43 protein-coding genes, 3 tRNA genes and 2 pseudogenes are annotated in these 52,137 nt (G+C 49.1%); 26 read left to right on the top strand and 22 right to left on the bottom strand.

All coding sequences use genetic code 11. From position 1 onward, the window contains the following. Nucleotides 1-157 precede the first annotated feature (157 nt). Both BZG82_RS09030 and BZG82_RS09025 read left to right on the top strand, forming a co-directional pair. The gene (locus tag BZG82_RS09030) at nucleotides 158-1,528 is read left to right on the top strand and encodes a YjiH family protein (protein ID WP_241837361.1); all 1,371 of its coding nucleotides are present in this window, start codon (nucleotides 158-160) and stop codon (nucleotides 1,526-1,528) included. A gap of 184 nt (nucleotides 1,529-1,712) precedes the next feature. Next, nucleotides 1,713-2,360 (top strand): esterase/lipase family protein, encoded by a 648-nt coding sequence (locus BZG82_RS09025; protein ID WP_077765671.1) that lies wholly within the window; start codon nucleotides 1,713-1,715, stop codon nucleotides 2,358-2,360. 2 nt (nucleotides 2,361-2,362) lie between these two features. On the opposite strand, the gene BZG82_RS09020 is transcribed toward BZG82_RS09025, so the two are convergent. Continuing rightward, on the bottom strand, nucleotides 2,363-3,634 hold the full coding sequence (locus BZG82_RS09020) for a DASH family cryptochrome (protein ID WP_077765670.1): 1,272 nt from the start codon (nucleotides 3,632-3,634) through the stop codon (nucleotides 2,363-2,365). A gap of 98 nt (nucleotides 3,635-3,732) precedes the next feature. Further along, complete coding sequence (locus tag BZG82_RS09015) at nucleotides 3,733-4,065, bottom strand: DUF3392 domain-containing protein (protein ID WP_077765669.1); 333 nt, start codon at nucleotides 4,063-4,065, stop codon at nucleotides 3,733-3,735. A 92-nt stretch (nucleotides 4,066-4,157) separates the two neighbouring features. On the opposite strand from BZG82_RS09015, the gene BZG82_RS09010 reads away from it, so the two are divergent. After that, nucleotides 4,158-5,099, top strand: coding sequence for a Gfo/Idh/MocA family protein (locus BZG82_RS09010; protein WP_077765668.1), 942 nt, complete (start codon nucleotides 4,158-4,160; stop codon nucleotides 5,097-5,099). 13 nt (nucleotides 5,100-5,112) lie between these two features. Here BZG82_RS09010 and BZG82_RS09005 read toward each other — a convergent pair whose 3' ends face one another. Together BZG82_RS09005 and BZG82_RS09000 are read right to left on the bottom strand one after the other, a co-directional pair. After that, nucleotides 5,113-6,438 (bottom strand): ABC1 kinase family protein, encoded by a 1,326-nt coding sequence (locus BZG82_RS09005; RefSeq protein WP_077765667.1) that lies wholly within the window; start codon nucleotides 6,436-6,438, stop codon nucleotides 5,113-5,115. A gap of 308 nt (nucleotides 6,439-6,746) precedes the next feature. Continuing rightward, entirely contained in the window at nucleotides 6,747-9,143 is a 2,397-nt protein-coding gene (locus BZG82_RS09000; RefSeq protein ID WP_241837360.1) for a DEAD/DEAH box helicase family protein, read from the bottom strand. A 137-nt stretch (nucleotides 9,144-9,280) separates the two neighbouring features. On the opposite strand from BZG82_RS09000, the gene BZG82_RS08995 reads away from it, so the two are divergent. From BZG82_RS08995 to BZG82_RS08970, 5 genes are all read left to right on the top strand, one after another. After that, a complete protein-coding gene (locus BZG82_RS08995) occupies nucleotides 9,281-9,796 on the top strand; it encodes a class I SAM-dependent methyltransferase (protein WP_338012750.1) in 516 nt (171 codons plus the stop codon). A gap of 698 nt (nucleotides 9,797-10,494) precedes the next feature. Beyond that, a complete protein-coding gene (locus BZG82_RS08985; RefSeq protein ID WP_198928542.1) occupies nucleotides 10,495-12,168 on the top strand; it encodes a methyl-accepting chemotaxis protein in 1,674 nt (557 codons plus the stop codon). 154 nt (nucleotides 12,169-12,322) lie between these two features. After that, nucleotides 12,323-14,071: a formate--tetrahydrofolate ligase gene (locus tag BZG82_RS08980; protein WP_077765662.1), complete on the top strand. Its 1,749-nt coding sequence runs from the start codon at nucleotides 12,323-12,325 to the stop codon at nucleotides 14,069-14,071. Between the two features lie 141 nt (nucleotides 14,072-14,212). Beyond that, nucleotides 14,213-14,686 carry an NYN domain-containing protein gene (locus BZG82_RS08975; RefSeq protein ID WP_077765661.1) on the top strand — a complete coding sequence of 158 codons (474 nt, stop codon included), beginning with the start codon at nucleotides 14,213-14,215 and terminating at the stop codon, nucleotides 14,684-14,686. Between the two features lie 67 nt (nucleotides 14,687-14,753). After that, nucleotides 14,754-15,578: a Cof-type HAD-IIB family hydrolase gene (locus BZG82_RS08970; protein WP_077765660.1), complete on the top strand. Its 825-nt coding sequence runs from the start codon at nucleotides 14,754-14,756 to the stop codon at nucleotides 15,576-15,578. A gap of 114 nt (nucleotides 15,579-15,692) precedes the next feature. On the opposite strand, the gene BZG82_RS08965 is transcribed toward BZG82_RS08970, so the two are convergent. From BZG82_RS08965 to BZG82_RS08945, 5 genes and pseudogenes are all read right to left on the bottom strand, one after another. Beyond that, nucleotides 15,693-15,769, bottom strand: a tRNA-Val gene (locus BZG82_RS08965). A gap of 13 nt (nucleotides 15,770-15,782) precedes the next feature. After that, nucleotides 15,783-15,859, bottom strand: a tRNA-Val gene (locus BZG82_RS08960). Nucleotides 15,860-15,882: 23 nt separating this feature from the next. Then, nucleotides 15,883-15,959, bottom strand: a tRNA-Val gene (locus tag BZG82_RS08955). A gap of 159 nt (nucleotides 15,960-16,118) precedes the next feature. Beyond that, entirely contained in the window at nucleotides 16,119-17,123 is a 1,005-nt protein-coding gene (locus BZG82_RS08950; protein ID WP_077765659.1) for a DUF3080 domain-containing protein, read from the bottom strand. 150 nt (nucleotides 17,124-17,273) lie between these two features. Then, nucleotides 17,274-17,675 (bottom strand): annotated as a pseudogene (locus BZG82_RS08945) (UTRA domain-containing protein); the annotation flags it as partial. On the opposite strand from BZG82_RS08945, the pseudogene BZG82_RS08940 reads away from it, so the two are divergent. The 3 genes and pseudogenes from BZG82_RS08940 (at nucleotide 17,625) to BZG82_RS08930 (ending at nucleotide 20,090) form a co-directional block, all read left to right on the top strand. Continuing rightward, nucleotides 17,625-18,409 (top strand): annotated as a pseudogene (locus BZG82_RS08940) (ABC transporter permease). The pseudogenes BZG82_RS08945 and BZG82_RS08940 sit on opposite strands and share 51 nt — an antisense overlap. Beyond that, entirely contained in the window at nucleotides 18,409-19,428 is a 1,020-nt protein-coding gene (locus BZG82_RS08935; protein WP_077765658.1) for an ABC transporter ATP-binding protein, read from the top strand. The pseudogene BZG82_RS08940 and the gene BZG82_RS08935 overlap by 1 nt, the downstream one beginning before the upstream one ends. Before the next feature lie 2 nt (nucleotides 19,429-19,430). Next, entirely contained in the window at nucleotides 19,431-20,090 is a 660-nt protein-coding gene (locus tag BZG82_RS08930; protein WP_077765657.1) for an HAD family hydrolase, read from the top strand. A 58-nt stretch (nucleotides 20,091-20,148) separates the two neighbouring features. Here BZG82_RS08930 and BZG82_RS08925 read toward each other — a convergent pair whose 3' ends face one another. The 10 genes from BZG82_RS08925 to hutC all read right to left on the bottom strand — a co-directional run bounded on the left by BZG82_RS08925 (nucleotide 20,149) and on the right by hutC (nucleotide 31,020). Then, nucleotides 20,149-21,519, bottom strand: a complete 1,371-nt coding sequence (locus tag BZG82_RS08925) for an MATE family efflux transporter (RefSeq protein ID WP_077765656.1) — start codon at nucleotides 21,517-21,519, stop codon at nucleotides 20,149-20,151. A 173-nt stretch (nucleotides 21,520-21,692) separates the two neighbouring features. Further along, nucleotides 21,693-21,896: a CPXCG motif-containing cysteine-rich protein gene (locus tag BZG82_RS08920; protein WP_069587628.1), complete on the bottom strand. Its 204-nt coding sequence runs from the start codon at nucleotides 21,894-21,896 to the stop codon at nucleotides 21,693-21,695. Nucleotides 21,897-22,083: 187 nt separating this feature from the next. After that, complete coding sequence (gene hxpB, locus BZG82_RS08915) at nucleotides 22,084-22,728, bottom strand: hexitol phosphatase HxpB (RefSeq protein WP_077765655.1); 645 nt, start codon at nucleotides 22,726-22,728, stop codon at nucleotides 22,084-22,086. Nucleotides 22,729-22,763: 35 nt separating this feature from the next. Then, nucleotides 22,764-23,633, bottom strand: coding sequence for a fructosamine kinase family protein (locus tag BZG82_RS08910; protein WP_077661907.1), 870 nt, complete (start codon nucleotides 23,631-23,633; stop codon nucleotides 22,764-22,766). A 199-nt stretch (nucleotides 23,634-23,832) separates the two neighbouring features. Then, nucleotides 23,833-25,371 carry a histidine ammonia-lyase gene (gene hutH, locus BZG82_RS08905; protein WP_077765654.1) on the bottom strand — a complete coding sequence of 513 codons (1,539 nt, stop codon included), beginning with the start codon at nucleotides 25,369-25,371 and terminating at the stop codon, nucleotides 23,833-23,835. 10 nt (nucleotides 25,372-25,381) lie between these two features. Further along, complete coding sequence (gene hutU / locus BZG82_RS08900) at nucleotides 25,382-27,070, bottom strand: urocanate hydratase (RefSeq protein WP_077765653.1); 1,689 nt, start codon at nucleotides 27,068-27,070, stop codon at nucleotides 25,382-25,384. Between the two features lie 2 nt (nucleotides 27,071-27,072). Then, nucleotides 27,073-28,089 carry a formimidoylglutamase gene (gene hutG, locus BZG82_RS08895; RefSeq protein ID WP_077765652.1) on the bottom strand — a complete coding sequence of 339 codons (1,017 nt, stop codon included), beginning with the start codon at nucleotides 28,087-28,089 and terminating at the stop codon, nucleotides 27,073-27,075. Beyond that, nucleotides 28,086-29,309: an imidazolonepropionase gene (gene hutI / locus BZG82_RS08890; RefSeq protein ID WP_077765651.1), complete on the bottom strand. Its 1,224-nt coding sequence runs from the start codon at nucleotides 29,307-29,309 to the stop codon at nucleotides 28,086-28,088. Before hutI ends, hutG begins: the two co-directional genes overlap by 4 nt. A gap of 161 nt (nucleotides 29,310-29,470) precedes the next feature. Beyond that, nucleotides 29,471-30,253 carry a substrate-binding periplasmic protein gene (locus BZG82_RS08885; RefSeq protein ID WP_077765650.1) on the bottom strand — a complete coding sequence of 261 codons (783 nt, stop codon included), beginning with the start codon at nucleotides 30,251-30,253 and terminating at the stop codon, nucleotides 29,471-29,473. A gap of 62 nt (nucleotides 30,254-30,315) precedes the next feature. Then, a complete protein-coding gene (gene hutC, locus BZG82_RS08880) occupies nucleotides 30,316-31,020 on the bottom strand; it encodes a histidine utilization repressor (RefSeq protein ID WP_077765649.1) in 705 nt (234 codons plus the stop codon). 252 nt (nucleotides 31,021-31,272) lie between these two features. Between hutC and thrS the strand changes: the two genes are divergently transcribed. From thrS to BZG82_RS08840, 8 genes are all read left to right on the top strand, one after another. Then, nucleotides 31,273-33,201 carry a threonine--tRNA ligase gene (gene thrS / locus BZG82_RS08875; protein ID WP_069587636.1) on the top strand — a complete coding sequence of 643 codons (1,929 nt, stop codon included), beginning with the start codon at nucleotides 31,273-31,275 and terminating at the stop codon, nucleotides 33,199-33,201. Nucleotides 33,202-33,204: 3 nt separating this feature from the next. Beyond that, nucleotides 33,205-33,750 (top strand): translation initiation factor IF-3, encoded by a 546-nt coding sequence (gene infC, locus BZG82_RS08870; protein ID WP_069587637.1) that lies wholly within the window; start codon nucleotides 33,205-33,207, stop codon nucleotides 33,748-33,750. Between the two features lie 95 nt (nucleotides 33,751-33,845). After that, entirely contained in the window at nucleotides 33,846-34,040 is a 195-nt protein-coding gene (gene rpmI, locus BZG82_RS08865) for a 50S ribosomal protein L35 (RefSeq protein WP_069587638.1), read from the top strand. Nucleotides 34,041-34,078: 38 nt separating this feature from the next. After that, complete coding sequence (gene rplT / locus BZG82_RS08860) at nucleotides 34,079-34,432, top strand: 50S ribosomal protein L20 (protein WP_069587639.1); 354 nt, start codon at nucleotides 34,079-34,081, stop codon at nucleotides 34,430-34,432. A 337-nt stretch (nucleotides 34,433-34,769) separates the two neighbouring features. Continuing rightward, nucleotides 34,770-34,982, top strand: a complete 213-nt coding sequence (locus tag BZG82_RS08855) for a hypothetical protein (protein WP_077765648.1) — start codon at nucleotides 34,770-34,772, stop codon at nucleotides 34,980-34,982. Between the two features lie 61 nt (nucleotides 34,983-35,043). Next, nucleotides 35,044-35,988 (top strand): phosphotransferase, encoded by a 945-nt coding sequence (locus tag BZG82_RS08850; protein ID WP_077765647.1) that lies wholly within the window; start codon nucleotides 35,044-35,046, stop codon nucleotides 35,986-35,988. After that, nucleotides 35,985-36,275 (top strand): hypothetical protein, encoded by a 291-nt coding sequence (locus tag BZG82_RS08845; RefSeq protein ID WP_077765646.1) that lies wholly within the window; start codon nucleotides 35,985-35,987, stop codon nucleotides 36,273-36,275. The genes BZG82_RS08850 and BZG82_RS08845 overlap by 4 nt, the downstream gene beginning before the upstream one ends. Beyond that, on the top strand, nucleotides 36,272-37,075 hold the full coding sequence (locus tag BZG82_RS08840) for a PhzF family phenazine biosynthesis protein (protein WP_077765645.1): 804 nt from the start codon (nucleotides 36,272-36,274) through the stop codon (nucleotides 37,073-37,075). The genes BZG82_RS08845 and BZG82_RS08840 overlap by 4 nt, the downstream gene beginning before the upstream one ends. Before the next feature lie 111 nt (nucleotides 37,076-37,186). Here the strand turns inward: BZG82_RS08840 and BZG82_RS08835 are convergent, their stop codons facing one another. Together BZG82_RS08835 and BZG82_RS08830 are read right to left on the bottom strand one after the other, a co-directional pair. Next, nucleotides 37,187-38,575, bottom strand: a complete 1,389-nt coding sequence (locus BZG82_RS08835) for a peptide MFS transporter (protein WP_069587649.1) — start codon at nucleotides 38,573-38,575, stop codon at nucleotides 37,187-37,189. A 354-nt stretch (nucleotides 38,576-38,929) separates the two neighbouring features. Next, complete coding sequence (locus BZG82_RS08830; protein WP_077479808.1) at nucleotides 38,930-39,958, bottom strand: lipoate--protein ligase; 1,029 nt, start codon at nucleotides 39,956-39,958, stop codon at nucleotides 38,930-38,932. A 373-nt stretch (nucleotides 39,959-40,331) separates the two neighbouring features. On the opposite strand from BZG82_RS08830, the gene pheS reads away from it, so the two are divergent. The 6 genes from pheS (at nucleotide 40,332) to btuD (ending at nucleotide 47,490) form a co-directional block, all read left to right on the top strand. Then, nucleotides 40,332-41,315 carry a phenylalanine--tRNA ligase subunit alpha gene (gene pheS / locus BZG82_RS08825; protein ID WP_077479809.1) on the top strand — a complete coding sequence of 328 codons (984 nt, stop codon included), beginning with the start codon at nucleotides 40,332-40,334 and terminating at the stop codon, nucleotides 41,313-41,315. A 19-nt stretch (nucleotides 41,316-41,334) separates the two neighbouring features. Continuing rightward, the gene (pheT, locus tag BZG82_RS08820) at nucleotides 41,335-43,737 is read left to right on the top strand and encodes a phenylalanine--tRNA ligase subunit beta (RefSeq protein WP_077765644.1); all 2,403 of its coding nucleotides are present in this window, start codon (nucleotides 41,335-41,337) and stop codon (nucleotides 43,735-43,737) included. Nucleotides 43,738-44,144: 407 nt separating this feature from the next. Continuing rightward, nucleotides 44,145-44,441 carry an integration host factor subunit alpha gene (gene ihfA / locus BZG82_RS08815; protein WP_069587653.1) on the top strand — a complete coding sequence of 99 codons (297 nt, stop codon included), beginning with the start codon at nucleotides 44,145-44,147 and terminating at the stop codon, nucleotides 44,439-44,441. Between the two features lie 174 nt (nucleotides 44,442-44,615). Next, a complete protein-coding gene (locus BZG82_RS08810; RefSeq protein WP_077479811.1) occupies nucleotides 44,616-45,656 on the top strand; it encodes a succinylglutamate desuccinylase in 1,041 nt (346 codons plus the stop codon). 62 nt (nucleotides 45,657-45,718) lie between these two features. Further along, entirely contained in the window at nucleotides 45,719-46,702 is a 984-nt protein-coding gene (btuC, locus tag BZG82_RS08805) for a vitamin B12 ABC transporter permease BtuC (protein WP_077765643.1), read from the top strand. Then, a complete protein-coding gene (gene btuD, locus BZG82_RS08800) occupies nucleotides 46,702-47,490 on the top strand; it encodes a vitamin B12 ABC transporter ATP-binding protein BtuD (RefSeq protein WP_077479813.1) in 789 nt (262 codons plus the stop codon). Before btuC ends, btuD begins: the two co-directional genes overlap by 1 nt. Here btuD and BZG82_RS08795 read toward each other — a convergent pair. After that, complete coding sequence (locus tag BZG82_RS08795) at nucleotides 47,474-47,926, bottom strand: tellurite resistance TerB family protein (protein WP_077765642.1); 453 nt, start codon at nucleotides 47,924-47,926, stop codon at nucleotides 47,474-47,476. The two genes, btuD and BZG82_RS08795, sit on opposite strands and share 17 nt — an antisense overlap. 225 nt (nucleotides 47,927-48,151) lie before the next feature. Between BZG82_RS08795 and hrpA the strand changes: the two genes are divergently transcribed. After that, entirely contained in the window at nucleotides 48,152-52,045 is a 3,894-nt protein-coding gene (gene hrpA, locus BZG82_RS08790; RefSeq protein WP_077765641.1) for an ATP-dependent RNA helicase HrpA, read from the top strand. Nucleotides 52,046-52,137 lie beyond the last annotated feature (92 nt).

The following is a 52,137-nucleotide window of genomic DNA, read 5'->3' as shown; positions in this document are numbered from 1 at the left end:
ATAGATGTATTTATTCAGTATTTATGACTAAATAAACATTTACATCGCATGCATGATTCGGTAATCTCGATTGCAGATAGTCACTGTGAGTGAATAATTAATCGACAATTCGTCGTTTTGTCACGGTGATACAAATAAAAATTCAGGATTCAGACGTATGCAAAAAACTGACTCTCTCTCGACGACGGTGCCTTCGATGAGAAATATTCTGATGTTCGCCATCCCATCGCTTCTTGGCTTACTTCTCTTTATGACGCCGGTAAACTTCGGCGATGGTGTCACTATTCCCATTGCGGTCATGGCCGGAAGCGTTCTTGATTTATTGGGCGGCTCGGCAACTGCTGTGGTCACCGCATTGGTGGTTTTCAGTGCGGTCACCTCATTGATTGTTACGCTAACAAAACCCCGCTTTATTACTCGCCACGGTTTTCTCAACGGCCTATTTAATGTTTCACCGATTTGGCTAGCCACCCGTGTGATCGGTGGCGTATTTGTTGCCATGACCTTCTTCGGTTACGGGTCTGAACTTATCATGGGTGAGCTCACTGGCGCGTTCGTGCTTAATGATTTGCTGCCTATCCTGCTTTCTGTGTTTATTTTTGCCGGATTGCTGTTGCCATTGCTGACCAGTTTTGGCCTGCTGGAAATGTTAGGCGCCGTTTTCACCAAAGTGATGCGTCCATTGTTTGGCTTGCCTGGCCGCTCGGCGGTTGACTGTGCGGCATCGTGGTTAGGAGACGGTAGTGTCGGTATCTTGATGACGAGCAAGCAATACGAGCAAGGTTTTTACACACAGCGTGAAGCCGCGGTTGTCGGCACCACCTTCTCAGCGGTATCGATCAGCTTTAGCTTGGTTGTGATCGCCCAAGTTGACTTGATGCACATGTTTACTTGGTTCTACTTGGCGGTGTGTCTGGCGGGGATTGCTGCAGCGATTATTGTTCCTCGTCTTCCGCCACTTTGCTGGAAAAAAGACGAGTTGATTGACGGCTCAACCCGCGAATCGAACGAAGAAGTGTTGCCTGAAGGTCATACTACGCTGAGCTACGGCTTACAGTGCGCGCTTAACCGTGCTGAAAAAATTCGCTCGGTGAACAGCGTACTCAAAGAAGGGGCTCAAAACGCAGTTGACATGGTACTGGGCGTACTCCCTGTTGTGATGGCGATTGGTACAGCGGCATTGATGGTGGCTGAGTACACCAGTATCTTTAACGTACTGGGTGCACCGTTTGTTCCTTTGCTTGAGCTGCTGCATATTCCCGAGGCGGTCAAAGCATCAGAAACTATGGTGATTGGTTTTGCGGATATGTTTATCCCTGCCATTCTTGCCGCGGAAATTGACAACGAGATGACTCGCTTTGTGATTGCAGCGATGTCTGTCACCCAGCTGATTTACATGTCAGAAGTTGGTGCTTTGCTGCTAGGCAGTAAAATTCCAGTCAAAATCTGGGAACTGTTTGTGATCTTTATCTTGCGTACCTTGGTGACCTTACCGGTGATCGCGGGTGTCGCACATTTGATTTTCTAAGCCGATAGGCCAAGAACAGTCTGTTAAGCGCCTCGCGTTTTCAACGTGAGGCGTTTTTTTTGGGTCACGAATTCATGCAGTAGCACGTTATGCTTGGTATGGTAAATGGGCGCGAACTATCTGGCATGTTACCCCTCGTCTATCACCAACATGATGAGCGGTAAGGGTTTAATAAGGAGATGGGATGAAAATAGTGACACTTCATGGGCTGTACATGCACGGTGTGTTTTTGATCCCGCTAAGTGAACGCCTAGAAAAGCAAGGACATGAGGTACTCAACCTTTCTTATAACACCCTAGATCCGGACTTTGAGCAAATTGCTCGTCGCATCAATGCGTTTATTGATCATCAGCCCACTATTTTAATCGGCCACTCGATGGGCGGGCTGATTATTCGCCGCTATTTGGAGCAGAGTGCGCAACTAGACGATAACCCTGCTGATGCGGTGCACGCGGTGATTACCCTCGGCACCCCCCATCAAGGCGCAACACTGGCCAAAGTGTTTGATGATTTAGGGTGGGGCGGCTGGCTGTTCCAACGGAGCCAATCTATTTTATTGCCCGATGAGGTGATGCCCTGGCAGGGATTACCGCCTTTGCACAGTATTGCCGGAAATTGCCCGTGGGGCCCAGCATCGCTGCTGATAAAGAACCAAGTTTGCGACGGCACTGTGCTGGTCGAAGAAACCAAAATCGAAGGCATGAGCAGCCATGATATTTTTCCGCTCACCCACATTGCATTGCTTTTTTCTCGTCGGGTGAGCGATAAAGTGATCGCCATTATCGACAGCTACCAGCCTGCTTCCGAACCTGCCGCACAAGTTGAACCCTAACGCTAATGTGACGGAACCTCATCGGCGAGCCAGCGAGCAATAAACGTTCCCTCAGGATCGTATTGTGCAGTTTGCTTATCGAGATTAAACCGACGACTGCCGCGAGGATCTGCACCGACACCAGCGAGGTATTGCCAATTACCATAGTTAGCGGCGACATCGAAATCAATCAGTTGTTGCTCAAAGTAAGCAGCGCCGTAACGCCAGTCCACACCTAGCTCATTCACCAAGCAGCTCGCGACTAATTGACGACTCCGGTTCGACATCCAGCCTGTGTGTTTTAGCTGGCGCATGGCAGCGTTGACGATCGGAAAATCGGTATTGCCTTCACGCCATGCCATAAAGGCTTCGGCATAAAACGTGGTGAGCGGACGTTTATCGGCAATGCCTTTAAAACGGAAAAAGCGGGCTCCGTAGTGATACAACATCCACTGGAAATATTCCCGCCATAGGAGCTCAAAATAGAGCCAATAGGTGGACTCATTTTTCTCCACATTGCGCTCATAACGGTCCAGCTCTGCAGCGACCCAACGCACAGACAAACAACCATTGGCTAGCCATGCGGATAAACGGGATGAAAAATCCCAACCATCCAAACCATTTCGCGTCTCTTTGTAGCGTTGAATACGATGGGTATCCCACAAGTAATGATTCAGTTGCGCGCGGCCAGCAATCTCTCCACCTTGATAAGGGGCAATACGGCGATCCGATAAAGGCGCGGGCTCGGTAACTATGCCATCGATAGGGCGCGGTAAGGACTCTGGCACCGCAAGCGGCAAACGTGGCGGAATGTCGCGCTTTTCGACCGCTTTTCTAAATTGCGTAAAGGTGGCAGGAATATCGGGTAAATCAAAGGGTAACTGATGCTGACTAAACAGCGTATGTGCATCAGACACCACCACACGCTGTGGAAACCGGCTAACAAGGGTATCTATTTGCTGGCGCTCAAAGGGGCCTGGGTGATCGGTGACGCCAATAACATCAATCTGGTGTTGGGTACACAGGTCGGCAAGCACTTCCAAAGGTGCCCCTGTTCTAATGATAAGCTTTTGTCCCATGACATCGAGCGCACGATGAAGCTCGATAAGGCTTTGCCACAAAAACGCTTCGCGCTGAGGGCCGAGGTGTTTACTTTGGAAGTGATCCGCGCGTGACCAGCGTGGATCAATGACAAACACACAGGTAAGTTCGTCACAGCTCGAAGCAAGATTGGCGAGAGCAGGGTTGTCATGAATTCGAAGGTCGTGGCGAAACCACATCAGTCCGCGTTGCATGTTGATCTCCTTTTTCTCGCCAATACGCCGAGAATCGACATCCAGATTGATCAGTAAGTATGGATGCCGATGTTTTAAACAGCGAATTGGGTCTAGGATTAGATCTGTCGTTGACGTTGCGCCCAATAGCCAACAAACACAAAGATACCTACCACGGCGCACATTAGCCATTGATCAGGCCAGGCGCGCATTTTCGCGGCGAGCCAAGGAGACACTGCCACAATAAATGCGCCGTAGCCAAATGCATTGATGCCGATAAACACCAAGGTGCGGACAAAAAAGTTGTGGCCGGTCAGTAAACGACGCAGGGTACGGTTAATGTCGTTACCAAACACCACCAATAAAGATGCGGTGACCGCAATGGCGATTTCGTTTAACCAAGGGGTTAGCCAAGCACCGCCTTGGGCAAGCCAAGAGATAATAATATTCATAATTCGTCACACTCTGTAGAATGCTGCTAGGTTACTGATTTCTACTAGCGACTTCCAGCCTCAACGCAAGTCGCGCGCGGTAAGGAGAAAACATGAGAATTGCCTCAATAGGGTTGGGTGACATCGCCCAAAAGGCATACCTGCCACTACTTGCAAGCTGGCCCGATCTCGACTGGGTCTTGTGTAGCCGCCAAGCCGATACACTCGCGAAATTGGCGCAGCAGTATCGGGTAGCGCACACAGCAGCCAATGTTGAAGAAGTGTTGGCGCTGAACCTGGATGGGGTGATGATTCATGCTGCCACTCATGCTCATCCGGCGTTGGTGCGTCCGTTCTTAGCCGCAGGTATTCCCGTGTTTGTCGACAAACCGGTGGCCCAATCGGGGGCGGATGTTGAAGCCCTCTTTAACCTTGCAGAAAAGCATAATACGCCTTTGTTTGCAGGATTTAATCGCCGTTATTTGCCGTTGTTAAACGCCCATTTAAACGGCCAGCGCCCAGAAGATGAACTCGGCTCGCCATTGTTATCGTTACGGTGGGAAAAGCATCGTCATGCGCTGCCAGATGCGCCTCGTCGGTTTATTTTCGATGACTTTATTCACCCGCTTGACAGTATTAACCTGCACGGTGACATGAACATTGATGAGTTGGATGTGTTTGCCCAGTTTGATGAAGGACTGCTCGCGCGTTTAGATGTTCGTTGGCATCGCGAGAATAGCTTATTTGAAGCCAGTATGAATCGCCAATACGGCGCCACCAAGGAAACCATTGCCGCAGCCTATCGTAACGAGTGCTACTTCTTTGATGGATTTACGCGCGGTGAGCGTATGCAAGACAATCAAGTCGCGCAATTGTCTCTCCCTGACTGGACAGGCATGCAGGCCAGTAAAGGGTTTGAAGCCATGTTGACCCACTGGTTTGAGGTGGTCCAAACGGGCCGGATCGATGCCGCTATTACCGCACGCAGTGTGGCCTCTCATTGGGTGGCCGAAGACTTAGTCGCCTACTGTGAAGCGCTGCGAGACAATGGTTAATTCGCTTGCATGATTAGGCTGTTTTTACGCGCTCTGCCGTGAGGTAAGGCATTAGCAGGGCTCGCACATTTAAAGTGACATCCAATTTGGCAGCCAGCAAATATAGTCCCGCAATTTTACGATGCAAAAATAGCGCATCCGCCGGCGGTGTGTGCCAATAGCCTTGCTCCATACTCAGCGCCATCCCACGGTTACGTAAACGGGTGGCTAGATCGGCTTGACCAAAATTAAAGGGTGCATCCGTCGCTATTGGTTCACAGGCGGTGTTCACAAGCTCAAGTACACTGGCTTTTTGCTCCGGTAAGATCGCCTCGGCAAAAAAGCCAATCTGAGTCAGCGCTGCGTCAATGCCGGGGTTATCTTTTTCAATGGCAGCTAAGAACAGCTTACGGTAGCCCTCAGTAAATCGTGAGGTGTACTGACGAGTGGCACCAAAATCGAGCAAGACGATACGGCCGCTTTCTGGTTGGTATAAATAATTGGCGAAGTTAGGATCCGTTTGCACTTCCCCAAACACAAACACCTCTTCAAAGAGTAGGATGAAGAGTTGGCTCACCGCACGATGACGCACTGCAGGCTCGGCTTTTGTTAGGGTTTCAATCGGCTCGCCCGCCATATAATCCATGATCAACACGCGATCTGTGGTTAAGGTTGAATGGACAGTGGGCACTACCAAATCCGTATGAGTATTCAGCCGCTCGTGAAAGCGCAGCATTGCATTCGCTTCTTTACGATAATCGGCTTCATCGTGCAGTTGTTGCTTCGCTTCATCGAGCAAGGCTTGGTAATTCGCTTCTTTGGGGATCAGGCCACTTAAGCGCAGTAGGGTGATCACATTATCCACATCGCTATCAATGCTGTCTTTGATGCGCGGGTACTGGACCTTCACCGCTACCTTGTCACCAGCATCGGTATAGGCTTCGTGCACTTGGCCTATCGACGCTGACGCGATGGGTGAAAAACGAAAGTGGGTAAAAGCTTGCTTCCATTCGGGCCCCCACTGCTCGGTGAGTACTTGGTTAAGCTGGGTAGATGGCATAGGCGTGGCATGATTGCGTAATCGAGCCAGTAAATCACTGAGCTCGGGTGGGATTAAATCGCCCGCATCCATCGACAATAACTGACCGACCTTCATCGCTGCACCGCGCAAATCCGCCAGTTTGTCCGCTACATGGGCGATATTAGCCGGCGACATCACCAAATCTTTACGGCTCGGCCGATTGCCTTGTGCAAACTGCTTCGCACCTTCCCACGCCACATTCGACGCCACACGCCCCGCTAGGGAAGCCAACGCTCCTAACCGAGAATACCGCCCATGAGGAACCTTGCTACTTTTCATCACCGTCTCCTTGTCAACCACTAAAGATACGGAAAAAGCAGGGGAATGGTTTGGTGGAGATTTACACTGATCACACTATCCTTGTTTATTGCGCTCGTTCCCACGCTCCTGCGTGGGAATGCATATTGAGGTAAGATAGTCACCAAATCACCGAGCGCATGTAATTAGGCTACATGTAGGAACCGTTGAAATGCTGTAACCTAGTTTTGTGCAATAGCTTGCTGTGCACTTAAGTCCAGTGACTATGTTGAGTTCATGGTTAGCGGCTTTGAGTCAATTGACTCTATTTAGAGCAAGTTTTTGCACACTTAACTAGAAGTTTCTTTATTTCCACGCTGACCATAAGTTGTCAGTAGGTAGTCAACAAGCTCTACTATGGCGCTACTAAGCACTTCCGTATCGTCCTGCCTAACTGGACAGTTGAGAACAAATCGGTTATTTTCGACGCGAAACCATGCTGGTGCCGTTTTCGTCTCCTTGGTGAAAGCAGCTATCGGATTATTTTTCCAATAGGCTAACCAAGCGGTAGAATTTGCGGGTTCTCCCTTCATTTTATTAAGGATATCGCGCTCAGCAAGGAGAGGGTAATGCTGCAAAAGATACCAGCTTTTTTCTGCCAAGTCGTTTAGGCTAGGGGGCGTAAGTAGGCCATCGAGTGCTATAAAAGCCCGCAATGTTATCGCTTTAAAATATTTGGTCATGCTTGTTTTTTGTACGCCCTTTCGCAGAAATTCAAAATATGGGATTAGTTTCTGCACTTCCTTGTCATCTTTTTCGTAGGCAGCCACTAGTTCAAACCAGCTACCATGATTTTTATCGGCTTTCTTCAGGCTTTTGTACTCATGATAAAATTCGGTTGCTGTTGGCCTATGTCCCAGTTTTTGCTCCAAGTACATCAAATCTTCTAAAGCTGTTGTGCGCTGTTGCTCCGCTAATTTCTGCCAGAAGTCTGTTATTTCTAGATCAAAGTTGGTAAAGCAGCCTTTTGGAAGCTCCGGAGATTTCACCTTCTTCACGGCTTGCCGGATGCTTGAAGCTCCGAGTATGGCCATAGGCTTCAATAGGAAGCTGTGATGGTTACCGATAAAGTCCATAACAACTAAGTGAGTTTTATTCTCTGCCAATCGTAAGCCTCGGCCCAATTGCTGTAGAAATACAATCTTAGATTCACTGGGGCGTAACATCATAACAGTATCAATGCTCGGTAAATCTACCCCTTCATTAAACAGGWCAACAGTGAATAAGACTTTCAGTTGTCCGTCTTTTAGGAGTGATAGAGCTTGATTTCGACGCAAAGGTGACTTGCTATGAACTGCGGCAGATGTGACGCCATGGCGATTAAAATAATCTGCCATATAATCGGCGTGTTTGGTGGATACACAGAATGCTAAAGTGCGATGCTGTTTGTATTTATTCCAAGTCTCAAGAGCATGCTTAGCTCGAAGTTGGCTGGCAAACTGATGCTCCAAAGCTTCGGGATCAAATTTACCATTCCGCCAAGGTATAGAGGTGTAATCGACATGACCATCCCAGATCCCGTAGTAATGGAAAGGCACTAAAGCGCCATTGTCTATGCCATGAACTAGGTTGCGTTCAAAGACTAGATTATTATCACACAGACTCAGAATATCAGCTTGGTCACTTCGTTCCGGCGTTGCGGTAAGGCCCAGCATAAATTGAGGTTTGAAGTAATCAAGCAAGATACGGTAGATTGGCGCGCTTGCATGATGAAATTCATCGACTACAACGTAATCAAAATGGCTCGGATCAAACTGGGCTAGATGCTCTTTTTTCCCGATGGTCTGAATAGATGCGAATAAGCAGTCAGCATCTTTTTGACGTACCTTGCTAGCGTAAAGTCCCGTGCTGTAGTCCGGCAGTAGCTGAGAAAACGTACTCTGAGCCTGTCGTAAAATTTCCTCCCGATGAGCAACAAACAAGACTCGTTCAGCTTTTATCTGCTGTGCATCAAAAGCACTTAACCAAGTTTTCCCCATTCCCGTTGCTAGGACAACTAAACCCCGAAGATACCCCTGTTCTCTAGTGTCAGCCAAAGCTTTTAAAGCTAGCTCTTGGTCCGGTTTTGGGTAGATAGCCTCTTTTATTTCTGAAGGAAACAAGTGAGTCACTTGAGGTGGATTACGCCGTACAATATATTGCTGGACCCATTCAAATGTCAGCTCGGTGGTCTGGTGGTGATGAAAGATATAATCAAATGCCTGACGTATTCGGGAAAACTGGTTTTGACTATAGCTGTTATCCTTGATGAGATCATAGCGTAAGGCCCACTCATGGGCGTTAGTCAACGCTTGTCGACTGAGGTTATTTGAGCCGATGAAGGCACAGCCTTCTCTTTGTTCATTGCAGATAAAAATGTACGCTTTCATATGAAAGCCATCGTTCGGTTGACATTGATAGACCCGCAACTCCGCCCCAGGCAGACTGAGCAGTTGTTCTAGCGCTTTTGGATCAGTGATATGTAAATAGTCAGATGTCAATATCTTGAGGCTTGCTCCACGTTCAAGCGCTTCATGGAGGGCATCTAAAATAAGGGTAAGACCGCTAAGGCGGATAAAAGATACCGTTATTTCTATTTCATTGGCATGATTGATAGCATGGAGTAGTTGAGGCAATAAGGGCTGCTGCGATCCGGTCGTGAGAACATCCGGATGTTGAGTTAAAGTTGAAACTTCTTGTCCTGACACTGAGCTATATCCTGTTAATGACGAGCTTATCAAAATGGATTGACCGAATAATGACATACTGTAATACAGTTAAATCCTCCGTTCACTACTATAACGAGCATGCCGCTACTTTTATATTTACAACTCAAAAGGTTGATATGAGTAATCTCTACCAGCAACTGACTCCGTTACTACCAGTTGGAGCTGCTATTCTTGATGCTGGTTGTGGTTCTGGACGTGATGCGTTGAATTTTAAAAAAATGGGGTTTGACGTTGAAGCGTTCGATGCAAGTAAAGCTATGTCGGAGGCTGCATCGCAACTTGTTGGGCACAAAGTACACTGCTGTACGTTCATGGAGTTCTCATCTCAAAAGAGCTTTGATGCGATCTGGGCCTGCGCAAGTTTGCTTCATGTCCCTCATAAACATTTGCCAGAAACTTTTGAACATTTGGCTCAATTCCTTTCAAACGAGGGGAAATTTATCGTCAGTTTTAAATATGGAGACTCTGAGCGTCAAGAGGGAGAACGTCACTTCACGGATATGAATGAAGAGCGTTTTGAACAGGTCATTCGGGATGTCGGTGGTCTAACTATAAGAAAAACCTGGCTTACATCAGATAATAGGCCACAAAATGAGACAATGTGGTTTAATGCCATTTTACATAAACTTTAAAGAAGTCGCTATTTGCCTCTATCGCATAAGGTTGGTTAGCGTATGGTAATTGGATGACGTACTGAAAAAGCAGGGGAATGGTTTGGTGCTAATTACAAGCTCTTGATTTTAAAGCGCAACTCACCGGATAATTGCCAACTTGTACGTGCTTAGCTTCCTACTCCTGCGTGGAAGTGACGTAATCGTTATAAGCATGGATGAGAGTCTTTTATAGAAGCTTGATAAAAATAAAAATGAAGTCACTATTACTAAAAACACTTATAAGCTTAATACTCTTTGTTGCTCTTCCTTTTCTAGTCAGTTTCGGGACCATAAAGCTGTTTTCAAACTACGAATACTGGGGTTTCAGCGAGTACAAAGCAGGTATTCACACTGGTGTGATAACGTTTATCTCCATCATGACGTCTAAGGTCTGTGCATATCTAGACCGTAAAAATAGAGTCATTAACACAGAGCGAAGTCATAGTGCGCTCGATAATTGATCCTATGTTCCTCTCTCCACAGATAATCATGGGATGAAAAATCACACCCGCGCCACGATATGACACGGTTCCTACCAGTTACATGACACTTCAACCAGTATCACAGCTTCGCTAATTGAGTGTCGCTTAGTTCATAGAAAACAGCTGGTTATATTTTATCCTGTCTAGCTAAGTAGTAGCATTTGCTTACAAAATTAGTCTGTAGGGTAAATGCTCATGAAGCTGATGTTTAAAACAAAAATACTGCTGCTTGCCATTGTGCCGCTTATTGCTTCGATATTGATTTTGAGTGCGATCACGGCACATAACGAGCGGACATTAATAGAAGAGAACATTGCCACGTTTCGGGAAAAATTAGTCAACGAGCGTAAAAAACAACTCGAAGAAGTGACTCAGGTGGCGGAGAACATTGTCAAACGCATCAACCCCGGTGCCAGTGAGGCACGTCTGGCGGCGCTTAAAACGGCGCTTACTGATGTGCAGTTTGGCGAAGCGGGTTACTTTTTTATCTACAACAAACAGGGGATTAATGTGTTTCACCCTGTTAAACCAGCCCTTGAAGGGAAAAACCTGATTAATTTTACCGATCCTAAAGGCAACAAGGTTATTCAGGGCCTGCTTGAGGCCGCACAGCGAGGCGATGGCTTTTTCAATTTTATGTTTGACAAGCCCGGCGCTGACCAGCTGATTGAGAAAATTGGCTATGCGGTGATGATCAATAACGGACGATGGTTGCTGGGTACCGGTGCCTATATCGATGATATCGAGCGAGAGGTAGCCGCTTATCGTAGTGAAGCAGAGCAAGCACTGGATGCTCAAATATGGCGTTTAACCTTGCTTGGGTTGGGCACGGTGATTATCACGGTGTTGCTAGTGAGCTGGTTTGCGCAGCGTATTGGTGAACCGGTGAAAAACATGCTCGATAAGCTTAATGATATTGCCAGTGGTGAGGGTGATCTTACTCAGCGCTTGCATGTGCATGGCCATGATGAAATTGCCCAACTTGGTCATGCGTTTAATCGCTTTGTGGACAAACTGCAGCAAACTATTCAACGGGTCGCTCAGGTCACCGCACAAGTGAACAGCACTGCCAGTGATATGGCGCGGCAGACCGCGACGGTAGCCCAGCACTTACAAACTCACGATAACGAAACCGAGCAAGTGGTCACCGCGGTGACAGAGATGAGCTCTGCTGCGCAAGAAGTGGCACAAAACACCACGCAGGTTGCCGATGCGGCTACGTCTGCCACCCAAGATGCGCAAAACGCGCAAACCCAAGTGCATGAATCTATCGCGTCGGTTGAGCGGCTGGTGGCGAAAATGAGCGAGTCGAGTCAGCAAGTGGATCAGCTTAAAGCTCAGTCGGATAAAATTACCTCAGTACTGTCTGTGATTGGTGAAATTGCGGAGCAAACCAATCTGCTGGCGCTAAATGCGGCGATTGAAGCCGCCCGTGCGGGCGAGCAGGGCAGAGGCTTTGCGGTGGTGGCCGATGAAGTGCGGACTTTAGCCAGTCGCACTCAAACCAGTACCCATGAGATCCGTGACATGCTTGATGGTCTACACGTGCATGTGGATAGTGCCGTGAAAACCATTGCCGACAGCGATCAAGAGTGCCAAAGCATGGCAACGATTTCAGCGCAAATTGGCGAGCGAATCACCTCGGTGAGCGCGGCGTTCTCGCAAGTAAACGATATGACCTCGCAAATTGCTAGCGCGGCGTCAGAGCAAACTACGGTCACGGAAGATATTCATCGTAATCTGGTATCGATTCGCGACATTGTCGCTAGCCTGTTGACCTCAAGTGAGGCATCGTCACACGCGGCGGAAGAGCTGAGCTCGCTTGGTCAAGATCTTGATACCTTGGTGGGGCAATTTAAAGTCGTCTAAGCAATAGCATGATCATTATTCTCGGCACACGGGATAAAAAGTCATAAAGGACGCTTACCGCAAGCGTCCTTTCGCTTTACAATAGCTATTTTAGCGGTATTATGCTGACGCAAACGTTTGCTTATAACATATTGTGCGCTATTGAGAGGGTTTCATGCTGCCTGATGTCGAGATCTGTCGTAACACCACACTCGCCCCCATATCTACCATTGCCAAGCAAGCTGGCCTTCTTGACTCAGAGTTTAAAACGCAAGGTAGCTATAAAGCCAAAATCTCTCTCGATTGCTTAAAGCGTCTTGCCCTCAAGCGAACGGGAAAGTTAGTCCTGATCACCGCTATAACTCCCACGCCCTTGGGTGAAGGCAAAACCGTCACCACCATTGGTCTGGCGCAAGGCTTGGCTAAGCTGAATCATTCTGTAACGGCCTGTATTCGTCAGCCTTCGATGGGGCCCGTATTTGGTGTGAAAGGTGGCGCAGCTGGCGGTGGTTATTCGCAAGTGGCTCCGATGGAGGAGCTCAACCTCCACCTGACGGGAGATATTCATGCGGTGACCGCGGCGCACAACTTGGCTGCTGCGGCCATTGATGCGCGAATTTATCACGAGCAACGTCGAGGCTATGACGATTTTGAGGCGCGCAGTGGCTTAAAAGCGTTAAAAATTGACCCAAGTCGCGTGGTGTGGAAGCGGGTGATGGATCATAACGATCGCGCCTTGCGTATGGTGACTGTGGGTAAAAACGAGCCGGGTAAAACCATCAATGGCTACGAGCGTGAGGGCGGGTTTGATATCTCGGCTGCCTCTGAGCTAATGGCGATTCTGGCGTTGGCGAGCGATCTTCGCGATCTGCGTCAGCGCATCGGCCGTATCGTGTTGGCTTATAGCCATACCGGTGAGCCGATCACCACCGAAGATTTGCAAGTGGCCGGCGCGATGGCGGTCAGTATGAAAGAAGCGATTGAACCCACCTTGATGCAAACCCTAGAAGGCGTGCCTACACTGATTCACGCTGGTCCGTTTGCCAATATTGCCCATGGCAATTCGTCGATTATCGCCGATAACATTGCCCTTAAACTGGGTGATTATACTGTCACCGAGGGCGGTTTTGGCTCGGACATGGGGTTTGAAAAAGCCTGCAATATCAAAGCACAAACATCCGGTAAAGCGCCAGACTGTGCGGTGATTGTGGCGACATTGCGGGGCTTAAAAGCTAACTCGGGTCACTACAACTTACAGCCTGGTCAGCCTATGCCCGACGCGCTCTTTGCGGATGATAATGAGGCATTAGTAGCAGGGTTCGAAAACCTCAAGTGGCATATCAATAACGTGACCCAATATGGTGTGCCGGCGGTAGTGGCGATTAACCGCTTTCCACAAGACAGTGATGCTGAGCTAGCGACACTCAAGGCGATGATTGAAGCGCTGCCCAACAAAGTAAGAGTAGCGATCAGTGAAGGCTTTGCCCAAGGTGGCGAGGGTACGCGTGAACTGGCGGAACAAGTGGTCGCGCAATGTGAAACCAACGCATCATTCTCGCCCTTGTATCATGCCCAGCAAAGTTTGGAAGAAAAACTAATGGCGGTTGCGGAAGTTGGTTATGGCGCGGGAAGCGTGACGTTAAGTGAGACCGCGAAACAGCAACTGCAACAATTTAAAGCGCAAGGGTATGACGGTTTGGCAGTCTGTTTGGCGAAAACGCCGCTGTCTATTTCAACCGATGGTGAGATAAAAGGTGCTCCCAAAGGCTTTGATGTACCGATCCGCGAGTTGAAATTATGCGCGGGTGCCGGATTTGTCTATGCCTTATGCGGCAACGTGATGACTATGCCCGGCCTACCGGAAAAACCGGCGTTTATGAATCTCGACCTCGATGATGAAGGTAATATTATTGGGTTGAGTTAATGATACTAACCCTCGTGAGAGCCGCTGTTGTCAGCGGCTTTTTTGTTTTTGCTAGATGAGGCCGCGCTTGTGATTATCTTCACGGTCGTGTGATGTGGTATCCTCTCTGGCTTCAATTCTCCCACCGACTGTGAGCCTGACTTGAAAAAAATCGCGGTTTTTGTCGACGTTCAAAATATCTACTACACCACACGCCAAGCCTACGGACGTCAGTTTAACTATCGCCAGTTATGGCAAACCCTCAATGATATGGGTGAGGTGGTAACTGCGTATGCCTATGCCATTCGCCGCGATGACGATCAGCAAATCAAATTTCAAGATGCCCTGCGCCACATTGGCTTTACCGTTAAGCTAAAGCCTTATATTCAACGCGCCGATGGCAGCACCAAAGGGGATTGGGATGTGGGGATTGTCATTGATGTGATGGAAACAGCCCCCGAGGTTGATACCGTGGTGCTGTTATCAGGAGACGGAGATTTTGACTTGCTGATGAACAAAATCCGCGCGCGCTATCACACTGAAGCGATCGTGCTTGGTGTGCCTTCCCTAACGGCTAATTCCTTGGTGAACAGTGTCGATCGCTTTATTGCGATTGAAGACGATATGTTGTTGTAGGCACGGCGTTTAGTTTGCAGTTCTGGGACAGTTTCTGATTTTATTTTGATGTTGAAGTGAGTAAACGATGTACAAATTAATCGCCCTAGATATGGACGGCACCTTGTTAAACAGCGAGAAAGCAATATCTGCTGAGAATAAACAAGCCATTGCCCGCGCGCGTGAGAAAGGCGTGACTGTGGTATTGGCGTCTGGTCGGCCGCTTGAGGGCATGCAGCCTAAGCTAGACGAACTGGGAATCGGGTCGGATAAAGACTTTGTGCTGTATTACAACGGCTCGATGGTGAAAAACGTAGGGACCGATGAGGTGATCTTGCAAAAAGGGCTAGACGGCAAAGCCGCGAAAGCGCTGGCTCGACATGCTGAAGCATTGGGTGCCTACGTGCACGCGTTTAGTACTGAGCACGGTTTGATTACACCAGCACAGAATCCATATACCGAGATTGAGGGCAAGATCAACGGGCTGGATATTACCGTGATGGATTTCGAGACCCTAAGCGATGATCATCCGATTATCAAAGTGTTGATGGTGGCAGAGCCAAGCAAGTTAAACGAAGTGATCAGTGCGTTACCATCCGCGCTACGCGAGGAATTTACGGTCGTGCAAAGTGCGCCTTTCTTCCTCGAGTTTTTAAACCCTGCGAGTAATAAAGGGGCGGGGGTAGCTGCCATTGCAGCGCATCTAGGCATTCAACCCGATGAAGTGATTTGCATGGGCGATGCTGAAAACGATCACGCAATGTTGGAATACGCAGGCCTTGGCATTGCGATGGCGAATGCCATGGAAGCAACCAAGCAAATCGCAGATTACATTACCGAGAGCAATGATGAGCACGGTGTGCCCAAAGCGATTGAAAAGTTTGTGTTAGCAGCGGATAGCGCCGTAGCGTAAAACGAACAAGCATGAACAAATGGGGTGGGTGTTTGTGCCTGCCTCGCTTTAAGGAACGAGTAGCGGTCTTTGCGTAAAACAAAAAAGCCTGCTTAAAAGCAGGCTCTCTGGAAATGGTGCGTCCGGGCAGACTCGAACTGCCGACCCCCGCCATGTCAAGGCGGTACTCTAACCAACTGAGCTACGGACGCGAATTTCAAAATGTGGTGCGTCTGAGTGGACTCGAACCACCGACTTCCACCATGTCAAGGTGACACTCTAACCAACTGAGTTACAGACGCATAATTTAGTGTTTCAAGCAAAGTGGTGCGTCCGAGTGGACTCGAACCACCGACCCCCGCCATGTCAAGGCGATACTCTAACCAGCTGAGCTACGGACGCACAGTGCTTGAAAGCGGGATGAATAGTAGCGAGTTCACCTTTGTCACGCAAGCGCTTGAGCGCACTTTTTTGCACATTAACGTCTGTTTGGCGATTTGGTGGTCAAATTGATGGTTTTTCACCATTTTTCTTTATGATCGCGACATGACAGGTGGACACTTACCCGCCTAAGGTCACGTTACAGCGTTGGAACAGCTGTTGCCACACATCGGCATGATGACGAATGGCCTGTTTATACGCCGTGTATGCCTCGCCTTGCCAGTAGGCGGATTTATACGCAGAAAAAGGTGGAGGTGTTTCTAGGGAGGCAAGTTGGTTTAATGTTGGTGACACATCACGATACAAACCGTCGACGCGCGCCAAATAAGGTTGCACTTCACCAACATAATATTTGTAAAACACGGTTTTCAGTCGCTCGAGGCGGGTAGTATCAAAATTTTCACCACACAGTACTTTGGATTGATTGTCGGCAATCAACTGGCTGGTTTGATTAAGCCAATCCGTATGCGCTGTCAGACTGACGAATAATGCGCCTAAAATCGGTTGTTTTTCAATACTTTCTTGCCACTCAAGAATGCTTTCATGACTCGACGACGGCTGTTGAACCAAGCGGCCGAATTGCGTCATCGCGCTGACCGCATTGCTATGCGCGGGAAGTTCAACCGGCAAGGTGTGAATCGGCAATGACCACTGTGCTTGCCAGGCGCTGCTATCAATCAGCGTATTCCAGATAACGGCGGGAAGTTGCTGGGTTTTGCTTACGATGGCGTCATTGAGCGCGGTTTGGATGCTGTCATCTTTCACCTGTGGCAGGCATTGCTTAGCGACACGGATAAAACTGAGTTCGTAATCAAGCTGGCGAAAGCGATCGGCGACTTTTCCCAGTGAGGAATTACGCTCGGCAATTAAATTAAACAGCCCGCATTGGCGCAGTTCATAGGCATCGAGTAACCCTAAACGGAGATCGGCGATGGGCTGTATCAGCTCCCGTTTACGAGGTAAAGAAGGTAGTGCCGGTAGGCTAAGGGGAGAGGGTTCAGCATCCAACACATTTCCGAGGCGTTGTTGGTAGTCGGCCATCATGGCTTTAGCTGGATCGGCTGGCTCACAAGCGGTCAGTAAGCTCATCGATAGAACAATCAGAAGGGGAGCGAGTAAGCGCATAACACGGTGATTCCTTTAGCGTCGATGCCAGTCGATACGAAGGCGACCCGCAACCCGATCGCCTTGCCTCATAGTTTACGCAACTTACTGAGTTTATGTCAGTCCGAAGGCTTTATTCCCGTCACATTGAGATCGAACCGACAAGGCCGACTATAGAACAGTGTGGTCGACACTGTCGATACGGATCACCACCGCGTCGGGTCGCCAATATTCAAATTCGCAATCCATTAGCTCACCACCTTGTTTGTAGTTGATTCGGCAGATTTTGAGGATGGGTTGCCCATTGGCAAGGTTCAATGCTTTAGCAACGTGAGCGGGGGCTGAGGTGGGGATGACTTCAAACCGCGAGCGTTTCGTTTCGTAGTGATATTTTTCTCGGTAAATCCCTGTCAGTGACTGGGTTAAATCCTCAGTTAAGATACCTTCAAACAAAGCGGCTTTAAGCACATTCTCGACAAACAGTACCGCGCGACCATCGATATAACGTAACCGCTCAATGATATGAATGGGCAACATAGAGCCTGTGTCCAGTGCATGAGCATAATTGTTGGCGTGATGCTAGTTCCGATCTTGGCGACCTTAATCTATTCATTCTCATCGCGTTGGGGCGCCACAGTGTTACCCGATGGTTTTACGTTTGATTGGTACTTAAAGCTGGTGACCGATCCGCGTTTTTTAGAGGCATTTGGTCGCTCGCTGTTTATTTGTGTTGCCGCATTGACGCTCAGTGTGGTGTTGATCTTGCCGGCAATCTTTGTGGTGTTTTACTACTTTCCAGCCCTCGACAAGCTAATGAATGTGCTGATCTTGCTGCCCTTTGCCGTGCCACCTGTGGTGTCTTCAGTGGGATTACTTCAGCTTTATGCCGACAGCGAGATTGCACTGATTGGCACCCCTTGGATTTTGATTGGCACCTACTTCACCATTGCGTTGCCTTTTATGTACCGTGCGATAGCCAATAGCTTCGAGGCAATTCAGCTGCATGATCTGATGGATGCTGCTCATTTACTCGGCGCGAGTACCCGCCAAGCGTTTTTACTGATCGTACTACCGAATGTAAAAAAAAAGGCCTCATGGCGTCGCTGTTCTTGTCGTTTTCGTTTCTGCTCGGCGAGTTTGTTTTCGCCAATATCTTGGTGGGAACGCGTTACGAGACACTGCAAATCTATCTCTACAACATGCGTCAAACCAGTGGCCACTTTACCTCCGCCTTGGTCATGACCTACTTCCTGTTTATTTTCTTACTGACTTGGCTCGCAAGTCGTTTTAGCCGAGGGGTGAAATAATGAGTTACGTTCGTGCTAATAACCTGACGAAATGCTTTGGTGATAACACTGTCTTTGAAGACATTGAGTTCACGATTGAGCAAGGTGAATTTATTACCTTGTTGGGACCGAGTGGTTGCGGTAAATCAACCTTACTACGCAGCCTGGCTGGCTTGAACCCCGTTGATGATGGTGAGATATGGGTAAATGGTGAAAATATTACTCACCAAACACCTCAGCAACGAGGGATTGGCATGGTGTTTCAGTCATACGCCTTGTTCCCCAATATGACGGTTGAAGCCAATATTGCTTTTGGATTGAAAATGAAGCGGTGGGGGACGGCTGACATCCAACGTGAAGTGGCTAAGGTTATTACGCTGGTTGATCTGACGGGGAAGGAAAAACACTATCCACACCAATTATCTGGCGGACAGCGTCAACGTGTCGCCCTTGCTCGCGCTTTGGTGGTGAAACCGCGAATTCTATTGCTGGATGAGCCACTCTCGGCACTGGATGCCAAAATTCGCAAACACCTTCGCCAGCAAATCCGTGACATTCAAAAAGAGATGGATTTGACCACGATCTTTGTTACCCATGACCAAGAAGAAGCGATGATCATGTCAGATCGTATTTTCTTGATGGACAAAGGTGAAATCGTACAAGCGGGCACGCCAGAAGCAATCTATACCCAGCCGGCCAATGAGTTTGTCGCTGGGTTTATGGGCCATTACAACTTGGTAGAGGCCAAGAAAGCGAAACAGCTGTTTAATCTGGATACCGAGTGGAAAGTGGCGATTCGCCCTGAGTCTATTTATATCAAAGAGCCGGGACGCCAATACGGCTCGCATATTTCTGCGCCACGGGTAGGCCGGATCCATAACCATCAACTGCTTGGCAATGTGATTCGCTATCAAGTGGCGGTCGATGACTGCCAGCTCACAGTGGATCTACTCAATCGCTCGTCTGAGCGTTTGTTGGCAAATGGTAGTCAGCTCGAGCTGCTTTTTAACCTAAATGAACTCCAACCTGTAAGGCCCTAACCATGTCATCACCTTTATACGTCTTTGATATGGACGATACCTTGATTAATGGTGACTGTGCCATGTTGTTTAACGCGTTTTTGGTAGAAAAAGGCGTGGTGACGCAAGCCGATTTTTTAAAGGAAGATCAGCGTTTAATGCAGCTTTATACGCAAGGAAAGCTCGACATGGCGAGCTACCTTCAATTTGCGATGGCGCCCCTGACCGACTTATCCGTCGAACAGGTCCATGCGTTGGTAGAAGAGTGTTTGCACACCAAAATTTTACCTAAGCAGTTTGCCGAGTCGAAAACATTGCTGGCGCAGTTAGACCGTGATGACATCGATAGGGTGATTATTTCAGCCAGCGTCACGTTTCTTGTTGAGGCAGTGGGGTGCCACCTTGGGATCCCGGACGCCTTGGGGATTGATTTAGTGACAGAACACAATCGCTATACTGCTACCATTGCCGGCGTACCAAGCTATCGAGAAGGGAAGGTGGCACGTCTAAAGGCATGGCTAAATGCTCAGTCAACCGACTATTCAGCGATTCACTTTTTCACTGACTCGATCAACGACTTACCTTTATGCCAGTACGCTGATTATGTCTACTTGGTCAACCCTTGTTCGCAGTTACGCGCCCAAGCCGACCAGCCCAATTGGACGATTTTAAGTTGGGGATAAGTTAAAGGTAGGAGAGGAGGTTGCCCTGCTGAAAGAAAACCTCAGCAGGGCGAGAGGGTTAGCGCTCTGACATCGCAAGTTGAAACTCAGGCGGTTGTTTTCGCATCCAAAATAATCGCAGACCGAGCAAGAGCGCGGCGGTGGAAATACCAATAATGATCCCAACCCAAAAACCGTGAGCGCCCATTGCCGGTACCAGCCAATCTGTCATGCCTAATACATAGCCGAGTGGCAAACCAAACACCCAGTAAGACACCAATGTTCGTTGGAAGATGGCGCGCATATCTTTATAACCACGCAGTGCACCGGCGGCAACCACTTGAATAGAGTCGGTAATTTGATATACCGCTGCCAATAACATCAAGGATGAGGCCAGTGTCGCCACTTCCACATTGTCCGAGTAGAGTGCGATGATGGGGTCGCGGAGCCAAACGGTAAGGATAGCCGTAATACACGCGGTGCTTACGCCAAGCCAAATACCAATTTTGGCCGAATTGCCCGCACCTACCGTGGTGCGTTTGCCCAGCAAATGACCCACGCGAATACTGACCGCTGCACTGAGGCTCATCGGTAGCATAAAAATCATGGTCGAAAAGTTAATCGCAACTTGGTGAGCGGCCACGGTAATCGGCCCCAGCGGAGCAATCAAAATCGCAATGGCTGCAAACAAGGTCACTTCAAAAAAGAGTGCCGCGGCAACAGGGAAACCGAGACGGAACAAGCGGACTTGCTCTTTAAGCGCGGGCGCATATAGCGAAACAAACAGCTGCAAAGTGCTCAGTTTTTTACTGAATACCACATAAAGCCACATCAATACGGCCATCAACCAATACACAATAGCGGTTGCGACCCCACAGCCGACACCGCCAAGCTCAGGCGCACCGAGTTTGCCATACACAAACATCCAGTTTAACGGAATGTTGGCGGCAAGGCCGATAAAACCAATGACCATCGCGGGAATGGTCATCGACATGCCTTCGCAAAGGTTACGAATCGCTTGGAACACCAAAAAGGCCGGAACCGCCCAAATCACTGCGTGTAAGTAACCGATTGTTTTATCGGTTAATGCAGCTTCAACATCCATCAAGTTGATGATGACGCCAGCTTTATACAAAACCAACCCGATAGGAATACTCAGAAACAGCGCCATATAGAGGCCTTGCTGAAATTGATAGGGGATCTGGTCGTCTTTGCTTGCGCCATTAAGCTGAGCAATCACCGGGACCATGGCCATCAACAGGCCAATACCAAACAAAATAGCTGGCATCCACACACTGGATGCAACGGCGACCGCGGCCATGTCGGTCGCGCTATAGCCACCGGCCATGACTGTGTCGACAAAGCCCATCGACGTTTGCGCGATTTGCGCGATAAACACTGGAATACTGAGCCTAATTATGGCGCTCGCTTCATCACGATACTGCTGCACGACTGCCTCAACACGGTTGTCTAAAAGGGAAGGAGGGAACAGATAATACGAGGGAGATTATACGTGCTAGAGCGGTGAAAGAGAAAGCAAAACTCGGCACGGCGCCTGTATTTCTGACAGACGGGACAACGCTGAGTGTGTCGCGTTAGATAGGCCCGAGAGCGTCTTATCAGTTAAAAGATTTGCTCGTCGTCTGCATCGACAAATAAATTGACCGTTTTATGCAATTCATCAATCTGCATATTGTAGTGAATGGCATTGCAGCAATTTGGGCAATCTTCATAGAACTCTTGGTTTCCGCCGCTTAAATCAAGCGTAATATCAAAACGGTGCCCACAATGCGGGCAGCTCACGATCCGGTCAGTGATGTCTTTCATTATTCCTCCTCATGATGGGACGTCACTTTCTCTCCAATAAGGGTTTCTTGATAAGTATAGAAGATATGATGAGGCGTAGCCCTCCTCGGGCAAAGTGTATCGAGGTGCTGAGGGAGGTGGCAAAGTGATGGAAATAAAAGAGGCGGCCAATGCCGCCTTATGGAAACGCCAATGAACGATATCGGTGCTACAGCATCTCTGGGGTAAAGTTGCTAAGACTCTCAAGTTTTTGATCCGCAATGACAAAGCGTGGATCGTTCCATTCATGGGCGGCCGGTACGACAATGGTTTTCATCGAGGCCGCTTTGGCGGCGAGTAGGCCAGTGAACGAGTCCTCGAAGGCGATACATTGCTCAGGCTCAACGTCTAGTGCTTGCGCTGCATTCAGGTAGACTTCTGGGTGGGGCTTTCCGTGCTTTAAATCACCGGCGGATTCAATAATAGAAAACTGATCACTTAACCCTAATGCATCTAGCGTTGGGTGAATGAGCGACAGGGGTGACGAAGACGCAAGCCCGATTTTAAGGCCGGCTTGGCGACAAATGGCCAATGCCTCTTTCACGCCCGGCATCATGGGTTTTTCTTGCTGAACCAATTCGACCATACGCGCGACGATACGCTCTCTAACCTCGGTATTAGAAGGGCCTTGCCAAGGTTGTGTGCGTGCATAGTGTTTAACAATTTCATCGATTCGAACACCAGTGGTGTCACGGGTGTCTTGCAAACTAATGGAAACCCCTAGCTCGCTCAGTACATCGATTTGAGCGCGTTGCCAGAAGGGTTCTGAGTCGACCAAAAGGCCGTCCATATCGAAAATTGCGGCAGATAACATTGCCAACCTCTATCTGTATGCATGGATAGCGCATGCTACACCGTCAGTCCTAGTTTTGTCAGCAACTGCTCTGTTTTCGTTAAATAAGGGCCGCCGAATAGGTTTACGTGGTTGAGTACATGATAAAGGTTATAAATGTCTTTACGCTGTTGGTAGCCTTCATCTAACGGCCATTCGGCGTGATAGCCATTGTAGAAACTTTCAGGGAAACCGCCGAACAGCTCCGTCAGTGCGATATCGGTTTCACGGTCGCCCCAGTAACTGGCAGGGTCGAACACGACTGGGCCGTTCACCGATAATCCGGCATTACCATGCCATAAATCACCATGTAGCAGAGATGGCTTGGGAGAGTGGCCCGCCAAAGCGAGTTTTACGCCTTGAATGATGGCTTCGATGTCGCCGAAATGGAGGCCTTTTTCGGCAGCAAGTTGCAACTGCCAGCCAATCCGTTGCTCAGCAAAAAACTGACACCATTTGCGGTGCCAGCAGTTACGCTGCTCCGTCATGCCAATGTAGTTATCATCATCAAAACCATATTCAACCTGTTCACCCCAACGGTGATGGCGAGCAAGGTGTTGGCCCAGTAGATAGGCTTGGGTGTCATCGAGAGGTTTAATCGGGAGATAACTTAATACTAATGCCGCTTGATCTTTCACCGGGCCAACATAATGGACCTGTGGCACTTGTATTTGTTCACTGATAGCCAGTTGTCGCAGTGCTTCTGCTTCGGCCTCAAAAACGGGTAGGCATTCGCGTTCATTAATTTTCACGAAAAACCGCTGTGCTTTATCGTCACTGACACAATAAGCGTCGTGAATATCACCGCCAGAAACCGGCGTTTTTTCTGTGATTTCAAAATCAATATTGAGTTGATCTGAAAGGTGAACCGACAGTGCATGCCACATAAGCGACTCCGTTACATCGAGGTCAGGGGGAAGTAACAGCGATTGGTTATATATTAGCCTATGATTTCGCCCAATATCTGTGGAGATGGCGACACTTTATATAAAAAACGACCCAAATCCTTAGTTATGCGTGTGTTAACACGATTCGTTAGGACAGGGCCGTTTCACTCATGGTTAGATTATGTAGATAACGCGCAACTTATTGATGCAAACTTGGCAACGCGCCAGCAGGCATCAGACGATTGTAGGTGCCTGTTTGGAGGAGTGCATTTGCTTTTTCAATATCAGGGGCAAAGTAACGGTCCTTGTCATAAAAAGGCACGACGCCACGTAGCTCCGCCTTCGCCTGCTCCAATTTCTCTGAGCTTTTCAGCGGTGCTCGGAAGTCGATACCTTGGCAAGCAGAAAGCAACTCAACGGCGAGGATCCCACGTGTATTACTGCTCATGTCTTTGAGGCGACGGGCGGCAAAGGTAGCCATAGATACATGATCTTCTTGGTTGGCCGATGTGGGCAAGCTGTCAATCGAGGCTGGGTGTGCTAAGGTTTTGTTTTCGCTTGCGAGCGCGGCGGCGGTGACTTGCGCGATCATAAAGCCCGAGTTAACGCCACCATTGTTAACCAAAAATGCAGGCAGCTTGCTGAGGTTGCTATCGATAAGCAGGGCCATACGACGTTCAGATAAGCTGCCAATCTCGGCAATGGCTAACGCGAGGTTATCCGCTGCCATCGCCACCGGCTCAGCATGGAAATTGCCCCCAGAGAGGATGTCACCATCTTCTGGGAAAACCAAAGGATTATCAGATACTGCATTGGCTTCGGTGGTCAATACGTCGGCAGCGTGGCGAATTTGCTGTAAACACGCGCCCATCACTTGCGGCTGACAGCGCAGCGAGTATGGGTCTTGTACTTTTTCACAGTTTTGGTGGCTATCGCCAATTTCACTGGTTTCACCCAGTAGATGACGATAGGCAGCGGCGGCATCCATTTGCGTCTGATGTCCACGCACAGCATGAATGCGAGGATCAAACGGCCGGCGACTTCCCAATGCCGCTTCGACAGATAGGGCACCACACACAGTGGCGGCAGCATACAAATCTTCGGCTTCAAACAAGCCTTCTAGTGCAAATGCCGTGGATGCTTGCGTACCGTTAAGTAGTGCAAGGCCCTCTTTAGGCCCAAGCGTGATCGGGGACAGCCCGGCAATTTTGAGCGCGGCTTCACCTGAGATCACTTCGCCTTTGTAGCGTGCTTGGCCTTCACCCAATAAAACAGTACTCATATGCGCCAAAGGTGCGAGGTCGCCTGAAGCGCCAACAGAGCCTTTCTTGGGAATACAGGGATATACTTCATGATTAATCAGTGCTGCCAACGCTTCGACGACGCTAAAACGAATACCCGAATAGCCGCGCGCAAGGCTGGCAATTTTTAGCACGATCATCAATCGTACTGTAGCATCATCCATAAACTCGCCAATGCCAGCTGCGTGAGATAATACGATGGAGCGCTGCAGTGTTTCCAAGTCATCAAGTTCGATACGGGTGTTGGCAAGTAAGCCAAACCCTGTGTTGATGCCATAAACCACACGTCCTTGGTCAAGGACCTCAGCAACTGTGTCTGTGCTTGCTTTCATGGTGGCTTCAATGCCATCTGCAAATGCGATCTTTACCGGTTTACGGCTCACTTGGCGTAGCTGGGCAAGCGTGAGCTCGCCCGGTTGTAACGTCAATGTGGTCATTTTGCTCTCCTTAGCGCAGCGGCTGGTTAGGAATATCCAGCAGCGGTAAATCTAGGTTCTGTTCTTTGGCACAATTAATCGCGATGTCATACCCCGCGTCAGCGTGGCGCATCACTCCAGTTGCAGGGTCGTTATGGAGCACTCGACCAATACGTGCATGGGCGTCATCGGTACCATCACACACGATCACGACCCCTGAATGTTGCGAGAAGCCCATACCGACACCGCCACCATGGTGAAGTGACACCCAGGTCGCGCCTGATGCGGTATTAAGTAGCGCGTTGAGTAAAGGCCAATCAGAGACAGCATCAGAGCCATCCATCATGCCCTCGGTTTCACGGTTAGGGCTGGCAACCGAGCCAGAATCCAGATGGTCGCGACCAATCACGATAGGCGCTTTGAGTTCGCCATTTTTTACCATCTCATTGAAAGCCAACGCCAAGCGTGCCCGATCTTTAAGGCCGACCCAGCAAATGCGCGCAGGTAACCCTTGGAATTGAATACGCTCTTTTGCCATATCTAGCCAGTTGTGTAGGTGCGGATCATCGGGGATCAGCTCTTTTACTTTTTGGTCAGTTTTATAGATATCTTCGGGATCGCCGGATAATGCTGCCCAGCGGAATGGCCCAATACCTTCACAGAACAGAGGACGAATATACGCAGGGACAAAGCCCGGAAAATCAAACGCATTTTCAACGCCCACTTCTAATGCCATTTGGCGAATATTGTTGCCGTAATCTAGCGTCGCCGCGCCGCGAGATTGGAGTTCAAGCATGGCTTTAACTTGTACTGCCATCGATGCTTTTGCCGCTTTGACGACCTCAGATTCGTTTTCTTTTCGTTGTGCGACGGCTTGCTCCATCGTCCAGCCTTGCGGCAAGTAGCCGTTTAGAGGGTCGTGCGCTGACGTTTGATCGGTAACCACATCAGGCGTGATGTTTCGTGCCACTAGTTCTGGGAAGATATCGGCAGCATTGGCTAATAGACCGACAGAGACGGGCTTACCGGACTGTTTGGCGTCTTCAATCATTCCAAGCGCTTCATCGAGTGACGTTGCTTTGCGATCGACGTAGCCAGTGCGCAGGCGATAATCAATACGGCTTTCGTCACACTCAACCGCAATCATCGAAAAACCCGCCATGGTTGCAGCAAGTGGCTGAGCGCCACCCATGCCACCCAGACCCCCCGTTAAGATCCAACGTCCCTTGGCTTCACCGCCAAAGTGCTTTTTAGCAACCGCAACAAAGGTTTCGTAAGTGCCTTGCACAATGCCCTGCGAGCCAATGTAGATCCAGCTTCCTGCAGTCATTTGGCCGTACATCATCAGGCCTTGCTTATCGAGCTCGTTAAAGTGTTCCCAATTTGCCCAATGAGGCACCAAGTTTGAGTTGGCAATCAGAACACGAGGTGCATCTTTATGAGTGGTAAAGACCCCAACGGGTTTACCGGATTGCACGAGTAAGGTTTGGTTATCTTCAAGGCGTTTTAGCACCTCGACAATCTTGTCATAGCATTGCCAGTTGCGTGCGGCTCGACCAATACCTCCGTAAACCACCAGTCCATGCGGATGCTCGGCGACATCTGGATGTAAGTTATTCATCAACATGCGTAAAGGCGCTTCGGTCAGCCAACTTTTAGCGTTTAGTTTCGTTCCTGTTGGTGCTTGGATGGTCCGTGAGTCAAAACGTGGATCCGTCATGGTTACTCTCCTTGATTGTCGATACGGGTCGGCGATGCATGCAACATTGACCATGCCATGCGTGCGGCCAGGCGGCTGGTTTGTTGATCGCGGTCATAGTTTGGGTTCACTTCGGTGATGTCACACACAGGAATACGAATGGCCTGCTGGTGGGCATCGGTAAAGATGTGTTGGAGCAAAGGCTCGATGACATGAACGGGCACACCATAAGCGGCAGGCGCACTAACGCCGGGTGCACTTGCGGCTGGGAAAACATCCATGTCGAGAGTGAGATAGAGATAATCACACCCTTGGATAAATTGGGTGAGCTTGGTTTTAAGTGCCGGCAGTGCGTCAGTGTGCATCTGGGTGTCTTCTTCGACCCAGCAATTAAGCTGCTCTGCTTTATCAAATAAGGCTTGGGTATTGCTGGTGCGGCTGACGCCTAAGCAAGCATAATGAAATGGCCAGTCTCGTTGTTGGCAAAACTGCGCAATTTGTGCAAAGGGCGTCCCTGAGCTACCTTCCTGACTCAGCCCTTGGGGCGTACGCAAGTCAAAGTGTGCATCAAAATTGATAATGCCAATTTTAGGAGCGCGCTGGCCGTTTTCAGACGATTGGCGCGACAAATAACTGGATAAGCCTTGAAAGCTTGCCCACGCCGTTTCATGCCCGCCACCCAGCGTTAGTACATTGTGATGAGGAAGTGCATTCGCAATCTGTGCGCTTAGGCTTTGCTGTGCTAAGACAAGATCACCGTCGTCACAGGCGATAGTGCCACCATCAAATAATGGCGGACATTGATGCCAAGCGAGGTTTGCGAGTGATTGACGGATAGCATCCGGTGCCAGCGCCGCGCCTTGACGGCCTTTGTTGCGCGCGACACCTTCATCACACGCAAAGCCAAATAAGACAGTCCCCGCACGCGAACTCTCGTCACTCAGTGCTTGAATACGTTGATGCAAACGTAGCCCGCGCTCGCCATCTTCAGGATCGGTCCGTCCTTGCCATAGCGACATATCGGCTGGTATATGTTTCATCCTCGGACTCCTTGCTCATCATACCAATCACCATTGACGATACGACCGAGTAGTGGGGCGGTAGCGACCATGTAGCTGAGCTCGGCTGGCGTTTCACAGTCCCATACGGCTAAGTCGGCATCGAACCCGACGGCAATTTGTCCTTTGTGTGCTAAACCCAATGCTTGCGCGGCATGGCGTGTGACACCGTATAAGTTTTCCTTGGGGGTTAAGCCGAATAAAGTTGATGCCATATTCATCATCAACGTGAGTGATGCAAACGGTGAGGTGCCGGGGTTAAAGTCGGTGGCAAGCGCCATAGGGACGCGGCTTTCACGAAGAGCGGCAATAGGAGGCTGCTGTGTTTCACGTAAGAAGTAAAACGCACCGGGTAGCAGCGTGGCGACGGTGTCGTATTCAGCGAGGACTTGTACATCGGCCTCTGACAGATACTCAATATGATCCACGGATAAAGCGCCGGCTTTGGCTGCAGCGACACTGCCGCCAAGATCGCTAAGTTGCTCGGTGTGGGCTTTTATTTTTAAGCCATGAGCGTTAGCGGCGGCAAAAACACGCTCTGCTTGATCGACACTGAAAGCGATACTCTCGCAGAACACATCAACAGCATCTGCCAGTTGTTGTTCTGCCGCAGCCGGAATCATCGTCTCGCAGACAAAATCAATGTAGCTATCTGCATCATTACGGTATTCAGGTGGCAGTGCATGTGCAGCCAATAGCGTTGTTGATACATTGACCGGCAAGTGTTGGTCTATCAATTTCGCGACACGTAGCATTTTTAGCTCATCTTCCAGCGTGAGCCCATAACCGGATTTGATTTCCATTGTTGTGACGCCGTCACGTATCAACGCATTGGCGCGCGGTAGAGCCAGTTCCAATAAGGTTGTTTCACTGGCTGCTCGTGTCGCTTTTACTGTCGAAAGAATGCCACCACCTTGAGCAGCAATGGTTTGATATGGCACACCGTTCAACCGCTGTTCAAACTCGCCGGCACGGTTACCTGCAAAAACTAAATGGGTATGGCTATCGATGAATCCCGGCGTCACTAACTTGCCATTTAGTGATTGGGTGGGCCAATCCAACGCTTCAGCGTCGTGTCCTAAGGCGACAATTTTACCGTCTTCAACTGCGATAGCTTGGTTCTCTTGGCAGCTGTAACCGTCAGATGCATAAACATCGGTGGCGATAGTCACTAATTTGGCGTTCGTATATACCTTTCTCATCGGTGATGCCTTACTACCTCTTTAAATGTCTATACAAATGTATAGACAAATAAGAGGTTGGGCACAAGAGGGGATGTAAAGGTTTTGTGATCAGTTCGATCGTTTCTGTGGGAATTTAGAGATGAGTTAGTGAGGAATCGTGAGTAGATTAATCGCAGCTGCTATTCATACCCACCGGCTTCGAATTCATCGAGCAATGCTTGGTAACGGCCGGATTCGCGTAAGGCCCCCAGACCGCGATTAATAGCCAAGATAACTTCTTCAGTGTGCTCAATATTGTTGCTCACAATGACATGTAATGGACTTTCAGTAAAAGGGCGAGGGTGCTGTACGATAATGTCACGCTCTTGAAGCGAAAAATGTTCGTTGAGCAAGCGTTTAGCGACGAGATCGTTACAAACGACAACATCAACTCGACCTCCGAGCAATGCACGTAAGTTTTGTAATTCTGTCGTTGTTGTTAGGTAATTAATGTTTAAACCGCGTTCTTGCATATTTTGAAGAACGTTTTGGCTCAAATATCCTCGATTTACGCCAATTTTGATGCCTTGAAGATCGCTATCTTCTTGCCAATCAAATACAAAGCCCTCACGATAGAAAAAGTACTCACGGGCGGGAAAGATTGCGTCTGAATAAACAAAATCTTCAGCTCTCTCGTCGGTATAACCCCATCCAACCGATCCGTCCCACCGTCCATTCTTTGCCATGATATAGGCGCGCTTCCAAGGGAAAAATCCATACTCAACTTGATAGCCACTGCTTGCTAACGCTTCGGAAACAATATGGCTTACCAGCCCACCATGTTTGGCTCGCGCCGACATCAGTGGAGAAAATTCCCCGTTAGTTAGACGAATGGTAGGCTCGGACGCTGTAGCAGGAAAAGTACTGACAATTAGCGCGCATGCGATTGTCAAAACCCACCGGCGAATCAAACGAATGCTCATCTAATTTCATCCCAACAGTGACTTCTCAGTAACTATAGCCTAGGACACACATGTATCCGCTTTTATCGATCGGTGCGTGAAGTCAGCTTGTAACGGGTGCCGGGATGGTAGAGTAGTGCCGCACTGACCAACGTTTGTTGGCTCCATGTTCTTCGGTGCAGGAGCAAGCACGGTTCGTCGGCTTTCATCGCTAGCGCTTGGCGGACCGAATCCGAGGCGATAATCGCCTCTACCGTGTGTTCAATGGTATTCACAGGACATACCTGCGACAGGTACTCGTTGGGCGTGTGTTGACTAAAGTCTTGATGCAGATAATCGGGGGCCAATGCAGGATTAACCCAGCGTTGCTCTAGCTGCAGAGGGACATTATCGGCGTAGTGCACTATCTCGCTAAAAAAGACGTCCGTGCCAAGCATGACACCTAGGCGCATCGCGACATCTGCAGAGGCCGATATCCGTTTTAGGGTGCGAATATCACTACGATAGGTTTGGCCTCGCGCCGTTACTTCATCAGCAATGTTGCGGATATCCATTAGCGGCGATTCTGCTTTGGGTTGCGTAACAAATGTGCCTAGTCGCGGTGTACGCTCAAGCCGGCCTTCGTTTACCAAATCGCGTACCGCTTTATTCACTGTCATGCGACTTACATTAAACTGCGCGCAGAGCTCATGCTCAGTAGGAATACGCGCGCCCACAGGCCACACTTGCTGCTCAATCTTGTTTAAGATGTAGTCTTTGATTTGCTGAAAGCGGGGCGCTTTGGCCATGCGTGATCCTTTCATTGTTTATTGTGTATACAAATGAGCATTGATGAAGTTTATAACAAAATCAAGTGACTGGCAGGCGCAAATGGGGTGATAAAGACGAAAAGAAAAGGGAATTAATTTAGGGGATGACTTGCATCACAAAAGCGGTATCTTCATAATCGACGCTTACTTATTCTGCGCGGTTATTCTCAAACCGTGAAATACATTCATGTGCCACTTGGTGTGTGGCACCACTGAGAAGGATTGTTATCAATGCCTGTAATTACCCTCCCTGACGGCAGTCAGCGTGCTTTTGACCACCCCGTTTCTACTTTTGATGTTGCCAGTGATATTGGCCCAGGCCTTGCCAAAGCGTGTATTGCCGGTCGTGTTGATGGCGTGCGTGTTGACGCTTGCGACCTTATTGAAACTGACGCACAGCTAGAAATCATTACCGCGAAAGATGAAGACGGTTTAGAAATTATCCGTCACTCATGTGCTCACTTGTTAGGTCACGCAATTAAGCAGCTTTTCCCAGAAACCAAAATGGCGATTGGTCCAACCATCGACAATGGTTTTTATTACGATATCGATCTTGAGCGGTCGTTAACTCAAGACGATCTCGATGCGATTGAAAAACGCATGAAAGAGCTGGCGAAAACCAAATATCAAGTCGTTAAGAAAAACGTCAGCTGGCAAGAAGCTCGCGATACGTTTGAAGCGCGCGGTGAGTCATACAAGATGGAAATCTTGGATGAGAATGTATCACGCGACGACCGTCCGGGCTTGTACCACCACGAAGAATACATTGATATGTGTCGTGGCCCACACGTGCCGAATATGAGCTTCTGTCAGAACTTCAAAATTTTGAACGTAGCGGGCGCGTACTGGCGTGGTAACAGCGACAACAAAATGCTGCAGCGTATTTACGGCACAGCATTTGCGGATAAAAAGCAACTTAAAGCACACCTAGTGCGTCTCGAAGAAGCCGCGAAGCGCGATCACCGTAAACTGGGTAAGCAACTTGACCTGTACCATATGCAGCAAGAAGCGCCCGGGATGGTATTCTGGCATCATAATGGCTGGACGATCTTCCGTGAGCTTGAGCAATTTATTCGCGACAAACTGACTGAGTATGATTATCAGGAAGTTAAAGGTCCATTAATTATGGACCGTATCTTGTGGGAGCGTTCTGGTCACTGGGACAAGTATGCTGACTACATGTTTACCACTAACTCTGAAAACCGTGAATATGCACTTAAGCCAATGAACTGCCCAGGTCACGTGCAGATCTTTAACCAAGGCCTGAAGTCATATCGCGATCTGCCATTGCGTATGGCGGAATTTGGTAGCTGCCACCGAAATGAGCCATCAGGTGCACTGCACGGTCTCATGCGTGTGCGTGGCTTTACCCAAGACGATGCCCACATCTTCTGTACGCCTGAGCAGGTTCAGCAAGAGGTAAGTGCGTGTATCGAAATGGTTTACGATACCTACAAAACATTTGGCTTTGAGAACATTGAAGTCAAACTGTCTACACGTCCTGAAATGCGTGTTGGCTCAGAAGAAATGTGGGATCGTGCCGAAGAGGCGTTAAACCAAGCGCTGACTTCAATGGATATTCCATTTGAAGTTCAAGAAGGTGAGGGCGCGTTCTATGGTCCGAAAATTGAGTTTACTTTGCATGACTGCCTCGATCGCGCTTGGCAATGTGGTACGGTGCAACTCGATTTTGCCTTACCAGAGCGTTTGAGTGCCACCTATGTTGGCGAAGATAACGAACGCCATACGCCAGTAATGATCCACCGCGCTATCTTGGGCTCATTGGAACGTTTCATCGGTATTCTTATCGAAGAATACGCAGGACACTTCCCTGCATGGCTCGCACCACAGCAAGCGGTTGTGATGAATATCACGGATAACCAAGCTGATTATGTGCAAGAGATTGCGAAAAAACTGCAAAAAGCTGGATTTAGAGCATCTGCGGACTTGAGAAACGAGAAGATTGGCTTTAAAATCCGCGAACACACTCTGAAGCGTGTTCCGTATATGCTGGTTTGTGGTGACCAAGAAATGGAAGCTGGTGAAATCGCAGTACGGACCCGTAAAGGTAAAGATTTGGGTAAATTCAAGATTGACGATTTCTTAGCTCAATTGAAGCAAGAAGTGCAAGATCGAACACTCAATATTGTGGAGGAATAAGGTATTAAAGGCGCAAGAAAAGCCCCGGCAAAGAAGAACGCTCATCGTCTAAACAACGAAATTCGTGGTGTCAAAGAAGTTCGATTGTCTGATGACAGCGGCGAACAACTCGGTATCGTACCCTTTGATGAAGCGCTTGCGAAAGCGGAAGCTGAAAGCTTAGATTTGGTCGAGATCAGTCCGAACGCTGAGCCGCCGGTTTGTCGTATTATGGATTACGGCAAATTCCTTTACGAGAAGAGTAAAGCTGCGAAAGAGCAGAAGAAAAAACAAAAGACTATTCAGGTTAAGGAAGTTAAATTCCGTCCTGGTACAGATGTAGGCGACTATCAGGTAAAACTACGCAACCTGGTTCGCTTCATTGAAGAGGGTAACAAGGTCAAGGTTACTATCCGATTCCGTGGTCGCGAAATGGCGCACCAAAGCATCGGTGTTGACGTGCTGAACCGCTTGAAAGAAGACACTGCTGAAATCGCTTCAGTAGAAAGCTTCCCTTCACGCATCGAAGGCCGTCAAATGATCATGGTTCTTGCCCCTAAGAAGAAGTAATTTTGGCTTCCAAGTAACGATCGGCTGCGCCGAAAGGTGCGGCCGTTTTGTTCGCCAAATTGCTATGTTATTAACACAATGCGGAGTTATTCATCATGTCTAAGATGAAATCCAACAAAGGTGCTGCTAAGCGTTTCAAGAAAACTGCTGGTGGCTTCAAGTACAAGCGCGCAACCAAACGTCACATCCTGACTAAGCGTACTACTAAGAACAAGCGTCAGCTGCGTCCAAACGCGATCCTACCAGCGTGCGAAACCGCGCAAGTAGCTCGCATGCTGCCATACGCATAAGTTTTTAGTTTTAGTTTATTTAGTTTAGGAGAGACACAATGGCTCGCGTAAAACGTGGTGTACAAGCTCGTGCACGTCACAAGAGTGTAATGAAGCAAGCGAAAGGCTACTATGGTGCGCGTTCACGCGTATACCGCGTAGCTTTTCAGGCGGTAACGAAAGCTGGTCAATATGCTTACCGTGACCGTCGCCAGAAGAAACGCCAATTCCGTCAACTGTGGATCGCACGTATCAACGCTGCGGCTCGCCAAAACGGTATGTCATACAGCCGTCTGATTAACGGTCTTAAAAAGGCATCTATCGAAATCGATCGTAAGATCCTTGCCGATATCGCGGTATATGACAAAGCAGCATTCTCTGTGCTGGTAGAAAAAGCGAAAGCTTCACTGTAATTTTTACAGTAAAGAATTGCTGAGAAAGGAGAGCTTCGGCTCTCCTTTTTTGTTAGTTCTTCGTGTCTAGATAATTACACTTCGTGCATATTAAAATGAGTGATGGGTACGCCATCTCACTAAAATACCGTGGTATATTGCTTTGATAATAAGATGCATAATGCCTTCGCACTTTAAGTAGGCACAGTTTCACTGATGCTTTGTTGGTCAGGTCGTTATAGATACAGCAAAATCGAGACTTGCTGAGTTAGAGAACCTCGGGGTAGTACTTGAGCTAGCAGCATTACTTGAAGCAAAGCGAGTATTAAAACCGGGTGGTCGCCTGATTGTGATGAGTATGACCCAATACAGCATGAGTTTATTCCAGCAGATTGGGCTTATGTATCGTTATATCAAAATGCACGGTAACAAGCCTGCAGGTGCGATAAAACTCACGCCGAAAAGAACACTGCAATATCTTGATGCGGCGATGTTTGAGGGTATTCAAATCGAAGTTCTAGGGCATGGAGTAAAAGCGTTGTATGCAGAAGCAGTGAAAGCGCGCCGTTAATGACAGATTTTTGGAGCTCGGAGTACTACTCATCAATGCTAAAGATTTAAATAGACTGTTAATGCATTGGCCTTGCATCGGTCACTGCTCGTCCATTGAAAAAGTCGAATGTGGGGCAGTGAATGTTACGTACAAGATTCATGCTAGGCATACCTACTTTCTGCGCTGTTATCAAACCTTAACTGACGAGCAAATCTTACAGTCTCATCAGATTCAGCGCTCGTTAGCGGCCCAGCTGCCGTTTGTGATTGCTCCTTGCTTCACGGACAAAGCGTTAACGTTAATCAAATTTAATGGTGCATCTTACGCGCTGTACCCTGCTGCTCATGGGAACTCTGTGAGTAAACTCTCGTCAGTTCAGGCTAAATCGGCAGGTTTTGCGCTCGCACTCGTGCATAGTGCGCTTGTTCAGCATGATGGTAGCGCCTTTCCGTCTATTACCCTTAGTTGGGAAAAAGAGGCGTGGCTACTCAAACTGGAAACGATCATCAAACGAATTCGTCAGGCACCTACCAGTGTTGACAACTACTGGGCAATGCGCCGTGCTGAAAAACAGCAAGAGTACTTAGCGAATAACAACGGTGTGCACCAATACAAAATAGCCACTCAGCGTCAACTAATTCACGGCGACTACCATCAGGCTAATCTCTTTTTTGATAGGCATAGTGCAGTGTCAGGGCTGATTGATTGGGATTTATTGCAGAATATGCCTCCTGCCTATGATGTGATACGGGCATGTGCATATATGTTTCAAATGGATCCTCTGCTATCAAGTGCCTTTATTGGCGGCTATACGTCGCATTTACCATTGGCTGGCGAGGAACTGATAGATGGAGCCAGAGCTTGGGGGATATATGCGGATCACCATATTTGGCCGCTAGAGCAGGTGTACTTACATAATAATGTTGCTGCAAAGCGCTTTATTCCTCATCAAGATTTTCTGCCTTTTTCTCGGCAGTGGTGTCGTGTCGCTCACTACCTCAAAAACGATAAGGATATACGATGAACCAATACGTCTTTTTTTGTCAGCCTAACAACTGTGACCAGTTTACTTACTTGATCAAGGAGTCCCCCAGCTATCTTGCTGAAAAAGAAGCATTGTTAGAGCAGGGATTGATCATCGAAGGAGATGTGATTGTTGCTGATTGTGCGGAGACTGCGATTGAAAAATTCCGCCAGATTAATCTCAATGCAATCGAGGATTACATTCAACACGATCCTATCGTTGGCTTTACGACCTTTATCATGGAAATGTATCATTCGCTGCGTCGCCGGCTTGGAATGAAATCATGATTGTTGATATCTATCAGGTTGATGCCTTTAGCGCGTCATTGTTTCAGGGAAACCCGGCAGGGGTGTGCATCTCGGCGTCCATGTTGGATGAAGCTACCATGTTGGCTATTGCCGAGGAAATGGCGGTATCTGAAACCGCATTTCTTGCCTTAGATACCATGTCCTTACGCTGGTTTACACCGACAGTAGAAGTCGCACTCTGCGGTCATGGCACACTCGCCACAGCACATGTTCTGGCCGAGCGTGGTGACGTCAAAATTAGTGACAATGTCACTTTTTATACGCAGTCTGGACCTCTTGAGGTGACGGTACAACGTGAGGGGATAGCGATGGCATTTCCTGTTCCTGAGCTGATAGAAGTAACGCCAACCCCATCGCGGCTAGAAGCTTTAGGTCTACATGGCTCTGGTATCCGCACGAGTTATTGCTTTGGCGAAAAAGAGCTATTGGTGGTTGATTCTGAAGACGATGTAAAAGCGCTGTCTCCGGATTTTGCGGCGCTAAATACGCAGCCTGGACGTGGCTTGGTGGTGACTGCGGCAAGCTCTGATAATACGGTCGATATTGTCTCTCGCTACTTCGCCCCTTGGGTGGGGGTGAACGAAGACCCTGTGACGGGTTCGGCGCATTGCGCGTTGGCAGTGTATTGGTCACAAGCGTTGAGTAAAAAGCAACTTATCGGTTATCAAGCATCCGCACGCGGTGGGTATATCAAGATGACTCTTAGCGAAGACCATGTGTTGCTACAAGGCCAAGCAGTAACCGTATTTAGCGGAAAGCTGGATTTAAGCAAGAAGTAGTCATTTATTTTCCTCGCGGTATATTTTCAAGGTGCAGAATAAATTCCTCCGCGGTTAGTAGCCATAAAAAAGAGGCCAAATGGCCTCTTTTTCAGTAGTGAAGTGGGTGTATTACGCCACTTGGACTTGCTGTTGTTCGATTTCTTCACTTGGTGTGGCACCAGATTCAGCACCGTGCATCCAACGAATTAGCGTGCCGGATAGCGCCAATAAGATCACGCCGGAAATCGCGGCTGTTGCTGCAATGCCACCGAAGATGGCCATGGCACCATAATCGCCCACATGTGAGCCAATAATACCAGCCACATAGTTAGCGACGGCGTTAAAGCCAAACCATGCCCCCATCATTAGCGAGGCCAAACGTAGTGGTGCAAGCTTGGTGACTAGCGATAAGCCGATTGGAGAGAGACAAAGCTCGCCCATGGTATGGAAGAAGAACGCGCCCACCAACCAGAACATAGAGGTTTTAACCGCCGTGTCGCCACCTTGTTCTAAAACGGCGCCAATCATGAACACAAATCCTAACGCGAGCATAAATAGCGCCATTGCGAACTTCACGGGTGAACTTGGCTCTTTACTGCCTAAGCGAACCCATAGTGATGCGACAATTGGGGCAAACACGATGATGAAGAATGGATTAAGCGATTGAAACCAAGCCGCAGGGATCTCAAAACTCCCCACCATACGATCTGTGTATTGTTGGGTATAGATATTCATCAGTCCGCCTGCTTGCTCGAAGCCAGCCCAGAAAATGATCACGAACAAGCCCATCAATAAAATCACTTTTAGGCGATCGATTTCTTTTTTCGTCAGTGGGGCATTGGTGGTCGACTTATTGGCGTCTCGCGCTTGTTGTGCGGCGGGTACTTTACCGATTTCGCCCAGCCATGAGTTCGCCATGGTAAGCTGGATTGCCAAACTGATTAGCATGCCAACGCCTGCCGCGAAGAAACCGTATTGCCAACCGTAAGCACTTGTTACTGTACCAGAGACAAAACCGGCGAGCAGTGAACCAATATTGATCCCCATATAGAAGATGGTAAAGGCACCATCTCTACGGTGATCGCCTTCGTTATACAGGTCGCCAACCATGGTTGAAATATTGGGCTTTAACAGGCCACAACCAGTGATCAGTAAGGCGAGGCCAGCATATAAGGTATGCACGATATCCAAGCCATATTGGTGAGCGGGAAATGCAAGGGTGAATTGACCGATGGCCATTAAGGCACCACCGAACACCACCGCACGTCGCTGACCAATATAGTTGTCGGCAAACCATCCACCAATTAATGGCGTGATGTAGACCAAGCCTGTGTAGTAGCCATAAAGCTCAAGTGCATCTTTGGTTGACCAGCCTAAGCCACCGTTAATGGTCTGATCGGTCAAATAAAGGACGAGGATAGCGCGCATCGCGTAGTACGAAAAGCGCTCCCAAAGCTCAGTGCCAAAAAGCAAAAATAGCCCACGAGGGTGGCCGAGTATATTCTTTTGGTTTTCCATAACTATCTAATTATTCACTTAAAGTTTTTGTTGGGTCTGCATTTCGTCATTTGGCGTGCAGTACGTCGCCAAGAGGGAGGGTTGTGGTTAGGTGAGCTCCTTAAATGTAATTTGTAACAAAATATTTAAATCTAGAGTAATGGTTTTTTACCAAAATTAAAATCTATTAATCAATCTCTTTATGAGTCATTTGATTAACTTTCGAGCAGGTAGTTGAAATATTGTGTTCTGATGATTTCAAAAAAGGCTGCCACCATCATAGTTGGTGTAGCAGCCTCTTAAATCTTTGAGTGGGATCAAAAGAAGGGTGTTTATGTGACATGTGTCACTATGACGAGTGCGTTTGGGGAGAAATTAGACAATCGCGCTACGTAGCCACAGTGCAATATCTTCGTACATAGTTTGGTGGCTCTGATCGGCATCAGCCCAGCTCATCACAAAGTGATAAAGCTTTTCGTGGTGATACGCTTGCCCCACCATTTGATTGGCCAGTAACTCTAACGGACCGGGCGTCAGGCTATCGGTAAACAGTTTACAGTCCACAATCTCACCGTGTTTGACGTCCAAGTGTAACTCAACGCCACCCCAATCAAATCGCTCGTCAAAAGTGTGCATAAATTGCGGACTTTGGCCAAAGTTCCATTCCCAACTGCATTGCTTCTCGTAGATAGCATCAAACCCTTCGACGTCGGGTTTTGCTTGGGGAGAAATGTATTCAATCTCAGTGTGCTGACCAAAGTGCGCGAAGAATGCTTGCTTGATGGCGTCACAGACCTTTTCGTGATCCACCGATGGCACAAACTCCGCAATGTTAGCGACGCGAGCGCGGACTGACGTAATGCCTTTGGCTTGCAGTTTTTTGGGGTCGGGGTTGAGGTAATCACCCAATCGAGATAGATCGGCGTTAATCAACAATGTGCCATGATGAAAACCACGATCTTTGGCTTCTTTATACGCAGAGCCAGAAATTTTACGTTGTCCTTCAGGGGTGTCCATAACCAAATCGTTGCGTCCACTGGCGGAGGCATTCACGCCAAGCGACTTGAGCGCATCAAGGACAATTTGCGTAGAAATGGATTTATCATAGCCGGGTTTGCCTGCCATGAAGGTGAAATTGGTATTGCCGAGATCATGAAACACTGCGCCACCGCCACTTTGACGACGCGCTAAGACCACCTTGTCTTCTTCCATCTTTCGCGTATTACATTCGCGCCAAGGATTCTGACCACGTCCAATGACCACAGTATTGTCATTGCGCCACAAGAACAGCACATTTTGCTGTGCCGACATGGTGCGAAATATGGTGTCTTCCACGGCAAGATTGAACCAAGGGTGAGTGGACGTGGATACAAAAACGCGCAGCGGCAGAGAGTTAGGGTTCATGCAAGGCTCCAATCAGTCAAAAAGCTGGGCAGTAGAATAACAAACTCACTGAGGCGAGCGGGAACAAATAGCAATAAAAATCATCACCGAGCGTCGCTAAGACTGACAACTCTGCTTAAAGAGCAGACAAATTTACTTTTTCTCCGCAAATCAGTGTGGAAAAATCCAACAAAAGCGGTTTAGGGTTTGGCATTAGCCGTGGCATTAATTAGTATGTAAGGTCATTTTTATTACCCGTTCTCTCAGTTAATTGGCATGGTAGTGCAAATCGGCGCTCTGTCAGTTTGCTCAGACAATTGGTAAACCACGATTTCCAACTGGTATGCCACTTCTTTAATCTGGTTGGACAGCCCCACGGGTCGACGAGGAAACAATGCAACAATTAGAAGAAATTCTTGCTAGCGCAACAGCGGCGATCGCCAGTGCCGCATCCGTTGCTGCACTGGATGAGGTCCGGGTGAAATTCCTGGGTAAGAAAGGTGAATTAACCGCGCAATTACAAGCTTTAGGTAAATTGCCTCCGGAAGAGCGTCGTGAAGCAGGTCAAACGATCAACCAAGCGAAGCAAACCGTACAACAAGCGATTGCTGAGCGTAAGAATGCACTTGAGCGCGCCGAGTTGGAAGCGAAGCTTGCGGCTGAAACCATTGATGTTAGCTTGCCGGGCCGTCGTATTGAAAACGGTGGTATTCACCCTGTAACGCGTACTATTGAGCGTATCGAACAGTTTTTTGGTGAGTTAGGCTTTTCTGTTGCCGCTGGCCCAGAAGTCGAAGACGGCTTCCATAACTTTGATGCGTTGAACATTGCTGCGGACCATCCGGCACGCACAGACCATGATACTTTCTTCTTCAACCCTGATCTGATGTTGCGAACCCATACCTCGGGTGTACAAATTCGTACTATGGAAGCGGGTAAGCCACCGTTCCGCATTATCGCGCCGGGCCGTGTTTATCGAAATGATTACGACCAAACCCATACCCCCATGTTCCACCAAGTGGAAGGTTTATTGGTTGATAAAGACATTAACTTCGCTGACCTGAAAGGCGTGTTAAATGACTTTTTGCGTAACTTCTTTGAAGAAGATTTAGAAGTGCGTTTCCGTCCGTCTTACTTCCCGTTTACTGAGCCGTCAGCAGAAGTGGATGTGCGCCGTAAAGGTGGCAAGTGGCTTGAGATTTTAGGCTGTGGCATGGTTCACCCGAATGTCCTACGCGCGGTAAACATCGACCCAGAAACGTACCAAGGTTTTGCCTTCGGTATCGGGGTAGAGCGCTTAACCATGTTGCGTTATGGCGTGAATGACCTTCGTGCGTTCTTCGAGAACGATCTGCGCTTTTTGAAACAATTTAAGTAATCAGTGGGGCAAGGTAATAATGAAATTCAGTGAATCTTGGCTGAGAGAGTGGGTGAGCCCAGCAAACGACACCGAGGCGCTTGCCCACCAAATCACGATGGCTGGCTTGGAAGTAGACGAAATCGCGCCAGTGGCCGGTGACTTTTCCGGCGTAGTGGTTGGCGAAGTGGTTGAGTGTGGTCAGCATCCGGATGCGGATAAACTGCGTGTCACCAAAATCAATGTTGGCGGTGATGAGCTACTTGATATTGTATGTGGTGCGCCAAACTGTCGCCAAGGCTTGAAAGTTGCAGTAGCGACCGTTGGTGCGGTCCTTCCCGGAAACTTTAAGATTAAAAAAGCGAAGCTGCGTGGTCAGCCATCTTTCGGGATGCTGTGCTCTTTTACCGAGCTGGGTATCGATGTGGAATCTGATGGCATTATTGAGCTGCCGACCGATGCGCCAATTGGCACCGATATTCGCGAGTACTTGTCACTCAATGACGCTGCGATTGATGTTGATTTAACACCTAACCGCGCTGATTGCTTGAGCCTGCGTGGCCTCGCTCGCGAAGTGGGGGTTCTCAACCGCGCCGATGTGGTCGAGCCGACCATTACTCCAGTGGCACCTAGCATTGATGATAAAGTCGCGGTACGTATTGATGCGCCTCAGGCATGCCCACGTTACCTTGGCCGCGTCGTTCGCAATGTCAATGTTGGCGCACAAACGCCGCTTTGGATGCAAGAAAAACTGCGTCGCAGCGGCATTCGTGCCATTGATCCTATAGTCGATGTCACCAACTATGTGATGCTCGAACAAGGTCAGCCGATGCACGCGTTTGACCTCAGCAAAATTGAAGGCGGCATCGTCGTGCGTCTTGCTGAAGAGGGCGAAGCACTGACCTTACTCGATGGCAATGAAGCGAAGCTAAATGCGCAAACACTGGTAATTGCCGATGACCAAAAAGCCTTGGCGATGGCGGGAATTTTTGGTGGTCAAGACTCAGGTGTGACGTCGGAAACTCAAGACATCTTATTGGAGTCCGCATTCTTTGCACCTGAAGCCATTCGTGGCCGTGCACGTAACTATGGTTTGCATACTGACTCGTCACACCGCTTTGAGCGTGGCGTTGATCCAGCACTACAAACTGCTGCGATGGAGCGTGCGACTGAACTATTGATCGCGATTTGTGGCGGAGAAGCCGGTGAAATTGTGGTGGGTGAGTCATCTGAGCATCTGCCTAAGCGTGACACTGTGACTTTGCGCCGCGAGAAACTCGATCGCCTGCTGGGTCATCATATCGACGATGCAACCGTTACCGACATTCTGACCCGTCTTGGCTGTGGCGTCTCGCAGACGCAAGAAGGTTGGCAGGCGACAGCACCAAGCTGGCGTTTTGATATTGCCATTGAGCAAGACTTGATTGAGGAAGTGGGCCGTATCTATGGATACGACAACATTCCGACGCGCGCACCGAAAGCCGCACTGACTATGCGCGAGCATCAAGAAGCCGCGATGCCGCTAAAACGTGTACGCGATTTGTTGGTTGACCGTGGCTTCCACGAGGCAATTACCTACAGCTTTGTCGAGCCAAAACAGCAAGCGTTGATTGTGCCAGAGGTTGAGCCGCTGATCCTACCAAGCCCAATTTCTGCAGACATGTCAGCCATGCGTTTGAGCCTGCTTCCAGGGCTTTTGAATACAGTGGCGTACAACCAAAAACGTCAACAACCGCGCGTGCGTTTGTTTGAGTTTGGTTTACGTTTCACACCAGAAGGCGATATGACGGGTGCTGTTCGTCAAGAAAATATTCGTCAAGAGCGTATGCTCGCGGGTGTGATTGCTGGTCCTCGTAGTGAAGAGCACTGGGATATGGCAACGGCGACGGCGGATTTCTTTGATTTGAAAGGCGATCTTGAAGCCGTTCTTGAATTGAGCGGTAAGTTGTCTGACTTCCGTTTTGTCGCCGCCAAGCATCCAGCGATGCACCCGGGTCAAACCGCTGCGATTGAATTGGATGGCAAGGTCGTTGGCTATATGGGTACCTTACACCCGGAGCTTGAGCGTGAGTTTGGCTTAAATGGTCGTACCGTGGTGTTTGAGATTGAGTGGCAAGCCATTGACAGTCGCTTTATTCCGGAAGCCGCTGGCCTTTCTAAATTCCCAGCAAACCGCCGTGATATTGCGGTGATTGCCGACCAAGCACTCGCGTCTGGTGACGTAGTGGCTGCTTGCTTGGAAAGCGGTAATGCGTTGGTGAAAGGGGCGAAACTGTTTGACCTCTACACTGGCAAAGGGGTGGAAGAAGGCAAGAAAAGCTTGGCGATTGCCCTTACGCTTCAGTCTGATGAGCGCACGTTGGAAGAAGCCGATATTAGCGATGCCGTGTCTGGTGTTGTGGCCCATTTATCAGAAAAACTGGGCGTAACTTTGCGTGATTAATCCCACTCTGATTAGAAAAAAGCAGCGGAAACGCTGCTTTTTTTATGCCTAATTGATCTAACATCTATCCGTTTGAAAAGCTGAGTAAATTCACTAAATCTGTATAAAATCCACTCAGATATTGATAAATTTGCCTAAAATCAGTCACTAATGGATATATGCAAATAGCGTGACTAAAATACGCTTGGTAAGTGGCTGGTAACAAAGGTCAAATTTTTGGACACTGTTCTTGCTTTTGCAACTTAAAAAAGTTGGCGCAAATCAGCCAGTTGGCATACACTTGTTTTGAGTTGGTCCTCAAATATCCCTAAAATACAAGGGCTAAAGACGTGTGGACCACGTGTAGAATGGTGGTGTCGATACTGCGGTATTGCATATGTGTTCAACAATTCTTGAGGGAAAAACCTATGGCGCTCACTAAAGCCGATTTGGCTGAGAACCTGTTTGAAAATATCGGGATTAGCAAACGGGACGCCAAGGAGACAGTCGAAGCGTTTTTCGAAGAAGTTCGTAAAGCACTCGAAAGTGGCGAGCAGGTGAAATTATCGGGTTTTGGTAATTTTGACTTGCGAGACAAGAATGAACGTCCCGGTCGAAACCCTAAAACAGGGGAAGATATTCCAATCACTGCGCGACGCGTTGTGACGTTTCGACCTGGCCAAAAACTAAAAGCACGGGTTGAGAACGCCAAGGTAGAGAAATAAACAGAGCGTTACTCGTGCCAGTGGTGACGATGCCACGGATAAAAAGCCGCGGACCGAAAGGTTGGCGGCTTTTTAATTTGTCTATACATGATCACACTGTGAAGGGAAAACGCTGGGTTTATCGGTTAAGTCGCTGTAACGTTTTGTTGTCTAGTTGTAATAAAAGGAAGCATTATGCTGACAGCACGCCCTGGTGCCTTTATTGATGCGGCATTGACCGCACCTCACGCCTTTACCCCAGACTCATGGCGAGTTGGCTCGCTGACCTTCAATCACAGTGCGCCCGGTATTATCTCAATCCAACCCGATGTGACCAACGTTTCCCGTTGTGTGGTGCTATCGTCGGGGATCCATGGAGACGAAACTGCACCGATTGAACTGATTGATCAGCTGCTCTCGGATATGCTCGCAGGGCAATTTACCCCAGACGTACCACTGTTACTGATCATTGGCCATGCTGAGGCGATTAAAGCACACACTCGTTTTATTGAAGATAACCTTAACCGTTTATTCGGAGGCTGGAATGAGGAAAAAAACGAAGAGCACTACCTTGCCAACCAGCTGCAAAAAGCGGTGAGCGATTTCTTCGCGGCTCAACCGGATAACATGACCCGTTGGCATCTTGATTTACACAGTGCCATTCGCGAGTCCTACCATTATATGTTTGGTGTGATCCCAACCACGCCGACCGAGAAAGACGTGCGCCCATTGGCCGCATTACTCAATGACGCCAAAATGGATGCCACTGTCCTGTCTCAATCACCCTCACCAACCTTTAGCTGGTATAGCGCCAATCACCATAATGCGCTGGCTGCAACCTTAGAAATGGGCCGTGTGGCGCCGTTGTTTGAAAATGATATGCGAGAGTACGAGCCACTTGATCGCACATTACGGGGCTTGTTAAAAGCCGCTACGTTGCCGACTGAATTAGCGCCGATGCGCTTTTATCGTGTGACCCGAACCTTGACCAAGCACACGGAGCAATTTGCACTCACGTTTCCTTCCACCGCCAAAAACTTCACACCGTTTGAAAAGGGCGCATTATTGGCGACCGACAAGGGGCAAGAGATTTATGCTGAACACGACGGTGAGGTGGTGATCTTCCCAAACGCGAATGTCCAAGTGGGTCATCGCGCCGGGTTACTGGCCACACCATTTGAAGCCGATGCGAGTCAGCCTCTCTATGTGTACGTACCCAAAAAAGCCACCGCGTAGCGCTTTTCAAGCCTCACGCCAGTCTGTAAAGTGCGTCACAGAATCAAAATAATGGATGACGCATGCGAGTGTCCGAACTTACTGCACGCCAACAAGCCAGATGGCGGCGTGCTTTATTAGCATTTAGTGGTGTGTTACTGGTCGTCGGCGTTTTTGCTCTGAGCGTTGGGGAGATCTGGATCGCTCCGTTTGGCAATCACTCAGTATTAGAGTCGCAGCTGCTGGTAGAACTGCGTTTGCCGCGAGTGATGGCGGCCATCCTCATTGGCGCGTCGCTTGCCATTGCAGGGGCGAGTTTACAGGTGTTACTCGGTAACCCGCTTGCCGAGCCCGGCGTGTTGGGGATCTCAGGCGGCGCCAGCGTCGCGGTCGTGTTGTTGCTTTTTTTCGCGCCAGCATGGGCATCTGGTGGCATGATGGCGGTTGCAGCTATGCTTGGTGCTAGCCTCTTTACACTGATATTGGTGTTGCTTGCTCGGCGTGCCTTAGCGACGTCACGCATCTTGTTAGTGGGCGTAGCCTTGAGCATCCTTGCTGGGGCGGTGGTGACCTTAGCCTTTTATTTCAGCTCCGATTTTAACCTTCGCCAATTGATGTATTGGCTGATGGGTTCGTTGTCCGGTATGCGCTTAAGCCATATCGCGTGGTTGGCGCTGACTGCACCGTGTATCGCGATATTGTGTCATTTTGGCCAGCAATTGGATCAACTCATGCTTGGTGATGTACAAGCGCAACAATTGGGGCTAGATACTCATCGATTGCGTTGGCAACTGATTGTGCTGATCAGCATCTTGGTCGGGTTATCGGTAGCTGCAGCTGGCGTGATTGGCTTTATTGGCCTTGTGGTGCCCCACTACTTGCGTTTGTGGTTTGGCAGTCGGAATCGCTACTTGTTGCCTTTGTCGGCGTTAGCTGGGGCGATTTTACTGGTCAGTGCCGATACGCTGGGTCGATTACTGCTTGATGCGGCAGAGCTCCCCGTCGGGGTAGTGACCAGCGTGATTGGTGCGCCTTTATTCATTTGGATGCTGGTCAAGGCGGTGTAATGTTAACAGCACATCAATTAAGTCTATCGCCGCGTCTATTGCCTCTGTCTATCCGCTTTCAGCCAGGGCAAGTTACGCATTTGATTGGCCCTAACGGCAGTGGCAAAAGCACCTTATTACATTTGCTCTCAGGGCTTGGTACGCCTGAACATGGCCAGGTGAGCATTCAAGACACCGCTATCGCCGGCCTACGCCGCCAAGATCTCGCGCATCTTCGTGGTTACTTAATCCAACAGCAAAAGCCTGCTTTCGTAATGGCGGTGTATGAATACCTCAATCTGGTCATCGACAGTCTACAGCTTGGCCAAGCGTCTACACGTGATGCGGTGGTAAGACGTGTATGCCAATCGCTGTCGATTGATGACAAGCTTCATCGTCGTGTTGACAGTTTGTCGGGAGGCGAATGGCAACGGGTTAGGCTGGCCGGGGTATTATTGCAAGTTGACAGGCAATTAAACCCACAAGCTTCTGTGTTATTGCTTGATGAGCCGGCGACGGGGCTGGATGTTGCTCAGCAAGAAGCGATTTACGCAGAAATTACTCACGCCGCCAAGCAGGGACTGTGCGTCGTCATGGCAAACCATGACCTAAACCGCAGCCTAACGCATGCAGATAACGTGGTTTTGCTCAACCAAGGCCGGATGGTGGCGAGTGGTGCACCCCGTGATGTACTCTCGGACACCCGCTTGTCTGACGTATTTGCGACCCCTTTAGTGCAGGTCAGTACCGCATACGGCCCGGTGATCGTGCGAGTTGGCGAGCAAGCCGATCTTAATCCGCCTCGATGACGTTCAGCTTGGCCCTGATAAATTCCGCGTGATCCACATAAAGCAGCTCGGCGGTTTTACGGATCACCGCTTCTTCGAGCGGGTCGATATTTTCATCGGCATACGCCACTGACCACATAGCTTCAATCAGTTCAATCCGTGCTTGTGGGTCTAAATCACGCAGCTTGTCCGTGTATTCGTATAGCGATGTCGCTTGTTTACTGTGGGCTTGTGCCTCGGCCAACAGTGTATCTGCTTGCGATGGCTCGAGGTTCAGTAATTGGCAAATGCGATCGCGCTTAGTCACAAACTCGCGGTCATCAATGTCGTGATCGGCCATCGCCACCTCACTCAATAAGCCGGCCATCGCTTGATGCAGCGATAGTCCAGAGTCACTGTGTTGCGTCGCGTCAGCGGCGAGGGCGGATTCGAGTTTTTTAAAAAGCTGTTTTAGCATGGCTGTTCTCCCAAACTGCGGAGTTTGTTGGCCGTCTTTACACATTGAATACGTAGTGAACGGGCAATACGTTTACTTTGGCGACACCGTGTTGGCGGTTTGAGCGTCGATGGCGCGGCTTTGTTTCTTTTTACTTTGTGATAGGATGCGTCTCCAATCAACCTTATTTATCGGCTGTGACACTGATAAACGCCTTAAAAGATTAAGCAGTAAGCAGGAATCGCCTTGAGTTCACGTCATCACAACACGTCAGAGACACTGTTTGCAGCGTTAAACGATTGTATGCTGCAAGACCGTTTTCGTTTTAAAAAGCGCATCCATGGCGCACAAAAAATTAAAAAAGACGACGCCAAACAGGCGGTTTACGATCAAATCGCCGCTGAAATGGCGCAGAGTATGCAGCGCCTGCTCGCCCGTCGTGCCAATACACCTGCTGTTCGCTATCCGGAAGCATTGCCAGTCAGTCAGAAGAAAGATGACATTGCCGAAGCAATCGCGAATAACCAAGTAGTGATCATTGCGGGGGAAACGGGCTCAGGCAAAACCACTCAGTTGCCCAAAATTTGTATGGAGCTTGGGCTAGGCGTCGCCGGTACCATAGGTCACACTCAGCCACGTCGCTTGGCTGCGCGCTCGGTCGCTTCGCGGATTGCTGAAGAGCTTAACGTCGAGTTAGGCAGCAGCGTGGGCTATAAAGTGCGCTTTAACGACAAAGTCTCAGAGTCGACGCAAGTCAAACTGATGACGGACGGGATCTTGCTAGCCGAAATTCAGCACGATCGGTATCTGAATCAGTACGACTGCATCATTATCGATGAAGCTCACGAGCGCAGCCTAAACATCGATTTTATTCTCGGCTATTTGCGCGAGCTATTACCCAAGCGTCCCGATCTCAAAGTCATCATTACCTCGGCAACCATCGATCCTGAGCGCTTTTCTAAGCACTTTAATAACGCGCCTATGATAGAGGTGTCTGGCCGTACTTACCCGGTGGAAGTGCGCTACCGCCCATTGGTGGAAGAGGACGATAGCGATCGTGACCAGCTGGAAGCGATCAGTGATGCGGTCGATGAGCTGTGCCTTGAAGGGCCGGGGGATATCCTGATCTTTATGAACGGTGAGCGTGAGATCCGCGACACCGCCGATCATCTTCAGCGTCGTCAACTGCGCGATACCGAGATTTTACCCTTGTACGCAAGGCTTTCTGCTGGCGAGCAAAATCGTGTATTCCAACCTCACTCTGGGCGTCGGATTGTGCTGGCCACCAACGTCGCCGAGACCTCGCTAACCGTGCCGGGCATTAAGTATGTGATTGATCCCGGCACGGCACGGATTTCTCGCTATAGCTACCGGACTAAGGTGCAGCGACTGCCGATTGAGCCGATTTCACAGGCCAGTGCTAATCAGCGTAAAGGACGCTGTGGCCGTGTGTCGGAAGGCATTTGTGTGCGTCTGTATAGCGAAGAGGACTTTTTAGGCCGTCCTGAATTTACCGATCCAGAAATTCTGCGGACAAATCTGGCCTCAGTGATCCTGCAAATGACGGCAATAGGGCTCGGTGATATTCAAGCCTTCCCGTTCGTTCAGCCGCCTGACAGCCGTCATATCAAAGATGGTGTCCGTTTGCTCGAAGAGCTGGGGGCGATCAAGCCGGGCCAAGCCACCGATAAACGTAAGCTGACCGCGATTGGTAAAACCTTGGCCAAACTGCCGATTGACCCGCGTTTGGCACGCATGGTGATTGAGGCGCCCAAGCATGGTGCCTTAAATGAGGTGATGGTGATTGCCGCGGCCTTGGCAATCCAAGATCCGCGTGAGCGTCCAGCGGATAAGCAGCAACAAGCGGATGAAAAGCACCGTCGTTTTGCCGATAAAGAATCGGACTTTTTGGCCTATGTAAACCTTTGGGATTACGTTAAAGACCAGCAAAAAGCGCTGTCGAATAACCAGTTCCGTAAACAGTGCAAAAAAGACTATCTCAATTACCTGCGCGTGCGAGAGTGGCAAGACGTTCACTATCAGATCAGCCAAGTGATGAAAGAGCAAAATGCACAATTCAACCAAGAGCCCGCCAGTTATCAGGCCATTCACATGGCACTGCTCGCTGGGCTATTAAGTCACATCGGTCTGAAAGACCAAGAAAAGAATGAATACCAAGGCGCGCGGAACGCACGATTCCATATTTTCCCGGGCTCTGGGCTTTTCAAAAAGCAGCCTAAATGGGTGATGGTTGCCGAGCTGGTTGAAACCTCAAAACTCTGGGGGCGAATTGTCGCGCGAATCCAACCCGAATGGGTAGAGCCACTGGCGCAGCATTTGATTAAGCGCAGCTACAGTGAACCACATTGGTCACGCAAGCAAGCGGCTGTGATGGCCAGTGAGAAGGTCACGCTATACGGGATCCCAATTGTGGCCAGCCGTAAAGTCAATTATGGCGCCATCGACCCGGTGCTTAGCCGTGAGCTGTTTATTCGTTCGGCATTGGTTGAAGGGGATTGGCAAACCAAACATGCCTTTTTCCGCCAAAACCAAAAGCTGCTGGCGGAAGTGGAGGAGCTCGAGCTCAAATCTCGCCGGCGCGATATTTTGGCAGACGACGATACCTTGTTCGACTTTTACGATCAGCGCCTCGATCATAGTGTGGTCAGCGGGCGTCACTTTGATACGTGGTGGAAAAAGGCACGTCAAGACAATCCCGACCTGCTTAACTTTGAAAAAGCCATGCTACTGCAAGGGGATGCCAGTCATGTCACGGAGCTGGATTACCCCAATTTTTGGCATCAAGGCAACTTGAAACTCAAGTTGAGCTACCAATTTGAACCCGGCCAAGACCATGATGGGGTGACGGTGCATATCCCACTGCCGATTCTCAATCAGGTGTCAGAAGAAGGCTTTGACTGGCACGTCCCCGGGCTACGTCACGAGCTAATTGTCGCGCTGATTAAATCTTTGCCTAAGCCGTTACGACGTAACTTCGTTCCGGCACCAAACTATGCGGATGCGGTCTTACAACGCGTGACGCCCATGGAAGCGCCTTTGCTCGATAGCATGGAAAAAGCCTTAAAGCAGATGTCCGGTGTCACCATTGAGCGCGACAGCTGGAATGTGGCGCAACTGCCAGAGCATCTGCGCATTCAGTTCCGCGTTGTGGATGATAAAAATCTCACCTTGGCTGAAAGCGAAGATCTTAATGCTCTGAAACTGTCACTGAAAGATAAGGTGCAAGCGACGTTATCGGACGTGGCAGATGATGACATTGAGCAGCAAGGACTCACCCAATGGACATTTGGGGAACTGCCGAAACGCTACCAGCAAAAGCGCAGCGGGTTTGAAGTCAAAGCGTATCCGGCTTTAGTCGATGAAAAAGACAGTGTCGCGATCCGCCTTTTCGAAACTGAAGATCAACAACATAAAGCCATGCAAGCGGGGCAGCGTCGATTGGTCTTGCTCAATGTGCCATCGCCGATAAAATACCTGCACACCCATTTGCCCAACAAGTCGAAACTCGGTCTGTATTTTAACCCTTATGGCCGTGTTTTGGATTTGATTGATGACTGTATCGCCTGTGGCGTGGATAAGCTCATTGAGCAACACGGCGGGTTAACCTGGGAAGCGCAAGCATTTGAAGCCCTTAAAGAGACGGTGCGTGCGGAGCTAGGCGATACCGTGGTAGATATTGCTCAACAGGTCGAACAGATTTTGACCCATGCCTTTAGCATCAATAAAAAGCTGAAAGGCAAAGTGGATCTTTCGATGGCGTTTGCGATGTCGGATATCAAAGCCCAACTAGAAGGGCTGATTTACAAAGGCTTTGCTACCGACTCAGGCTGGCAGCGGCTGCCCGATATTTTACGCTATATGAAAGCGATAGAGCGTCGGTTAGAGAAGCTGCCGATTGATCCAGCGCGAGATCGCAGCCATATGCTCAAGATTGAATCTGTGATGAATGACTACAAGGCGTTGCTGAATAAGCTACCGAAAGGCAAAACTCTCCCTGATGAGGTAAAAGCCATACGCTGGATGATTGAGGAGCTTCGAGTGAGTTACTTCGCGCAGCAACTGGGTACGCCTTATCCGATTTCAGACAAGCGGATTAAAAACGCCATTGCGGCGGTTTAAACGCGGCAAGGTCGTGCCGYCGTGTGACGTCAGTGAATGGATAAATCGTGAACGATAATTAATTTATATAAATATCAATAGTTAATAGAAAC

It is taken from the genome of Salinivibrio sp. PR5 (assembly GCF_001996085.1).
Taxonomy (GTDB): domain Bacteria; phylum Pseudomonadota; class Gammaproteobacteria; order Enterobacterales; family Vibrionaceae; genus Salinivibrio; species Salinivibrio proteolyticus.
The sequence above is the reverse complement of the archived record's forward strand: the minus strand, read 5'-3'. Positions and strand labels throughout refer to the sequence as shown.

Coding starts and splice junctions, on each gene's coding strand:
- rplT (WP_069587639.1), top strand. CDS start 34,079: ATGGCTCGCGTAAAACGTGGTGTACAAGCTCGTGCACGTCACAAGAGT.
- BZG82_RS09015 (WP_077765669.1), bottom strand. CDS start 4,065: ATGAATATTATTATCTCTTGGCTTGCCCAAGGCGGTGCTTGGCTAACC.
- thrS (WP_069587636.1), top strand. CDS start 31,273: ATGCCTGTAATTACCCTCCCTGACGGCAGTCAGCGTGCTTTTGACCAC.
- BZG82_RS08950 (WP_077765659.1), bottom strand. CDS start 17,123: ATGCGCTTACTCGCTCCCCTTCTGATTGTTCTATCGATGAGCTTACTG.
- hutC (WP_077765649.1), bottom strand. CDS start 31,020: ATGGCCAAAGCGCCCCGCTTTCAGCAAATCAAAGACTACATCTTAAAC.
- BZG82_RS08855 (WP_077765648.1), top strand. CDS start 34,770: ATGACCCAATACAGCATGAGTTTATTCCAGCAGATTGGGCTTATGTAT.
- BZG82_RS08910 (WP_077661907.1), bottom strand. CDS start 23,633: ATGTGGCATGCACTGTCGGTTCACCTTTCAGATCAACTCAATATTGAT.
- pheS (WP_077479809.1), top strand. CDS start 40,332: ATGCAACAATTAGAAGAAATTCTTGCTAGCGCAACAGCGGCGATCGCC.
- hutH (WP_077765654.1), bottom strand. CDS start 25,371: ATGACCACATTGACGTTACAACCGGGCGAGCTCACGCTTGCCCAGCTA.
- btuD (WP_077479813.1), top strand. CDS start 46,702: ATGTTAACAGCACATCAATTAAGTCTATCGCCGCGTCTATTGCCTCTG.
- BZG82_RS08935 (WP_077765658.1), top strand. CDS start 18,409: ATGAGTTACGTTCGTGCTAATAACCTGACGAAATGCTTTGGTGATAAC.
- BZG82_RS08845 (WP_077765646.1), top strand. CDS start 35,985: ATGAACCAATACGTCTTTTTTTGTCAGCCTAACAACTGTGACCAGTTT.
- BZG82_RS09030 (WP_241837361.1), top strand. CDS start 158: ATGCAAAAAACTGACTCTCTCTCGACGACGGTGCCTTCGATGAGAAAT.
- BZG82_RS08835 (WP_069587649.1), bottom strand. CDS start 38,575: ATGGAAAACCAAAAGAATATACTCGGCCACCCTCGTGGGCTATTTTTG.
- BZG82_RS08830 (WP_077479808.1), bottom strand. CDS start 39,958: ATGAACCCTAACTCTCTGCCGCTGCGCGTTTTTGTATCCACGTCCACT.
- BZG82_RS08995 (WP_338012750.1), top strand. CDS start 9,281: ATGAGTAATCTCTACCAGCAACTGACTCCGTTACTACCAGTTGGAGCT.
- hutG (WP_077765652.1), bottom strand. CDS start 28,089: ATGAAACATATACCAGCCGATATGTCGCTATGGCAAGGACGGACCGAT.
- BZG82_RS08885 (WP_077765650.1), bottom strand. CDS start 30,253: ATGAGCATTCGTTTGATTCGCCGGTGGGTTTTGACAATCGCATGCGCG.
- BZG82_RS09025 (WP_077765671.1), top strand. CDS start 1,713: ATGAAAATAGTGACACTTCATGGGCTGTACATGCACGGTGTGTTTTTG.
- btuC (WP_077765643.1), top strand. CDS start 45,719: ATGCGAGTGTCCGAACTTACTGCACGCCAACAAGCCAGATGGCGGCGT.
- ihfA (WP_069587653.1), top strand. CDS start 44,145: ATGGCGCTCACTAAAGCCGATTTGGCTGAGAACCTGTTTGAAAATATC.
- BZG82_RS08850 (WP_077765647.1), top strand. CDS start 35,044: ATGCATTGGCCTTGCATCGGTCACTGCTCGTCCATTGAAAAAGTCGAA.
- BZG82_RS08795 (WP_077765642.1), bottom strand. CDS start 47,926: ATGCTAAAACAGCTTTTTAAAAAACTCGAATCCGCCCTCGCCGCTGAC.
- rpmI (WP_069587638.1), top strand. CDS start 33,846: ATGTCTAAGATGAAATCCAACAAAGGTGCTGCTAAGCGTTTCAAGAAA.
- hxpB (WP_077765655.1), bottom strand. CDS start 22,728: ATGTTATCTGCCGCAATTTTCGATATGGACGGCCTTTTGGTCGACTCA.
- BZG82_RS09010 (WP_077765668.1), top strand. CDS start 4,158: ATGAGAATTGCCTCAATAGGGTTGGGTGACATCGCCCAAAAGGCATAC.
- BZG82_RS08980 (WP_077765662.1), top strand. CDS start 12,323: ATGCTGCCTGATGTCGAGATCTGTCGTAACACCACACTCGCCCCCATA.
- hutI (WP_077765651.1), bottom strand. CDS start 29,309: ATGAGAAAGGTATATACGAACGCCAAATTAGTGACTATCGCCACCGAT.
- BZG82_RS08930 (WP_077765657.1), top strand. CDS start 19,431: ATGTCATCACCTTTATACGTCTTTGATATGGACGATACCTTGATTAAT.
- BZG82_RS08970 (WP_077765660.1), top strand. CDS start 14,754: ATGTACAAATTAATCGCCCTAGATATGGACGGCACCTTGTTAAACAGC.
- hutU (WP_077765653.1), bottom strand. CDS start 27,070: ATGACGGATCCACGTTTTGACTCACGGACCATCCAAGCACCAACAGGA.
- BZG82_RS08810 (WP_077479811.1), top strand. CDS start 44,616: ATGCTGACAGCACGCCCTGGTGCCTTTATTGATGCGGCATTGACCGCA.
- BZG82_RS08840 (WP_077765645.1), top strand. CDS start 36,272: ATGATTGTTGATATCTATCAGGTTGATGCCTTTAGCGCGTCATTGTTT.
- BZG82_RS09020 (WP_077765670.1), bottom strand. CDS start 3,634: ATGCAACGCGGACTGATGTGGTTTCGCCACGACCTTCGAATTCATGAC.
- pheT (WP_077765644.1), top strand. CDS start 41,335: ATGAAATTCAGTGAATCTTGGCTGAGAGAGTGGGTGAGCCCAGCAAAC.
- BZG82_RS08985 (WP_198928542.1), top strand. CDS start 10,495: ATGAAGCTGATGTTTAAAACAAAAATACTGCTGCTTGCCATTGTGCCG.
- BZG82_RS08920 (WP_069587628.1), bottom strand. CDS start 21,896: ATGAAAGACATCACTGACCGGATCGTGAGCTGCCCGCATTGTGGGCAC.
- BZG82_RS09005 (WP_077765667.1), bottom strand. CDS start 6,438: ATGAAAAGTAGCAAGGTTCCTCATGGGCGGTATTCTCGGTTAGGAGCG.